The organism is Nostoc paludosum FACHB-159 (genome assembly GCF_014698835.1).
Taxonomy (GTDB): Bacteria; Cyanobacteriota; Cyanobacteriia; order Cyanobacteriales; family Nostocaceae; genus Nostoc; species Nostoc paludosum.
The window spans coordinates 1-57,671 of record NZ_JACJTU010000020.1; the positions used below are offsets into that span (position 1 = coordinate 1).

The 57,671-nt window shown below is 42.0% G+C and carries 49 protein-coding genes and 2 pseudogenes (1 of these 51 running past the window's edge); 24 read left to right on the plus strand and 27 right to left on the minus strand.

What is annotated here, in order from left to right:
• Window positions 1-657: 657 nt before the first annotated feature.
• Entirely contained in the window at window positions 658-1,728 is a 1,071-nt protein-coding gene (locus H6H03_RS20285; protein ID WP_190956897.1) for a Photosystem Q(B) protein 1, read from the plus strand.
• A 306-nt stretch (window positions 1,729-2,034) separates the two neighbouring features.
• Here H6H03_RS20285 and H6H03_RS20290 read toward each other — a convergent pair whose 3' ends face one another.
• Window positions 2,035-3,399 (minus strand): sensor histidine kinase, encoded by a 1,365-nt coding sequence (locus H6H03_RS20290; protein ID WP_190956898.1) that lies wholly within the window; start codon window positions 3,397-3,399, stop codon window positions 2,035-2,037.
• Between the two features lie 80 nt (window positions 3,400-3,479).
• On the opposite strand from H6H03_RS20290, the gene H6H03_RS20295 reads away from it, so the two are divergent.
• The 4 genes from H6H03_RS20295 to H6H03_RS20310 all read left to right on the plus strand — a co-directional run bounded on the left by H6H03_RS20295 (window position 3,480) and on the right by H6H03_RS20310 (window position 7,773).
• Window positions 3,480-3,734, plus strand: coding sequence for a hypothetical protein (locus H6H03_RS20295; protein ID WP_190956899.1), 255 nt, complete (start codon window positions 3,480-3,482; stop codon window positions 3,732-3,734).
• Window positions 3,735-4,301: 567 nt separating this feature from the next.
• Window positions 4,302-5,354 (plus strand): permease, encoded by a 1,053-nt coding sequence (locus H6H03_RS20300; RefSeq protein WP_190956900.1) that lies wholly within the window; start codon window positions 4,302-4,304, stop codon window positions 5,352-5,354.
• A gap of 72 nt (window positions 5,355-5,426) precedes the next feature.
• Complete coding sequence (locus H6H03_RS20305; RefSeq protein ID WP_190956901.1) at window positions 5,427-6,200, plus strand: TIGR03943 family putative permease subunit; 774 nt, start codon at window positions 5,427-5,429, stop codon at window positions 6,198-6,200.
• Window positions 6,201-6,273: 73 nt separating this feature from the next.
• Window positions 6,274-7,773: a hypothetical protein gene (locus H6H03_RS20310; RefSeq protein ID WP_190956902.1), complete on the plus strand. Its 1,500-nt coding sequence runs from the start codon at window positions 6,274-6,276 to the stop codon at window positions 7,771-7,773.
• Here H6H03_RS20310 and H6H03_RS20315 read toward each other — a convergent pair.
• The 4 genes from H6H03_RS20315 to H6H03_RS20330 form a co-directional block, all read right to left on the minus strand.
• The gene (locus tag H6H03_RS20315) at window positions 7,721-7,951 is read right to left on the minus strand and encodes a hypothetical protein (protein ID WP_190956903.1); all 231 of its coding nucleotides are present in this window, start codon (window positions 7,949-7,951) and stop codon (window positions 7,721-7,723) included. The genes H6H03_RS20310 and H6H03_RS20315 overlap by 53 nt on opposite strands.
• Before the next feature lie 19 nt (window positions 7,952-7,970).
• Entirely contained in the window at window positions 7,971-8,750 is a 780-nt protein-coding gene (locus H6H03_RS20320; RefSeq protein ID WP_190956904.1) for a sulfite exporter TauE/SafE family protein, read from the minus strand.
• A gap of 120 nt (window positions 8,751-8,870) precedes the next feature.
• Window positions 8,871-10,142, minus strand: coding sequence for a sulfite oxidase (locus H6H03_RS20325; RefSeq protein WP_190956905.1), 1,272 nt, complete (start codon window positions 10,140-10,142; stop codon window positions 8,871-8,873).
• A 69-nt stretch (window positions 10,143-10,211) separates the two neighbouring features.
• On the minus strand, window positions 10,212-11,666 hold the full coding sequence (locus H6H03_RS20330) for an aminotransferase class V-fold PLP-dependent enzyme (protein WP_190956906.1): 1,455 nt from the start codon (window positions 11,664-11,666) through the stop codon (window positions 10,212-10,214).
• A 1,068-nt stretch (window positions 11,667-12,734) separates the two neighbouring features.
• Between H6H03_RS20330 and H6H03_RS20335 the strand changes: the two genes are divergently transcribed.
• Entirely contained in the window at window positions 12,735-14,237 is a 1,503-nt protein-coding gene (locus H6H03_RS20335) for a hypothetical protein (protein ID WP_190956907.1), read from the plus strand.
• On the opposite strand, the gene H6H03_RS20340 is transcribed toward H6H03_RS20335, so the two are convergent.
• Together H6H03_RS20340 and H6H03_RS20345 are read right to left on the minus strand one after the other, a co-directional pair.
• Window positions 14,197-14,448, minus strand: coding sequence for a hypothetical protein (locus H6H03_RS20340; protein WP_190956908.1), 252 nt, complete (start codon window positions 14,446-14,448; stop codon window positions 14,197-14,199). The two genes, H6H03_RS20335 and H6H03_RS20340, sit on opposite strands and share 41 nt — an antisense overlap.
• 2 nt (window positions 14,449-14,450) lie before the next feature.
• Window positions 14,451-16,610 (minus strand): NAD(P)/FAD-dependent oxidoreductase, encoded by a 2,160-nt coding sequence (locus H6H03_RS20345; RefSeq protein WP_190956909.1) that lies wholly within the window; start codon window positions 16,608-16,610, stop codon window positions 14,451-14,453.
• A 164-nt stretch (window positions 16,611-16,774) separates the two neighbouring features.
• Between H6H03_RS20345 and H6H03_RS20350 the strand changes: the two genes are divergently transcribed.
• A complete protein-coding gene (locus H6H03_RS20350; protein ID WP_096534207.1) occupies window positions 16,775-17,008 on the plus strand; it encodes a hypothetical protein in 234 nt (77 codons plus the stop codon).
• Between the two features lie 269 nt (window positions 17,009-17,277).
• On the opposite strand, the gene H6H03_RS41380 is transcribed toward H6H03_RS20350, so the two are convergent.
• A complete protein-coding gene (locus tag H6H03_RS41380; RefSeq protein ID WP_277926171.1) occupies window positions 17,278-17,400 on the minus strand; it encodes a hypothetical protein in 123 nt (40 codons plus the stop codon).
• Window positions 17,397-19,094 carry a citramalate synthase gene (gene cimA / locus H6H03_RS20355; RefSeq protein ID WP_190956910.1) on the minus strand — a complete coding sequence of 566 codons (1,698 nt, stop codon included), beginning with the start codon at window positions 19,092-19,094 and terminating at the stop codon, window positions 17,397-17,399. Before cimA ends, H6H03_RS41380 begins: the two co-directional genes overlap by 4 nt.
• A 76-nt stretch (window positions 19,095-19,170) precedes the next feature.
• Here cimA and H6H03_RS20360 point away from each other — a divergent pair, with 76 nt between their 5' ends.
• From H6H03_RS20360 to H6H03_RS20380, 5 genes are all read left to right on the plus strand, one after another.
• A complete protein-coding gene (locus H6H03_RS20360) occupies window positions 19,171-19,509 on the plus strand; it encodes a 2Fe-2S iron-sulfur cluster-binding protein (RefSeq protein WP_190956911.1) in 339 nt (112 codons plus the stop codon).
• Window positions 19,510-19,525: 16 nt separating this feature from the next.
• A complete protein-coding gene (locus tag H6H03_RS20365; protein ID WP_190956912.1) occupies window positions 19,526-19,906 on the plus strand; it encodes a hypothetical protein in 381 nt (126 codons plus the stop codon).
• 92 nt (window positions 19,907-19,998) lie between these two features.
• Window positions 19,999-22,056 carry a glycine oxidase ThiO gene (thiO, locus tag H6H03_RS41385; protein ID WP_190956913.1) on the plus strand — a complete coding sequence of 686 codons (2,058 nt, stop codon included), beginning with the start codon at window positions 19,999-20,001 and terminating at the stop codon, window positions 22,054-22,056.
• A gap of 237 nt (window positions 22,057-22,293) precedes the next feature.
• Window positions 22,294-22,464 carry a photosystem II assembly protein Psb34 gene (psb34, locus tag H6H03_RS20375; protein WP_190956914.1) on the plus strand — a complete coding sequence of 57 codons (171 nt, stop codon included), beginning with the start codon at window positions 22,294-22,296 and terminating at the stop codon, window positions 22,462-22,464.
• Between the two features lie 348 nt (window positions 22,465-22,812).
• On the plus strand, window positions 22,813-25,026 hold the full coding sequence (locus H6H03_RS20380) for a tetratricopeptide repeat protein (protein ID WP_190956915.1): 2,214 nt from the start codon (window positions 22,813-22,815) through the stop codon (window positions 25,024-25,026).
• 433 nt (window positions 25,027-25,459) lie between these two features.
• Here H6H03_RS20380 and H6H03_RS20385 read toward each other — a convergent pair whose 3' ends face one another.
• Together H6H03_RS20385 and H6H03_RS20390 are read right to left on the minus strand one after the other, a co-directional pair.
• Window positions 25,460-26,158: a phytochelatin synthase family protein gene (locus H6H03_RS20385; protein WP_390842761.1), complete on the minus strand. Its 699-nt coding sequence runs from the start codon at window positions 26,156-26,158 to the stop codon at window positions 25,460-25,462.
• A gap of 1,133 nt (window positions 26,159-27,291) precedes the next feature.
• On the minus strand, window positions 27,292-28,833 hold the full coding sequence (locus H6H03_RS20390; RefSeq protein ID WP_190956917.1) for a WD40 domain-containing protein: 1,542 nt from the start codon (window positions 28,831-28,833) through the stop codon (window positions 27,292-27,294).
• A 235-nt stretch (window positions 28,834-29,068) separates the two neighbouring features.
• Here H6H03_RS20390 and H6H03_RS20395 point away from each other — a divergent pair, with 235 nt between their 5' ends.
• On the plus strand, window positions 29,069-30,421 hold the full coding sequence (locus tag H6H03_RS20395; protein ID WP_190956918.1) for a pentapeptide repeat-containing protein: 1,353 nt from the start codon (window positions 29,069-29,071) through the stop codon (window positions 30,419-30,421).
• Window positions 30,422-30,492: 71 nt separating this feature from the next.
• On the opposite strand, the pseudogene H6H03_RS20400 reads toward H6H03_RS20395, so the two are convergent.
• From H6H03_RS20400 to H6H03_RS20415, 4 genes and pseudogenes are all read right to left on the minus strand, one after another.
• Window positions 30,493-30,768: pseudogene (locus H6H03_RS20400) on the minus strand (DUF4351 domain-containing protein); the annotation flags it as partial.
• A 219-nt stretch (window positions 30,769-30,987) separates the two neighbouring features.
• Entirely contained in the window at window positions 30,988-31,779 is a 792-nt protein-coding gene (map, locus tag H6H03_RS20405; protein WP_190956919.1) for a type I methionyl aminopeptidase, read from the minus strand.
• Between the two features lie 10 nt (window positions 31,780-31,789).
• Window positions 31,790-32,848 (minus strand): Gfo/Idh/MocA family protein, encoded by a 1,059-nt coding sequence (locus H6H03_RS20410; protein WP_190956920.1) that lies wholly within the window; start codon window positions 32,846-32,848, stop codon window positions 31,790-31,792.
• On the minus strand, window positions 32,811-33,008 hold the full coding sequence (locus H6H03_RS20415; protein ID WP_190957006.1) for a hypothetical protein: 198 nt from the start codon (window positions 33,006-33,008) through the stop codon (window positions 32,811-32,813). The genes H6H03_RS20410 and H6H03_RS20415 overlap by 38 nt, the downstream gene beginning before the upstream one ends.
• Window positions 33,009-33,232: 224 nt before the next feature.
• Here H6H03_RS20415 and H6H03_RS20420 point away from each other — a divergent pair, with 224 nt between their 5' ends.
• The gene (locus tag H6H03_RS20420) at window positions 33,233-33,532 is read left to right on the plus strand and encodes a ferredoxin (RefSeq protein ID WP_190956921.1); all 300 of its coding nucleotides are present in this window, start codon (window positions 33,233-33,235) and stop codon (window positions 33,530-33,532) included.
• Window positions 33,533-33,783: 251 nt separating this feature from the next.
• On the opposite strand, the gene H6H03_RS20425 is transcribed toward H6H03_RS20420, so the two are convergent.
• Window positions 33,784-35,451 (minus strand): SpoIID/LytB domain-containing protein, encoded by a 1,668-nt coding sequence (locus tag H6H03_RS20425; RefSeq protein ID WP_190956922.1) that lies wholly within the window; start codon window positions 35,449-35,451, stop codon window positions 33,784-33,786.
• A 120-nt stretch (window positions 35,452-35,571) separates the two neighbouring features.
• On the opposite strand from H6H03_RS20425, the gene H6H03_RS20430 reads away from it, so the two are divergent.
• The 6 genes from H6H03_RS20430 (at window position 35,572) to H6H03_RS20455 (ending at window position 40,452) form a co-directional block, all read left to right on the plus strand.
• Window positions 35,572-35,835 (plus strand): ParB N-terminal domain-containing protein, encoded by a 264-nt coding sequence (locus H6H03_RS20430; RefSeq protein ID WP_012410090.1) that lies wholly within the window; start codon window positions 35,572-35,574, stop codon window positions 35,833-35,835.
• A gap of 23 nt (window positions 35,836-35,858) precedes the next feature.
• A complete protein-coding gene (locus tag H6H03_RS20435; protein ID WP_190956923.1) occupies window positions 35,859-36,053 on the plus strand; it encodes a hypothetical protein in 195 nt (64 codons plus the stop codon).
• Window positions 36,010-36,501, plus strand: a complete 492-nt coding sequence (locus H6H03_RS20440) for a Dps family protein (protein WP_190956924.1) — start codon at window positions 36,010-36,012, stop codon at window positions 36,499-36,501. Before H6H03_RS20435 ends, H6H03_RS20440 begins: the two co-directional genes overlap by 44 nt.
• Before the next feature lie 161 nt (window positions 36,502-36,662).
• Window positions 36,663-37,313: a nucleotide exchange factor GrpE gene (gene grpE, locus H6H03_RS20445; RefSeq protein WP_190956925.1), complete on the plus strand. Its 651-nt coding sequence runs from the start codon at window positions 36,663-36,665 to the stop codon at window positions 37,311-37,313.
• Window positions 37,314-37,649: 336 nt separating this feature from the next.
• Window positions 37,650-39,665, plus strand: a complete 2,016-nt coding sequence (locus tag H6H03_RS20450) for a PAS domain S-box protein (protein ID WP_190956926.1) — start codon at window positions 37,650-37,652, stop codon at window positions 39,663-39,665.
• 460 nt (window positions 39,666-40,125) lie between these two features.
• Window positions 40,126-40,452 (plus strand): STAS domain-containing protein, encoded by a 327-nt coding sequence (locus tag H6H03_RS20455; protein ID WP_190956927.1) that lies wholly within the window; start codon window positions 40,126-40,128, stop codon window positions 40,450-40,452.
• Here H6H03_RS20455 and H6H03_RS20460 read toward each other — a convergent pair whose 3' ends face one another.
• The 7 genes from H6H03_RS20460 to H6H03_RS20495 all read right to left on the minus strand — a co-directional run bounded on the left by H6H03_RS20460 (window position 40,453) and on the right by H6H03_RS20495 (window position 49,246).
• Window positions 40,453-41,589, minus strand: a complete 1,137-nt coding sequence (locus H6H03_RS20460) for a SpoIIE family protein phosphatase (RefSeq protein ID WP_190956928.1) — start codon at window positions 41,587-41,589, stop codon at window positions 40,453-40,455.
• A gap of 296 nt (window positions 41,590-41,885) precedes the next feature.
• A complete protein-coding gene (locus tag H6H03_RS20465) occupies window positions 41,886-42,653 on the minus strand; it encodes a DUF1350 family protein (protein ID WP_190956997.1) in 768 nt (255 codons plus the stop codon).
• A gap of 346 nt (window positions 42,654-42,999) precedes the next feature.
• Complete coding sequence (locus H6H03_RS20470) at window positions 43,000-43,719, minus strand: hypothetical protein (RefSeq protein WP_190956998.1); 720 nt, start codon at window positions 43,717-43,719, stop codon at window positions 43,000-43,002.
• 363 nt (window positions 43,720-44,082) lie between these two features.
• Entirely contained in the window at window positions 44,083-45,987 is a 1,905-nt protein-coding gene (locus tag H6H03_RS20475) for a M48 family metallopeptidase (protein WP_190956929.1), read from the minus strand.
• Between the two features lie 6 nt (window positions 45,988-45,993).
• Complete coding sequence (locus tag H6H03_RS20480) at window positions 45,994-46,587, minus strand: LemA family protein (RefSeq protein WP_190956930.1); 594 nt, start codon at window positions 46,585-46,587, stop codon at window positions 45,994-45,996.
• A 380-nt stretch (window positions 46,588-46,967) separates the two neighbouring features.
• Entirely contained in the window at window positions 46,968-47,432 is a 465-nt protein-coding gene (locus tag H6H03_RS40425) for a hypothetical protein (RefSeq protein ID WP_242057931.1), read from the minus strand.
• A 326-nt stretch (window positions 47,433-47,758) separates the two neighbouring features.
• Window positions 47,759-49,246 carry a glycosyl hydrolase family 57 gene (locus tag H6H03_RS20495; RefSeq protein ID WP_190956931.1) on the minus strand — a complete coding sequence of 496 codons (1,488 nt, stop codon included), beginning with the start codon at window positions 49,244-49,246 and terminating at the stop codon, window positions 47,759-47,761.
• Between the two features lie 185 nt (window positions 49,247-49,431).
• Here H6H03_RS20495 and H6H03_RS40430 point away from each other — a divergent pair.
• A pseudogene (locus H6H03_RS40430) lies at window positions 49,432-49,587 on the plus strand (hypothetical protein); the annotation flags it as partial.
• 99 nt (window positions 49,588-49,686) lie between these two features.
• On the opposite strand, the gene H6H03_RS20505 reads toward H6H03_RS40430, so the two are convergent.
• Together H6H03_RS20505 and H6H03_RS20510 are read right to left on the minus strand one after the other, a co-directional pair.
• The gene (locus H6H03_RS20505; RefSeq protein ID WP_190956932.1) at window positions 49,687-50,505 is read right to left on the minus strand and encodes an SDR family NAD(P)-dependent oxidoreductase; all 819 of its coding nucleotides are present in this window, start codon (window positions 50,503-50,505) and stop codon (window positions 49,687-49,689) included.
• A gap of 1,096 nt (window positions 50,506-51,601) precedes the next feature.
• On the minus strand, window positions 51,602-53,302 hold the full coding sequence (locus H6H03_RS20510; RefSeq protein ID WP_190956933.1) for an alpha/beta hydrolase: 1,701 nt from the start codon (window positions 53,300-53,302) through the stop codon (window positions 51,602-51,604).
• A 175-nt stretch (window positions 53,303-53,477) separates the two neighbouring features.
• Between H6H03_RS20510 and H6H03_RS20515 the strand changes: the two genes are divergently transcribed.
• On the plus strand, window positions 53,478-53,660 hold the full coding sequence (locus H6H03_RS20515; protein WP_190956934.1) for a hypothetical protein: 183 nt from the start codon (window positions 53,478-53,480) through the stop codon (window positions 53,658-53,660).
• A 48-nt stretch (window positions 53,661-53,708) separates the two neighbouring features.
• Here the strand turns inward: H6H03_RS20515 and H6H03_RS20520 are convergent, their stop codons facing one another.
• Window positions 53,709-54,632 (minus strand): ion channel, encoded by a 924-nt coding sequence (locus H6H03_RS20520; protein ID WP_190956935.1) that lies wholly within the window; start codon window positions 54,630-54,632, stop codon window positions 53,709-53,711.
• A gap of 130 nt (window positions 54,633-54,762) precedes the next feature.
• Between H6H03_RS20520 and H6H03_RS40435 the strand changes: the two genes are divergently transcribed.
• A complete protein-coding gene (locus H6H03_RS40435) occupies window positions 54,763-55,173 on the plus strand; it encodes an MFS transporter (protein WP_242057932.1) in 411 nt (136 codons plus the stop codon).
• A gap of 569 nt (window positions 55,174-55,742) precedes the next feature.
• Here the strand turns inward: H6H03_RS40435 and H6H03_RS20530 are convergent.
• Window positions 55,743-56,765 (minus strand): AraC family transcriptional regulator, encoded by a 1,023-nt coding sequence (locus H6H03_RS20530; RefSeq protein ID WP_190956936.1) that lies wholly within the window; start codon window positions 56,763-56,765, stop codon window positions 55,743-55,745.
• A gap of 174 nt (window positions 56,766-56,939) precedes the next feature.
• Here H6H03_RS20530 and H6H03_RS20535 point away from each other — a divergent pair, with 174 nt between their 5' ends.
• Window positions 56,940-57,671 carry the 5' portion of an SDR family oxidoreductase gene (locus H6H03_RS20535; protein ID WP_190956937.1) on the plus strand. Its footprint extends 42 nt past the window's final position, so the window shows 732 of its 774 coding nt (coding positions 1-732); the start codon lies at window positions 56,940-56,942; the stop codon falls past the right edge of the window.

The following is a 57,671-nucleotide window of genomic DNA, read 5'->3' on the forward strand; positions in this document are numbered from 1 at the left end:
CTCATAATTCCTTACTTCTTTAAATAACTCTTTATACTCTGCACAATATTCATCTACGATCGCAACTGTTGGGTGGGCGTCTCTAGCCAAATGTTTCAGGATTTGTAATTCTACATCCATGCCCTGCTTACCTTCCAGAGTTTTTTCTTTTAATCCTTTTATTAAGAATACTCGGAAAGTGACAGAAGAGGGCTAACTTACAGTAAATATATTGCAATTATCGTGTTAATTTATCAGGTGCGATCGCGCAACTTTTCTTATACCAATAGCACTTACTTGTATGCTATTTTAAGTTTTAATAAGCACTGTATTTCTTCACAAGTTCCTCAAAGTCTTGATTTAACTTCAAGATACAGATGTTTAACTATTGCTTGAACTAGCTTGAGAATTCACCACCTTTTTCATACTACTCATGTTGTATATGGGTCGTAATTATTACTAGGATTTTTACTATATACAACATATACTATAGGAATCCGCTTTGATTACTGAACTGATTTGCGTAGGAAGGCAATAGGCAATAGGGTTTTAGAAAAGGAATGTGTACTGAGTTTTGTTCAAAAATCAAATAGGAGTCCTATATCGAAAAAGCCAATTCATACTCTGATTCAGCAACGCCAAAATTTTGAACTTGGAATTGCTTAGGAGCTACAGATCATGAGTACCATTGTTCAACGTCAAAAAGAATTTAATTTTTTTGATTTTTGGGATAGCTTTTGTAGTTGGATTACTAGCACAGAAAATCGGATTTACGTCGGCTGGTTTGGCGTGTTGTCGATTCCCACTTTGCTAGCTGCTACCACTTGTTTTATTTTGGCTTTTATTGCCGCTCCCAGCGTCGATATGGATGGCATACGTGAGCCAATTAAGGGTTCACTGATGGATGGTAACAACTTAATTACAGCCGCAGTTGTACCAACTTCCGCCGCTATTGGTTTGCACTTTTATCCTATTTGGGAAGCTGCATCTATGGATGAATGGCTCTACAATGGTGGGCCATATCAGTTAATTGTGCTGCATTTTCTCATTGGTATTTGGTGCTTTTTAGGGCAACTTTGGGAATTGAGTTATCGTTTGGGAATTCGGCCCTGGATAGCAATTGCCTATTCTGCACCCGTTATCGCCGCTACTTCCGTTTTGCTAGTTTATCCCATTGGTCAAGGTAGTTTTTCTGATGGTTTACCTTTGGGAATTGCTGGAACTTTCCACTTTATGCTGGCTTTCCAAGGCGACCACAATATCCTCATGCACCCATTCCATATGTTGGGTGTAGCAGGTGTATTCGGTGGTGCATTGTTGAGTTCTTTGCATGGTTCTTTGGTGACTTCAACGCTAATTCGGAATACTGATGAAAATCAATCAATTAATGCCGGACATAAGTTGAGTCAGAAGAAAGTTACCTACAATTATTTGGCAGGACACTATGGCTTCTTAGGGCGTTTGTTGATTCCTACCTTTGCTAGCAAAAATCATCGTGCTTTCCATTTTTTATTAGCAGCTTTACCAACGTTGGGTATTTGGTTCGCAGCGATGGGTGTATGTTCGATGGCATTTAATATCAATGGCTTCAACTTTAATCATTCCATCTTAGATGGTCGGGGTGAAGTCATTAGAACCGACGCTGATATACTCAACCGTGCCAATCTTGGTATAAGTGCAATGCACGCTCCCAATGTCCATAATTTTCCTTTGGTTCTCTCTAGCGGTGAACCTATTCCAGTTAGTTAAAAATTGCAGCTATCGATTTTTATAGCTTTTTACAACCTGCCTGTAATTCTGAAATGAGTCAATAATTATGGGCAGGTTTTTCTTATTTTGATCAAAAAAAATACTACAACGTGCAAGAAATAAACAATTAAGCTTTTAAATTACACAGTCACTTCCTAATACCAGTTCAAAAAATCTGTAGGGGCGCAAAGCTTTGTGCCCCTACGATACGTCTGTGACATTCTTTTATCAAATTGGTATAAGTTCGTTGACTGCCAACAGTTAACAGCCAACACGAAAATATATGCTGCGTTAAATCCAATTAAATTAAACCAAGGGCAGAATAATTTCAAATTCAGTACCTCCACCTGGTTGAGAACGGAAATTGAATTTACCTCCATGTTTCACAGTTATAATCCGATAACTGACTGCTAAACTAGTTTCTTTGCCATTTTTTGTCTCTAAAGAAAAAGATTCTAAAATTTGGTCTTGCAATTCTTGAGGCATTCCAGGGCCATTGTCAGCTATACGAATTAAAATCCAGCGAGAATCTGGTGCATGTGGTTTACTTGGTTTTTGGGAAATAACTTCTGTAGTAATCTTAATTTGGGGTTTTTTAATAGTTTTTGGATCTTCTAGATGCAACTGCTGTCGCACTGCTTCATTGAGTAAAGTATCCACAGCTTCGCTTAAAAGATTAATTAAAACCTGATTTAACTGCCCCATAAAGCAATACACTGGTGGCAGTTGCCCATAGGATTTAACGATTTCAATTTCTCCTTGAATCCGGCTATTAATTAATAAAATGATATTATCGATACAGGCATGTAAATCTACGGGTTTGGGATAAAGTTCATCAAGATGGCAGAAGTTTTGTAAACTGGTGACAAGTCTTTTTAATCTTTCGGCTCCAGTGCGAATACTAGCAAGCGATCGCAATAAATCTTGTTCTAAAAAATCAAATTCAATTTCTTCTTTTATTTGGTCGATTTTCGGAGAAAATGATGGTAATTCTTTGTCGTAAGCTGCTATTAACTTGAGTAAATCTTGGCTGTAGTTTGAGACGTAAGTTATGTTACCCCAAATAAAACCCACGGGGTCTAAAATTTCGTGTACTACCCCATCTACCAAACGCCCCAAACTCGCCATTTTATCATTTTGAATCATTTGGGCTTGGCTGCGTTCGTATCGCACAAAATTTTTGATACCGCGAATTTGCCAAGAAATAAAATTTAATTCTTGCACATCTAATAATCTATAAGCACCACAAGCACTTTGCACTACAATTGGTTCTGATAATAATTCTGGCGATCGCTTTAAGCTCAGTTGCATCGCAATTAAAATTAATGTGGTCTCATCAAGCAACAAAATCGGTGTCCGTGCATAGCCGTAGAGAACGGCTAATGGTTGCTGAATAAACAACTCCTGTCCATAAGGGCGAATCAAAAATTCTAAAAGTCGTCGCCGCGAAATCATTCCCACGAACTTTCCCTGCTCTAGCAAAATTACTCCTGGTAGCAGTGGATATTTTTCTAAAAAATGAGCCACTTCCCTAGCAGTACAACTAATTTCCACGGGGAAATTGTACATTGGTAGTTCTTGGAGAGTTGAATCTAAATTGAGATCGCGATCGCTACCAACAGACAAAAATGGCGGCGATATATTATGACAACTACTGAATTCTTCTGTCACTATACACCCTGATTTTGGCAAGACAAGTCAACAATAAGCTAATATCTTAGCCTCTGTCATTATTTAAAAGGGAGTGGGGCATGGGGCAAACAGGAGGGGTGGGAGGGGTGCGAGGTGTGGGAGGTGTGGGAGGTGTGGGAGGTGTGGGAGGTGTGGGAGGTGTGGGAAGCATAAATTCTCTTTCTTCCCTCACTTCCCCCACTCCCCTCTCTCCCGACTCTCCCCACACTCCCCTCTCTCCCCACCCTCCCCCATCTCCCCACACTCCCCCCTCTCCTCTCCTCCCGCATTGCTATCTTCTAAAATTTGCTCTTGCCTTTTTAAGGTTTTTGTAGTAAAAAGTCAACCAAAGCTCAAATGATATTTGGGCACGGCGCATTAGCAAACGAAAAAGCGCAAAGTCTGTAGCAAAATCCCCCAGAGTGTGCCAGCTTTTGGCGATAGAGTAGCGATTTGCCGTTTCTGCTAGCTTCTAGCTCAGCTATCCCCCAGGGTACAGAACTTTGTAAGAGAGGACAAATGACAAAGAGCGATCCCCAAATTTTGAATAACTGTAAATCCTTGATGAAAATATAGCCCAGCTAATATCTGATTCAGGAAATTACTGTCAGTATAAACATAGGGAAATTTCAAATCCTCTATGCAGCTACTTGCCCCCTAGAATCGGAACAATTTCTGAACTTAAACAATCTTAGGAATGGTTATCATCAGTAAATGCACTCAGATAAATATCACTATATGCTTTGAATACAAGGGTTGGAGCGCTTAAGCGTTAATTAAAACCGGACGACAGCTTGTTATTTAAATGATATTTAATTTTTCCGAACTGCTTTTGATCCCCATTTCGATAGAATGACTAGGCAGAACCCTAAAACTCAAAACCGCTTTTGACAGCGACGCCCATGAATCAATTCAACAATGGTTTTACGCTATTTCTAAGTCTGCTAGTCGAGGCGATGCCTTTTTTGCTTCTTGGGGTTTTATTCTCCAGTTTGCTGCTGTTTTTCGTTGATGAGCGCAAATTAGTAGAAAAAATGCCCACGAATCCGCTGTTGGGTGCTTTAGTTGGCAGTTTAATCGGCTTTTTATTTCCGGTGTGTGAGTGCGGGAATGTACCGGTAGCGCGGCGGTTCCTAATCCAAGGAGTACCCACACCAGTGGCAATTGGTTTTTTGCTAGCTGCACCAACAATTAACCCAGTTGTCATTTGGGCAACTTGGACAGCCTTTCGAGATCAGCCAGAAATAGTAGTATTACGGGTTGTATTTTCCTTATTAATTGCCACAATTATCGGCTTTGTTTTCAGTTTTCAAAAGGACTTAAATCCTATAGTCCAACCTGCGATCGCTCGGTATATGAAATATAATCCTCCTGCGCCGCCTGAAACCAAACGGCGTGGTAAGGGTTACCAAATTCAACAGGAATCAACAGTACCGAATATCTTGCAATCAGGGACTTATATTTTAGGAGGAAAAGCAGGTATACCGCTGCGGATAGATCCGAATTCAATACCGCCTACCATCATCTCAACTCCTAATAAACCCTTAGCAGATAAACTGCGTCTAGTGATAGATAATAGCGTTCAAGAATTGCGGGAATTAGGCGGAGTCATGGTTATAGGAAGTGCGATCGCCGCTGCTATTCAAGTCCTAGCCCCCCGCGAATTAATTCTCAGTTTGGGCGCTGGCCCCATTAGTTCAATTGTAGTCATGCTGATATTAGCAGTAGTAGTGTCGATTTGTTCTACAGTTGATTCTTTCTTTGCCTTATCTTTTGCTTCAACTTTTAGCAGTGGTTCATTACTTGCATTTTTGGTATTTGGCCCAATGATTGATATCAAAGGTGTGGGTTTAATGTTATCAATTTTTAAACCCAAAACCGTCTTTTACTTATTTGCCTTAGCAGGACAATTAACATTTCTGTTCACACTTTTCCTCAACTTGCACGTCTTTTAAAAATTATTTGTGCTTTGCCCTTTTTTGGTTTTAACCAATGCCCCATGCCCAATGCCCAATGCCCAATAATCAATGACTAAAAAAAATCCCAAACCTAAAATTCCAATTCATTTACTTCCTTGGCTGGATGCCCTAGCAATTACAGCTTGGGGCATTTTGATGTTGAGATATTGGCTAACTAACAAGCTGAGTCTATTAATTCATCCAAATTATTTTTGGTTGGTAATTGTATCTGGCATTAGCTTGATTATTATTGGTTTCTTCAAAATGCTGGAATTATGGCAACGACGCCGCCGTGATGTCGTACCAAACACCCAGCATATTAGTTTATTTCCCCCTGGTTGGGGCAGTACATTATTATTAATTACAGCGATTTTGGGTTTCATCATTACACCCCAAGTTTTTGCAAGTGACAAAGCACTGCAAAGGGGTGTAACCGCTGATTTATTGGGAACCACACGCGTTAAGCCCCAAGCCTTTCGGGTAACTGTTCGTCCAGAAGAGCGATCGCTCGTAGACTGGGTACGCACCCTAAATGTTTATCCAGAACCAGATTCATATACAGGACAAAAAGTCAAAGTTCAGGGATTTGTCATTCACCCGCCAGATCTGGGAAAAGAATATTTGTTCATAGCACGATTTGTTTTAACTTGCTGTGCAGCAGACGCTTATCCTATAGGATTGCCCGTCAAACTCCCAAATAATCAAGAACGTTACTCTCCCGATACTTGGCTAGAAGTAGAAGGGCAAATGATAACAGAAAATCTCTCAGGTAAACGTCAACTTACCATTGCCGCTACCTCTCTGAAAAAAATTCCTCAACCGCAAAATCCTTATAGTTATTAGTCATTAGTCATTAGTCATCAGTGAATAACTAATGCCCAATGCCCCATGCCCAATGCCCCATGCCCAATAACCAATGACTAAATCAAAAGCATTTATTCAACCACTGGATCGGATAGCGATCGCATTGATGCTACTGCTGAGTGTGCTGATTGGGTTGATAATGTTGAAAGGTGATGTAGTAACAGCTCGTGTCCGAGATTTTACCTGGCAAAATCAACAAATTGGTGCAGAAGATAACTCCTTCGCCCTCACCTTTAGTCGCCCAATGGACACCAAAAGCGTAGAGGATAACTTGAAAATCGACCCACCTCTAGCAGGTAAATTCAGTTGGGCAGGGCGGAGAATGGTTTATACACTGCTGACACCAGCACCCTACGGCACAAATTATAAAGTGCAGTTACAGAAAGCCAAAGATAAGTTTGCCGAGCAAGAAGGCACAAACCGGACAATCCAGCCTTTTGTGGGTAATTTTCGCACACGCGATCGCGTCATTCTTTACATAGGAACCGAGCAAGAAGAACAAGGAAGATTAATTCTTTACAACTTAACCGAAGAACAAAAAAGGGTACTTACCCCCAAAGACTTAATAGTAATGGACTTTGAGTCATTTCCAGATGGGGAGAAAATTTTATTTTCGGCTCGTACCAGCAAGAACTCAGACTTACTTTCAGCCCAGCTGTACACAGTAACAACGGGCGTTGCTGGTAAATCTGGGCGAGAAGTAGAACCAGCTGGCAGAGTTGACCTAATTTTAGATAGTAAAGATTATCAAAACCTGAAATTTGACTTATCGCCCGATGGGCAAACCATCGTCATCCAACGGGCAAATAAAGCTAATCCCGGCGACTTTGGACTATGGTTTATGTCAGCAACCAGCGACGCTTCGGGAGAAAAACCCACTGCTAAACGCTTGCAAAGCCAACCAGGGGGAGATTTTATGATTACCCCAGACAGTAAAGCCGTAGCAGTTGCCCAAGGACAGGGAGCAGCAATCTTACCACTGCAAGGAGACGCCAGTAAACCTTTAGATTTTCTGCCGCAATTTGGCTTAGTACAGGCTTTCTCTAAAGATGGTTCCCAAGCAGCGATGGTAAAATTTAATACAGATTACACGCGAGATTTGTTTTTAGTCACAAACCAAGGCGTGCAGAAACAATTAGTAAAAACAACAGGCTCAATACTTAGCTGTCAATTTGACACAGCCTCACCTACTCTCTACTGCTTGTTGACACAGCTAATATCTAAGGAACAATACATAGAACAACCTTATGTAGTGGCAATCGATCTCAAAAGCGGGCAACAAAAACCGCTATTGTTACTCCCTCCCGAACAGCGAAATGTGCAAATGAGTTTATCTGCTGACGGTTTGGGCTTGTTATTTGACCAAGTAGTACCGCAGACAAACCCACCGACAACATTACCTACAAACACTTTGAAAACAGATGACGGAGATGCGATCGCTACTAGTAGCCTGTGGTTAATGCCCCTATTGCCCATTGCCGACGCTACAACTGTGGAAATTAGACCAGAACAACTCCCATTAGCGGGATTTCGTCCTCGGTGGCTGCCTTAGGGAGATGGGATGTGGGAGGTGTGGGAGGTGTGGGAGGTGTGGGAGGATGGTGAAGAAATTTTTCCCCCTCTCTCCCCACACTCCCCACACTCCCCCATCCCTCCTCTCTCCCCACACTCCCCACACTCCCCCATCCCCCCTCTCTCCCCACACTCCCCACACCTACTACTTGCCCCATGCCCAATGCCCAGTCCCTTTTACATCAATTGATAATTTGCCCAAGCTTCCCAAAAAATATAAATTGATAGTATTCCTAAGAAAATACGAAGTACTAAACTGACAGTAGAATCTGGTAATTTTCGCAATGTGCGAGTACTTATTTGAACGCCTAAAAGTCCTCCAAAACCCAAAATTAGGCCTTGAATAAACAGAATATTTCCCTCTAATGTATGTCCTGTACAAGCAGCTAAAGCAGTGATAACAATGACGCCTAAACTAGTCTGAATTGCTACTTTAATTTCTTCTTTTAAAAGTAACATTTGTAGTGGCACCATAATCGTACCGCCACCTAAGCCAAATAAACCTGCTAAAATTCCTGCCGCTCCTCCAGTGCCAATTTTAGAAACTAATGGATTAAATATTGGTTCTGTATCCTCTTTTTCCTTTAAGGAAAGTTGCTTGCGGAGGTCAATTAAATAGATATTAGCAAGTAGTATAATTCCAAATGTAAAAAGTATTATATAAGATGGAATTTTATTAGCGAAATATACGCCTATTCCAGTAGTTAAGAAAGCTGGAATTCCTAAATAAAATACTCGTTTAAAGTCAAAATACCCCATCCACCAATTCTGTAAACTTCCAGAAATTGAGGTAATTACAATAGCAAGGCTACTAGTAGCGATCGCCTGAACCGGAGTATAACCTAGCGTGACTAAAAGAGGAATTGTGATAATACCCCCACCTATTCCTAAAAGTCCAGCTATAACTCCAGATACTAAACCCCCAGCCATTAAAATCAACCAACTAAAATCATTCATAAATAATTCATTTTGTAGAAAACTCATATAGGTGAATAGGGCATGGGGCATTGGGCATTGGGCATTGGGAAGAATGAAAAATTTCCTCTTTCCCCTCTGCCCCCTGCCTGATCTCCCCACTCACGTCACTGTTACCGGATGACTAACAACGCCTCCATAGAGCAACCCACCGTCATTCCAGGGAACTGTAGTCGATTGTGTGTTACCTAAATTGTCAGTAGCACGAGCTTGCAGAAAATATTCGCCGGGAACTGGGTTCCATTCAATATCCCAACGTACCCATGCAAATGGAAAATTTGGTTCTCTGAGTCGTGCAAATTGCCAGGTTTTGCCACCATCTAGGCTGACTTCCACACGTACAATCTTTCCTTTTCCAGACCAAGAACGTCCACGCAGTAAGTAACTTCCGGCAGAAAGTGTAGCTGGCCAAGCCAATTCAAAGGCGCTTTTAACATTTTGATACGTAATCAATTTACCTTTATACGGAGTAATAGCTGGGTAGTCTGCACCAATCAACACCATTTGCTCGGTTACCCAGGGGGTGTATATCGGCATTTCAGAAACTTCAATGCGCTCAATCCATTTAACGTTGGCGTTTCCTCCCCAACCAGGAAATAAGGCACGGCATGGCTGACCATGATCTGGGGGTAATGGTTCTCCGTTCATTGCGTAGGCGATGAGAGAGTTATCTGCTAATGCTTTGCTAATGGGAACTACAGTGTTGAACTTAGACTTATTGGTTGCCTTTGAATCCAGCGAATCTAAATCTGCGCCCTCAACGAGTACATCTTTTGCCGTGGATTTGAGTCCAGCCCGCTCTAATAATAATCCAAGTGGTACACCAGTCCACTCAGCCACACCAATCGCCCCAAGTCTCCAGCGCGTTCCAGAGAGTGGTGTGTTGTAAGCTTCTTCAAAGAAGCGCCGACCATTTGCAGCACACTCAATGGCGCAAGTAACGGAAATGGATGGCATGGCGATGATTTCATCGTAAGTGAACTTACAAGAGGTGGAAACGCCAGTTCCCTCAATGTGCAAGCGCCATGTAGACGGGTCAAAGGCAGGAGGGGTACTGCGGTTGTGAACGTAAAACCAATCATTTGGTACTATGTAGCCACGCCCATACATCGCTTCCCAGTTCATCTCTAATGTGCCTTGGCCATGAGAGATATATCCTGGTGGTAATGGCTTAAGTATTTTATTTTGTTTGGTTTTCACACCTGTCTGACTATAAGCAGGCGCTGGTTTAGCCACCCCTCCAATGGCTGTTGCACTAACCATAGTGCCCAGTATTTGCAGAAAGCGCTGCCGCGAAATACCTGCATCTGCGCTTTTTTGCCAAATGTACTCTTGAACCCGCCCCTGTAGATAATGCTCCTGGTCATTTGTCATTTGTCATTTGTCTTTTGTTATGGCAGAAAACAGGCAATAGGCAATGGGCAATGGGCAAAACCCAAAAGACTATCTGTCTACCACTGTCCAAACGCCAGTGGTGTCATCTTGCGTGTAGTAGGGTAAATAGTAATCAAATCCGTTTTTGGCTATTTGAGCGATCGCACTAATAAAGCGATCGCAATCTTCCAAGGTATTATATACAGCAAAGCTGGCTCGGATAATACTAGGAATGTTGCGGGTAATTCCTTTATCTACTTCGTTGGCAATCTCAAGGTCTTGCTCGTCTGAAATATTCTTGAGTTTGCGGATGTATTCATATGTGCAAAAAGCCCCAGCCCGAACTCCAATGCCATATTCTTGTGCCAGAATCTCTGCAACTAAACGTCCGTCAAACCCATCGATATCGAAGGGGATAACATGTGCTAAATTATCTCCTGCAATATGTACTTTCACACCAGGAGTACTCGCAAGTCGTGTAAATGTAAACTCAACTAACGAATGTTCGTACTGAGCAATGCGCGAACGTCCCAGTCCCTCTATAATTTGAATTGCCTTGGCAATGGCGATCGCACCCATCGCATTTGGTGTTCCGGGATCGTGGGCACGTTCTGTGTAAAAACGCTTGATTTCTAGGTTTCTGGTGATATAAGGCAGGTTTCCACCGCCGATTTGATAAGGGTAAGAGCTATCAAAAAATTCTTTAGGCCCCAGCAAAACACCGGTTCCGTAAGGTGCATACATTTTGTGTCCGGAGAAAGCTACAAAGTCTAAATGACATGGGTCATCATCTGGACGCATGTCTACTCGTTCGTGCTGAATTAATTGACACACATCAGCAAATATCTTTGCACCGTACCGATGTGCTAAAGCTGCAAGTTCGTAAATCGGAGGTCTGTAACCTGTAATTGTCGAAGCACCTGTAATCGTTAGTAACTTAATTTGCTCAGCTTGAGGACGGTTTTGATGTGTCTTGAAGATATTTTCAATTTCAGTCAGACTGACACTTCCATCTGGCTGGGTTTTGTACTGCACAACTTCATCTCTAGTTATCCAAGGTAACAAGTTTGATGAATGTTCAATATCAGAAACTAAGATTTTTCCAGGTTTTTTTGCCCAAAGTGTAGCGGCTCCATTAATTGCTTCTGTTGTATTTTTCGCAAAGATTACATAGTTTTGTGGAGATGAACCAACAAAGTCGCGAATAATGTTCCGGCTAGCATCATATTCTCGTGTAGTGATGACTGATTTCTGCCCAGAACCCCGATGTACACTACCATAAGTATCAAGCATTTCGTCTACATATTGCTTGAGAGCTGCAAAGGGAGTGGTTGTAGCTCCATTATCTAAGTTGACGTACTTAACATAGTTTCCATTCAAAGTTTTCACTCTGAAGGACAGAGACTCATCTGTAAATAACTGTTTAATTTCTTTGTCCCAAAAGCTATCAAAATTTTCTGTAAATAGTTGTAACTGAGCATTTGCTTGCTTGATTTTTGCGCCCAATGTAAAGATATCGGTCATTTTTAGCACCCCTATTTTAAATTTTTTATTTCTTGACAAGCCCAACAACACAAAGATTTCTTTCGCAGAATAATCAAATTACATTTTTATACGTTTAGTATTTTAAATTACTCAAAAATAGAAAAAAATCTCAGTGATTTCAATAATTATTTAATAAATAATTAAGAACTGTAATCAGTATTTATATTTAAGAAAAAACTAATTTTATTTTTTTTTATACTTTGTAAAAATTAAAATTGTGTAATTAAGTACACTTGAGTAAATTTTCCTGTGGTTACTAAATAAACTTCACAAATTGAATGCAAGCGCATAGAAAAACTTTGTGGTTGACTAAGCCTAAAATTCTTGTCAGGAATATGTTTATCCCTAAAAAACCTTTTACTAAGTTGAGATCGATCTTCAACAAAGTTTTACATTGTACTTACGATATTTATTACTTATATTTCCAAGATGCTAGAGTATTTATTCGTAATTGTCAAAATTACCTGACATATTGATATTCAGCAAAGCTCCTTAATCATTTGCTGAGATTACACTAATTTTCAGGTAAATAGACCACGCGGTAGGGGCGCAAAGCCTTGTGCCCCAATGATAGATGTGGTTCAAATAGATGGATCGCCTACAACTCAAAAACTCCGATGGAATAGTAAGCGTTTATACAAAGATATATCTTAAGTAAAAAATAAATCAATAAAAAAATATGTCTTAAACTAATACTAAAATATTTCTTAAGATAGCTGCAATTGTAAGAAAAATATGGTAAGGGTTTTATTAAAAATAAACACCAAATCAGGCAATAGAATTTAGTTTTCACAATTTAGTTTTTAAGTTTGGCGTTTACCCTCTCCCCAATCTCCCCAACCTCTACTCTTCTTGACGGGAAAGAGCCTCATAGTGTTATAACGGCATCAGTCTAGATAGAAAATAAGTAATACCGATTGATGACTAATTACTCTTCCTTAGAGAGAGTTAAACTTAGCTTCTAGAGCAAATCCCGATCGGACATAGTTGATCGGCAATGCTAACGCCAGCACTGCTGAATATTTTTAAGCGAGTGGGTCAAGAGTGATGAATGAAGCTGACATCTCAAATAAGGGGACTGTGATGGAATCCCTAAATTCTGCTAATTCGCCACAATCAAAGCAGGCGAATTGTCCCTTTTACTCTGTTATGCCTAATGACAATATGGCAATTTCCATGCCACTGCTCATGCCAGCTGAAGATACACAAATTTCGGAAGATACTACCCAGCAGGACTGGGTTGCAGAGCCTGACAGCGGTAAACAAGCACTTCTTGACTCAGAATTTCAGAAGTTGCTGGCATTGAACGAAGAATTGCGTGCAGCTAACAATAAGTTGTATGAAGAAGTAGAGCAGCTAAAAGACAACCTAGCCGAATCTGAAAAGGTTTTGCAATGGCAGAAAACGCGTTCTAGCGTCACTGAGTCGATGCTTAACCAACAAGCTCAGGAATTAGCTGCTGCTCAAGAACAGATAAAGTCGCTATTTCAACAATTAGAAACTGCCGTCCAAACTGTTCAACGCCAGGAAGTTTTTATCGAAACTCACAAAGCACAGCTACAAATTAGTCAGCAACGCCTTGCCCAACTGGAACGAGAATGTACGTTGCTACACACCAATAACGACGAACAGTCTCAGAAGTTATTGCAATCAGAAAATTCTTGCCGCGAGTTACGCACTAGACTCATGCGCCAACAACGCCAGACCCTGCAATTTAAGGCAGCTCTGGAAAAATGTCTAGACACACCCGTTCCTGGCTATGATTCCCTAGAAGATACCGCAAAACATCCTAAAGACATCACTTCCACCCAAGGAAGATTTTCTCGCAAAGCTCGGTCTTTGTTTCCCAATGCACAGCCAATTAAACCTTGGTCAGCAGAACCAGAATCTTTGAGCGATAATCCCAATAATTCTTGGGCAGAACCCTCACCAACACTGCCATTCCAAAGAAATCAACCCACTCCGACTTCATCCTCTTGGAACTGGTCAGTTAAGGAAGACGTGCCAAAATCAGCGCAACCACCTTCCTCTCCAGAAATTGATGATTCCCCAGATACAACAGAAACTGTTTCACCTGTGGAGTCACCAAACTTAGATCAGCAATTGGATAGTCTCATCCAAATGTTCTTCACCTCTCAGCCTGCATCTACATCATCACCAGCTCCAGCGAAAACAGATGTGGATAACAATGTGGGCGATCCGCCTGTGTGGGAAACTTTAGCAACAATTCTAGAGGATGATGAGGAAGTAGAAAATCCACAACAGGAGCAGTTGCAGGTAGAAATCAACCCGTCTACAACTACACCCGCTTCATCTACCCCCAAGATATTTGTTGAAGAAACTGAAGACTATTGGTCAGAGGTTCCACAATTGGCACAGTTGGATTTGCCGCCAGAATCATCAGGTGATAATGCCAATGATGCCAATTCACCCTCACCCGTAGTTTATCCCCAGCGTCCACCCAAAGGACGCAAGTCATTAGCATCTGTGGAACTGCCGAATTTTCCGCCTAAGGGGACGAAGGGGCAAGGTGACAACGGGGCAAGGTGACGAGGGTGGGAGTAGTGGGAGATAAGGAGATGGGGAAGTGTGGGGAGTGTGGGGGGAAATGAGGAGATAGAGGAGGGTGGGGAGTCTGGGGAGAAAGAGAATTAATGCTTCCCCACCCTCCCACATCTCCCACACCTCCCACACCTCCCACACCTCCCACACCTCCCACACCTCCCACACCTCCCACACTCCCTGCTTGCCCAATGCCCATATCTAATGACTAAATTTCTGAATTATGGCTTCTGGGCTAGTTTTTGCTACCTGAGTGGCCGATCGCGGTTTGCCTGTGGCGATGGCGTAGTTAATCGCTTGCAGGCGCAGCCACAATGCCGGATTCCGGGGTTCTAGCCAAGAACCTACCCGGTTCAAAAACTGTGGAAACCAGGGACTCAGTAAAGCACTAATTAGGGCATGACGAGAAAAAGTGAAATAACTACCAAGCCATCGCACTAAATCTTTAGACCCAGCAAGTTCCCAAATCCATAAAAGCAAGGCTGGATTTTTCTTAGCTGCTTTGAGTGCTAAGCGGTTAAAGGTTAACCAATCACATCTGTCTTTGATAAAATTATCTGCCACCTCTGGAGGTTCTTCTGCTAACAGTCCAAAGAAGGTGTTAAGCATGGAGTTTACTCGTTGGGGTGGTAAAAATTTCCCTGTGGGCACCATCATGCCCTTGGAAAATAGCCATGTGACTGAAACGTTAGTTTGGTAGGCGCGAATTCTATTCAAGTGTCGGAAGCTCAATAAGTTATGCTTGAGGGCAATATCCAACAGCTTTGTTAAGCGCTCTAAGTTGCGAACCAGAGAACCAAAACCTGTGAAAATCAGGGGAGATTGGAGCGATGCGGCATCACCGATGGCAATCAAGCGATCGAAGGCAACTTTGCGATCGCCACTCCCGACACTAAAATGCCCAGGTATATACCCAAATGTCGGCTTTTTCCAAACCAATTTGTCTACATCGCATCTGCGATACTCTGGCAATATTGTGAAAAAGTCTTCGTACATTTCCAGCAAGGAACCAGGATTTTCACCATTGACTTCGTGGTAATGAAATAAATAAATCGTCAGCTCATCTTCTGCTGCGGGAAATAATTCCCAAATCAGCTGTCTTCCCCGCGAAATATCCCCGTGGCTGTAAAGAACGTCTCCCAATTCAGAATCCCATACCCCTGGTTCAAATCCGCTCTCAATGACTGCTCCTACCGTCGGACACACGCTGTCAAAGGCACGGCCACCATTTAATTGCCAAGCAATGGGGGAAGCTGTTCCCATCGCATCTACCAGTAGTCTACCACTTACTTGTTTTTCAATTTCACTACATAGATGCTTGACTTTTACGCCGACTTGTGATTCATTTATATCTGCACGGATAAACTCTGTTTCATCCCAAATTTCTCCGCCTGCCGCTTGCAACTTTTGCCCACATAGTTGCAGCAACTTTTCGGAATCTAAGCCTAAATTTAGCACCGTGGGTGTGTGCAATACAGGCGATCGCAGTTTCCTTGGATTATTAGCATCAAAAAACTTATTGAATCCATCTTTGTATTCTCTAGCAATGATGGTCTCTAACTCTGCGGGGGTGATTAAACCCAAGTTAAGTAAGCTTTGAATCTCATCGCGGGAAATATTCCATTCTCGGTTCATCCGCCCAAATGGCATTCTTTCCAGCAGCAAGACTTTATATCCAAGTTTTGCCATCACTGCTGCATGGATGACGCCTAGCGCGCCGCCGATGTAGATGATGTCGTATTGGGCATTGGGCATAGGGCATTGGGAGGTGTGTGAGGTGTGGGAGGATGGGGAAGAAATCTTTCCCCCCACACTTCCCCATCTCCCTTGTCCCCAGTCCCCTTGACTAGAAAACACCACCTGTCGTGGCTGCTGAGGATTTCGTACCCCTTGCCGCCATCGCTGTTCCCACCAGTAGGCGCGTTTGAGGTCATATTCTCCGTTGGGCATTTTCTGAAAATACTTGACGGTGAGGGGATAGTAAGGCGCTAAGGCCTCAAAAATCGATTGCTGCGATAAATCAATAGCTGGGGGTTCCGGATAATGATTTGGAAAACGGCTTCTGATCTCTTTGGTCAGCTGTTGGAGGATTTCTTTTTCTTTAGGAAAGGGTTGTTCTACCCAACGAAATACTTTTAGGTAGGTAGTTCGTTGCACTGACCAAATAAATACAGAAAGTTCTTCAGACAAGTTTTCGGAAATCACCGCACCAACAGTTGTAGTAGCGGTAGTAATTTTAAGGCGGAAGCCTTCTGTTGTCAGCACTTTTTCCCCATATCCCGGCTGAAAATCTGTTTGCAACCACTGACGCACAGCAGTGATATCCGCAGTTGGAACTTCTAAATAAAGGATTTCTTTCATCTTTTCCTGACATCTCCGGTGGATCTATTCACAATGACAGATTTTATGAAGGCACGAAATAAGGTAAACTCCGCCCTATTAGTTAGTTACGTAAAGATTCAGTGAAGAAATTTTAATATTTGCTCAAATTTATTGTTCATTTTGTAAAACTGTAAACCTACGCCATGAATTATCCCATTCCAGACAGCCCCCAGGAAATTGTAGCTCTCCGACAACAGCCGATTGATGAGGAACTAGTTGCCAGTGCGATCGCTGGAGTTATTAAGATTGTCCGCGCTCAGGGTCAATCTTTGGAAGAATTAACTGCTCAGGTGTTAGCTGAAGATCCTCTGCTAGACCAGCAACAACGCCGCTGGTTGAGTCAATTAGTCGCCCAAGCCTGGGAAAAGTTCTCTTAGAATGAAAAGCCCTGCCATTGAGCATATAAATTTTGGAATATTGGCGGCGGCTGGGTTGGGCTGCGCCTGTGCATTTCGCTATTAAATAATAATTATCTGTCTGGATTCGCTTGCTACTTTGGATTCACGCCTCACAAGCAACTAATTGAACAATATCAGGGTTTGAGGTTGCTAATGAATCCAACAACGCTTTTAAACTTTCTTGAGGGGAAAGACTCCTGGTTGGCGCTAGGGGTCTTTTTTTTGTCAAGGAAACTCCAAAAATTCAATTACTCAATTTCCCCATCCAAGACATTTTTGAACTCTTTTACCCGATCGCACAAAGCGATCGCACTTTGGCGATCGCCTCGCTTTTCATCAACTCCCTTACACCAGATAGCTATTTTTGTCAACTAGAAACTTTCACGGCTGCTTCGGCTTGGGAGTGCAGCAACAAACCATATTCCAAGCCTTCCACCACCGCTTGATAGGAAGCTTCCAAAATGTTGGTAGAAACTCCTACCGTAGTCCAGCGTTGATGGCCATTGCCTGATTCTACCAACACGCGGGTTTTGGCCGCAGTGCCCGTATGTCCGTTGAGAATCCGTACTTTGTAATCTGTCAAATCAAAAGTTGCAATTTGGGGGTAAAAATTCACCAAAGCCTTGCGTAAAGCTGCATCCAACGCCGCAACCGGGCCGTTACCTTCCGCCGCTTCCAAAATGTTTTTACCATCAACAGCGACTTTGATTGTAGCTAGGGCGTTGCTAGCTTCTTTCCCCTCAATCAAGTCACAGTGGACTTGAAAACCTTTGACTTCAAAAAACTTGGGGCGTCCTCCCAAAGCTTCATGCATCAACAGGGCAAAACTGGCTTCTGCTGCTTCAAATTGAAATCCTTCACTTTCCAAATCTTTGATGCGCTGGAGAATTTGTTTTGCTTCTGCCTTTAATTGGTCTAATTCAATGCCAAAACTGCGGGCTTTAGCTAAAACATTACTGAGTCCCGATTGTTCGGAGATTACGATGCGGCGACGATTCCCCACTTGTTCCGGTTGAATGTGTTCGTAAGTCAGGGGATTACGTTCCACAGCAGATACATGGATACCACCTTTGTGTGCAAAAGCCGAACGTCCGACAAAGGGGGCGTGTTCATCAGGAGCAAGATTAACCACCTCACTAACAAAACGACTCGCTTCTGTAAGTTGTGTTAGCTGGTCTTCTGTGATACAACTGTAACCCAGTTTAAGTTGTAAATTGGGAATCAGCGAACAGAGGTTAGCATTACCGCAACGCTCACCATAACCGTTAATTGTCCCTTGTACCATCTTTGCCCCTGCCATCACAGCGGCTATGGCATTAGCAACCGCCATTTCCGAATCATTATGAGTGTGAATTCCGATTTGGGGCATTGGGCATTGGGCATTGGGCATTGGTGATTGGGAAGATTCTTTCCTACTTCCTAGTCCCCAGTCCCCAGTCCCCGATACCCAGTCCCCAGTCACCCTGACCACATCTTGCACAATTTGGCTAACTTCGTGGGGTAAAGTGCCGCCATTAGTATCACATAGGACTAGCCACTCAGCGCCAGATGCGATCGCTGCTTCTAATGTCTGTAAAGCATAACTTGGATTGTGCTTATAGCCATCAAACCAATGTTCGGCATCGTAGATCACGCGACGCCCTTGAGAACGGAGGTACTCAATTGTGTCACGAATCATTGCTAAATTTTCTTCTAATGTCGTCTTGAGTCCGGCTGTAACATGTAAATCCCAAGACTTGCCGAAAATTGTCACCCAGCGAGTTCCTGCTGCCAGAATCGCTTGTAGCATCGGTTCTTCTGCCGCAGCAGTATTGGGGCGTCGAGTCGAACAAAAAGCGACAACTTCTGAATGTTTGAGCGGATCTTCTTGGAGTTGCCAGAAAAATTGTACATCCTTGGGATTAGCACCTGGCCAACCGCCTTCAATAAAGGGAACTCCCAGTTGATCGAGTCTTTTAGCAATGCGTAATTTATCTTCTATCGATACTGATAGCCCCTCGCGCTGAGTGCCATCCCTTAGTGTAGTGTCATAGAGCCAAAGTTGAGGAGAGGAATTTGTGGTCATAAAACTTGGGCCGACGAGACAAATTTCGAGGCAATATGTCAATATACAACAAAAAGCCAGTTTGGCAATTTAAAAAATGCCTAAGGTACTAGCTCAAGGTAAAACAATTGAGTGTGAGCAAGGAAGCAATCTCCGCAACATTTTGCTGCAAAATGGTATTGACCTCTACAATGACGGTGCTAAGGTAATAAACTGTCGGGGTATTGGCAGTTGTGGTACCTGCGCGGTTAAGGTAGAGGGCGAAGTATCAGCAGCGAATTGGCGCGATCGCACGCGTCGTTCGCTTCCTCCCCATTCTCCTACAAAAGACTTGCGTTTAGCTTGCCAAACGCAGATTTTAGGCGATCTAAATGTGACAAAATTTGATGGATTTTGGGGACAAGGTTCTCGAATAGTGTGGACACCAAAAGGTTAAAAAGGAGTAAAACAAGATGGGTAGATGGACACCCCTAATATTAATGGCTGGAGGTCTAGCCATTCTGCTTGGTACATTACTAGGCATCAACTTTCCTATGGGCGTACAAACCGCCAACAACCCCGGCGGCAAAGCAGCAAAAGTTCTGCCAGCTAATATTAATGTTAATAGCAGTGCTGGCAGCCAGAACAATGAAACTGCAACTGATGAAACTGAAACAACCCAAACAAATGGAAACAGACGCTCTATTGTAGCCCCAAGACCTGACAACAGAACCAGCGTTGCTCAGAATCCTTCTGACACTACAACAGACGTTGATACAGAGACTTCTGGAACAGACACGCCATCAAATACCAATACCAATTCTGGCAGCGAGCCAATTCGAGCTTTGTGGTAAAGGTTGCTAGTCTTTAGTTATTCCTTTATTGGTTATGATTTATTAGTCATGCACTAATGATAAATGGCTAGTGACCAATGACTAAATGACTAATGACTAGTGAAATTGTAATTATTGGTGGCGGCGTTATTGGTTTAGCGATCGCCATTGAACTTAAACTGCGCGGGACAAATGTCACCGTGCTTTGTCGTGATTTTCAGGCTGCTGCTACCCACGCTGCCGCCGGGATGTTGGCGCCCGATGCCGAAAAAATCCCGGATGGCGCAATGCGTTCCTTGTGTTGGCGATCGCGTGCTTTATATGCCGACTGGACGCGTAAATTAGAAGAATTGACCAGCTTAAATACGAACTATTGGCCTTGTGGTATCCTGACACCTGTTTTTGAAGAGGACGCTCTGATGCGGGGACGCGGTGACGCAAAGAAAGAGGACACGGGGACACGGGGACACGGGGACGCGGAGAAATTACTCACCGCGTCACCGCGTCTCCCACTCTCCGCGTCTTCTTCCCCTGCTTACTGGTTAGACAAAGAAGCAATTCATCAATATCAGCTAGGGTTGGGAGCAGAAGTAGTTGGTGGCTGGTGGTATCCTGAGGATGCACAAGTTGATAATAAGGCTCTCGCTCACGTCCTGCGGACAGCAGCTGAGTCTGTTGGTGTTGAACTCAAAGACGGCGTTACAGTAGAAGGATTTTTACAACAACAGGGACAAGTTATTGGCGTGCAAACCAATGCTGGGGTAATTCGCGCCGCCCACTATGTTTTAGCCTCCGGTGCTTGGTCGAATGAGTTGTTACCGCTACCAGTGCGTCCCAGAAAAGGGCAAATGTTAAGTCTGAGAGTACCGGAATTTGTACCGGAATTGCCCTTGAAGCGGATTTTATTTGGGCAAAATATTTACATTGTACCGAGACGCGATCGCTCCTTGATTATTGGGGCAACAAATGAAGATGTTGGTTTTACACCCCACAACACCCCAGACGGCATTCAAACATTATTACAAGCTGCCATCCGGGTTTATCCGCAATTAAAGAATTATCCCATTCAAGAGTTCTGGTGGGGATTTCGCCCAGGGACTCCCGACGAATTACCCATCCTGGGCGCCAGCCATTGTCAAAATTTAACCTTAGCCGCTGGTCATTACCGCAACGGGATTCTACTTGCGCCGATAACAGCAGCATTGATAGCCGATTTTGTTTTGGAACAAAAATCTGACCCCCTACTTGCTAATTTCCATTATTCCCGGTTCCAGTCCCAGCCATCTACCCCGACCCCAATGCTCACTCACTCTGCTAATTTCTCTAACGGACATCGTACCTCCCCATTACCTACAGACGCGATGAATCGCGTCTCTAGAAATTCCCCACTGGTTATTGCAGGCAAAACCTTTCAATCCAGGTTGATGACAGGAACTGGTAAGTATCGCAGCATTGAAGAAATGCAGCAAAGCATCGCCGCCAGTGAATGCGAAATTGTTACCGTCGCAGTGCGACGAGTACAAACCAAAGCACCTGGACACGAAGGTTTAGCTGAAGCCTTAGATTGGACAAAAATCTGGATGTTACCCAACACCGCAGGTTGTCAAACTGCTGAAGAGGCAATTCGGGTGGCGCGTTTGGGGCGAGAAATGGCGAAGTTGTTGGGACAGGAAGATAATAATTTTATCAAGTTAGAAGTAATACCCGATACTAAGTATTTACTCCCAGATCCCATTGGTACGCTGCAAGCAGCAGAACAACTAGTTAAAGAAGGTTTTGCAGTATTGCCCTATATCAACGCCGATCCCATGTTAGCCAAGCGATTAGAAGATGTAGGTTGTGCTACAGTGATGCCCTTAGCTTCGCCCATTGGTTCTGGACAAGGGCTAAAAACAACCGCCAACATCCAAATTATCATCGAAAATGCGGGCATACCAGTGGTGGTAGATGCTGGCATTGGTTCGCCCTCAGAAGCCGCCCAGGCAATGGAATTGGGAGCAGACGCTTTGTTGATTAATAGTGCGATCGCCCTGGCTCAAAACCCCGCCGCAATGGCTCGTGCTATGAATTTAGCCACAATCGCCGGTCGTTTAGCGTACCTTGCAGGCAGAATGCCCATCAAAGACTACGCCAGTGCTAGTTCGCCCCTCACTGGGACAATTACTAGCTAGAGAATGGGGCATAGGGCATGGGGCATGGGGCATAGGGATAAGGGAGAGAAAAGGACAACGGCACAAGAAGAATAATTCTTAATTCTTAACTCTTAACTCCTCACTCAGCACTCCAATACCCAATGCCCAATGCCCAATGCCCAATACCCATTAATGTAACGTTTTGTCTAGCAGTTTCAGAGCAGTTCTACCATTTATGTAACATTAAATGAAGAATAAAGATAAAGGAATTAATTCATGCCTTATACAACCGAAGAGGGCGGCCGCCTGAACAATTTTGCTAGGGAACCAAAGGTTTATCAAGCAGAACCTCCTACAGAGGGGCAAAAACGAACCTATATCATACTAGGAATCGCTGGTATAGCTTTGGTTGGTGGCTTAATTTCAGTCGCTTTCTTAGTTTCCTAGAACGGTTGAGTGTAAAACTTTTAATAAAATTTCATTTTTTTTAGTTTTTCAGGTTCCGATTTCAGGAGGAACCTGTTTTTTTATTTTTTGTTAAAATTAGGGTAGTAATTAAGTATAATTACATACTTCATTATTCTACAAAATTGGGATAAATAGTCTTGTTTGGAGTTCCAGCGAATAGATTTATAATTAAAACTTTTAATCCAAAATCCAAAATCTAAAATCTAAAATTGCTATTATCCTTAGCATCACAACATCTACTTCAAAATCATTTTCATAATGAAATTTTTAGCTGACTCCGATGCGCCCCAAAGGTGACATATACTTTGTTTTGGCTCTTTAGCCGCCATGAGCGTGAATGATACTCCACACAACGATAATTCTACTTGGAACCGACAAGTTTACCAGCGCTTAAAACTTGCCTTAAGTCTTGGTTTACGACGACAACTTTTTTTGGCAGTATGTGATGATTTACACTTGAGAAACCAAGTAGCAGCGCGTTTGCATTCTACGTTGGCTTATCCTGTGGGACAAGTGCTATATCAGCCATCAAATGCCCAAGAAAATAGCACTCCAGCTTATCCGCGATTAGTTACGTTACGTTTAAATTTAACCGATCCCAATCCCGTAGCTCAAATCAATCAATGGTTGGCTAATTATCCACCGCCAATTATTGGAGCATCAAAAGATAGCCCAGGAAGACCTTCTCCCATACCAGCATTTCAGATTGTGGGGGTGGAGCAGCTGACCAAGCAACCGGTAGCAATACAGCGTTTATTTTTACATTATCTCCGGTTAAGCGAGCAATATTTCTCTACCCAAGAATCCAGTCGATTTTTAGAATCTAACTTGCTGTTGTGGATACCACGTCCTTGGCTGTCTGCTATCCAACAATCAGCGCCACAGTTTTGGCGTTGCCGTACTGGGGTATTTGTGTTTGCTGGAGAACCCACACCAGCAACTCAAAATTCAGGCTATCCAGAACGTTTTTCTAATTCTAGAAGTTTGGATGTGGGAAATCTTGAGCATTCAATTTTAGATGAATCTGTTAGCCAAGCAGAACTCAAATCAACAGTTAGCGAATTAAAATTTGAGAATAATTCTGATTTTCCAGCACAGACAGAAGAAAATAGGTTAGATAGAAGCCAAGAAGCAGTACCATCAATCGTAGATTTATCAAAGACTGCGCCACAACAGCAACAATCCGCTATTAGATCTGGCAGTGGAAGCGATCGCCATTTGCTGTCTTCTTTATCTCATATTAGCAGCGAATTAACGGAATTAGTATTTGCATCAATCAACACCAAGATTATTCAAGATACAGAAGAACGCTGGCAACCACAGCAGATTTTGTTGGACATTGAAGAATTACATTTACAGGAAGTTTCTGGGGAAATTCTCGCAGAAGCTTATCATCGTTTAGGTAATTTATACCGCCTTCGGATTGAGCAAGGAGAGTCAACTTTAGAAAATTTGATGGTGGCAATTCTCGCTTATCAAGAAGCAATTAGCTATGACGAAACTTCACCACAAATTCCAGATATTTTGAATGACTTGGGTACACTTTATTGGATGTTATCCCGCACACCACCTAATTCTGAAGAGGGACAAACATACATAGAACAAGCAATAGAATTTTATCAGTTGGCCTTAGAGACAATTTCACCCCAGACACATCCAGAAACTTACGCCCGCGTGCAAAATAATTTAGGCACAGCTTATGGTGATTTAGCTCGTTTTTCTCATGCGGCTGAAAATTGGCAGCAAGCAGTTTTAGCTTACAGCGAAGCCCTCAATTACCGCACAGCGGATATGGATTCATTAAAGTATGCTGCCTGCCAAAATAATTTGGGTACTGCTTATTGGCATTTAGGGCAATATAATCAACCGATTGTGCATTTAAAGAAAGCGATCGCAGCTTACAACCAAGCAATTTTACACTACAACCCCCAAGAGGAACCGCTCAAATATGGCATGATTCAAAACAACATCGGTACTGCCTATTGGAATCTGGCACAATACGAACAACCCGGCGAAAATTTACAACTAGCTATTGATGTCTATAACGAAGCTCTGAAATATCGCACCCCAGCTAATGTTCCTGCCGCCTGCGCTGCAACGCAAAATAATTTGGGTACTGCCTATTGGCATTTAGCAAATTTATCTCAAACCACTAAAGAAGCAAGGCAAAAATATCTACAATTATGCATTAATGCTTATGAAGAAGCTATAGCTTTGGCTCACTCGCTAAGTGGTAATCCTTTAAGTTTTGATTTGCTGGCTTCTCATAATAACTTGGGACTGGCACACTATCAGCTAGTAACAGATAAGTCTTTTAATGGTGATAAAGCAACACGTTCTCAACATCTAGAAATAGCATTAGATCATCATTTACAAGCTTTAAATGGATTAAGTAAACAACCAGAAGCTTATCAAACAACCTTCGCTTATGTGGTGAAAACTATTCGTGCTTTTCACAATGAATTAGGGATACAGGGGCAAAATATAGCTTTATCGAAAGTTCCGAGTCAGTTGTTACCAGAAATTTTGTCAAAACTATAGCAGTTTAAATTATTTGTGAAAAATATATAGGAATCCGATTTGATTACTGAAAAAATTTAAGTATCTGTAGGGTGCGTTATGCTTCGCAATAAGGCACCAAATCCTTAAGAATAGACCTGCCTTGAAAATAGGGACTGGGGACTGGTGACTAGGAAAGAAATATTTTCATTCCTTCGTTGTGAATTGTGTTCATGGAGTCTCTTGCAAAAGTGCTTTTTGCACTCTTGTGGGAAAAGGTGAGCCAGCGCGGTCTTGGGGGTTTCCCCCATGAGCGACTGGCGAACCCCGAAGGGGTTAAAGGGGAAAGGGAAAATGGAAAATACCAAACCTTTCCCCTTTTCCCGACTTCTGCAAGAAGTCTAATGGTGTCGTACTCTTTGCGCTAACGCACCCTACGTATATTTCAATTGGTATAACTTCAGCGAAAGTAGAGTTAAGGAGAAGCCTCTTCAGAATGGAGAGCTTTCAACGCGATTTCTGCTGGATGAACTACTCCGTTTTCGCCTAGATTTTTCTGTTGCCTGCGAATTACAATCATGCCGCGAGAGCGATTTGATGACGAATCCTTATCGACGCAAGCAGCATATAATCGCTCAATCGAGCATTTCCAAAACCGGGTATATCGTTTGGGATTTGTATCTGCAATGGTGACTTCTTGAGTTTTCGGATCGTAATCTGCCAATAGTGAGAAGTGACCTCCTTCTAGGCTTGGGTTTTCATGGGCAATACGAGTGTTAAAGTTAAGAATATGAACATCAGTTTCATCACAGACGGCTGCTTCAACTTCACGGATGAATGCTTCGAGCGTCATACTCGGTTTATCAAAATGCTCCATCCGAATCGACAGCGGTAATCCTTTTTTTTCAATATAAGTTTTACAGGTGTCGTAAGTTTCTGCTAAGGTCATGCCATCATCTAAAACTGATGCGATCGGCAGTTGGGTGGCATAAAAAATCTCATCAACTGTTGTTAGATATCCCAATGCAGTAAAAGCATAGGCGATCGCAGTAACATTACAACAGTAAATGGGTTGTTGAAATTGATGTAGTTGAATGATTTCTAAATCTCGCTTAGAAATCTGAGCTATATTCTCAATATCCATTTTTCTACCTGCTTGAATACATACATCAATTAACTCAGAGCAATTACCAAAAAATCTCTTTCTCGATAATTCTTAAAGGAAGCGTCAATAGGTCTATGAATTGACCTTTGGCTTTATTGCAGATCATGTTTGCATTATCTAGCGATCGCCCTTAATTACACAAGGACAGTTAAGACAGTTAAGGAAAAACAAGATTAATTTTATTAATTACTAGTTATTCAAGCTAAGGCAACACCAACTTCAGGTTTTTCAAGGTATTCTGCCCATAGACCTGGTTTTGCAACTATGTATTAACTATAAGCAAAGTTTATCTAAGGTTTTTATAAAAATCTAAATATATGATTAATCGCTTTAGCGGTCTTAACTGTCGTTGTATTTTTACTCCGATGTCTGAGATCCTGAATATCTAAAGGATGGCTACGCCCGCCGTACTCCTTTGGAGAAGTAAGCTACGCAGAACGTCTTGTAGAGAAGGTATCGCAAAACTTTTCGGTCTACTGAAGGTGTCAGTTTGACAAAAATATGTTGATTTATCACTTCAGAAGATGCCAGTTCGACAAAAACGTGTCGATTTGTCCCTTCAAAAGGTGTCAGTTCGACAAAAACGTGTTAATTAATAAATTAAGAATAAGTTGTTCGAGAAAAAATTCTTTTTGACTTATCATTCGAGGACTTTGTATAATTAAAAAATAAGTCGTTCTAGAACCACTTTAATTTTAATTATAGAAGAAGACAAATTTCGAGAAAAACATGTCCATGTATAAGCTCAACTTAAGTCGTTCTAGAACTGTTTATTCTTAGCTTATTAAAGAATGAGTTTTTGTAATTAAGTGTTGTCAAAACCGAAGAACTTCACCCCACCAAAGCCAATACGGTTCGGTTAAAGGAGAAAGGAAAAAGGGTAATTTCAAACATGCACCCATTAGACCTCTTGCAAAAGTGCTTTTTGCAAGAGGTGGGAAAAGGGAAAAGGTTAAAGGGGAAAGGGAAAATACCAAACCTTTCCCCCTTCCCCCTTCCCCTTTTCCCGACTTCTGCAAGAAGTCTATTTTCCCCTTCAATTAATGATTGCGGCATGATTCTGACGATTGAAGATTGAAGACGCGATGAATCGCGTCTCTAGAAATTGTCTGTTGCATTTTTTTGGAAATTGGTATTATTTTTTATTGGGCTTTTTTATTCTTATCATCAGGTTTAACTGACTCATTTGATTTGCCGCTTTCAATCTGATTTTTGTCTGGATTTAATTTGGTCTTAGGCAGAATTGCTCCAGCCACTTTTGCATTTTTTAAATTTATACCTTCCAAATTAGCATTTTCTAAATTTGTGCCTTCCAAATTAGCATTTTCTAAATTTGCACCCTTGAGATTGGTGTCAAACAGAATTGCATTTTGCAACTTAGCATCGTTGAGATTGACACCACTAAGATTAGCACCGCTAAGATTTGCCCATCGTAAATCGACTTCATTTAAGTTGAAATTTCTGAGATCTGCACCACTGAGATCGCACTCTTTACAATCTTTAGTCCCTAATAATTTTCTCACATTTTCAGCTACTTCTTTTCTCACTGTAGCTGCTTGAGAAGAAGTTTGCCAAAGTTTGATTTCACCTAATGCACTACCAGTAACAAGAGTCTTACCATCGGGAGTAATAGCGATCGCTTCTACCCAAGCAGCATGATTTTTTAGCACCCGAATCAATTCACCATTACTAATATTCCACATTTTGACCGTCAAATCCCTAGAACCAGTGAACAGAGTCTTTCCATCTGGACTAAAAGCGATACTATCAATAGTACCGCTATTTCCTGATAGATTATAGTTGCCTTTATTATCTTCGCCTCCAAAAGGCATCTCTGCTTTGTTAGAATTCAAATTCCACAATTGTAAGCTACCAAAATTTCCGCTATTAGCTAACACTTGGCCATCAATATCAATGGCAAGCGCAACAACTTTGGGAGATTGCGTCATCAGAGTATTTAGCTGTTTTTTATTTTTCAAGTCCCAAAGGTCAACTGTATTTGCTCCATCACTACCGATAGCTAAAATTTGCTTTTTTGGACTCCAGGCAACAGCATTAACTGTTCCTGTTCCTCCAGACAAAGTTGTGGCTATTTTACGAGTATTTAAATCCCAAATTTTAATAGTTTTTTTAGTTTTATTTTCACTATTATTTTCTTTTTCATCGCTGACACTAATTAGGCTTTGATTATCAGCATTAAAGGTAATAAACTTAACTTCATTTGTATAGTCATCAAAACTATGCAGCAGCTTTCCGGTGTTTAATTCCCAGAGTTTTACTGTTTTATCTTCACTAGCACTAGCAGCTTGTTTGCCATCAGAACTAATAGCAACAGATTTGATAGAACCAGAATGTTTAGAAAGGGTGCCCAGAAGTTCGCCTTTTTCCAAACTCCAAAGTTTCACAGTGCCATCGTCAGTACCACTCACAAGGATTTTGCCATCAGAACTAATTGCTAGGGAAGTAATCCACTGAGTACGTCCGGAAGGTTCAGCAAGGGTACGGAGTAATTGAGTATTTCGCCAAGCTTCCGAAGGCAAAGCGTTTTTCGAGGTTGCTTGTGATGTTTTTGGGGTTTGTGACGATGATTGAAATTTGAACCAAAGTAACCCAGCAACAGTGACAACTGCTGCTAGTAGTGTTAAAAATGTTATGGTTTTTCGAGATATTTGCGTTGAAATCATTATTGTTAAGGTATCTGATTTGTATTTGATTGGTTGAATTACAGGTTAATCTATGGCATGTAACCTGTGCAAATATTTGTAACAAAAAAGTTTTCAGATACTGATAACATGGGCAATGGAGCGATCGCCACTCAACTCTACAACCGGATGTAAACTTGACACCGCTAACTATAACTACGGACAATTTCTGATAAAACAGATGTTGAACTGAGTCTGCTGGGGCAAAATAGAAAACATGACGAATGAATCGAACTCCTCAAATCTACCAACCCCAGAACCTATCCCAGAAGACGATTTGCAGCCAGATGACTTTGATGGTGCTGCAACTGAGAATCATCTCACCTCAGAAGAATTAGCAAACAGACAAGCCCTAGCAGCTATTTCGTCTTTGCAATCTCCCCAACATACAACGGCTCTCAAACAAGCTCGTTCTGGTTTCAGACAATCCCTTGCCAAGCAATTCACAGTCAAACCCAGGGCATTGCTGCTGATTTTTGTAGCGATCGCCGCCACTTTTATCGGTATTATTCTCAATAACTGGATTGTCGGCGTTGTCGGAACACTGGTAACTTTACTGTTATCCCTAGCAATATTATTGCCTTGGTTTCTAGAAGTTTTTGACGAGTGGTTTTCGCCTCAAGAACGGACGCTGTTTGTCGGCTTTTTGGGACTAATAATAGCCATCATCGGCTCGATCCGGTTTACAGGCATAGGCGATCGCTTGTTTGCTTTAGGACGCCAAATTAACTGGGAAACTGCTGGTAGTCTAGCCGAATGGTTTGGCGCTTTAGGACAAATTCTCATCGCCATCATTGCTGTTTACGTAGCTTGGCGACAATACGTAATATCCAAAGACTTGACAATTCAACAAAATCTGCTAACAGTTCAGCAAAATATTATCACCCAGCAGCAAACAATTGATTCTTATTTCCAAGGCGTTTCAGACTTAGTATTAGATGAAGAAGGATTATTAGAAGATTGGCCTCAAGAAAGAGCGATCGCTGAAGGACGCACTGCGGCAATTTTAAGTAGTGTTGATGGCAGTGGAAAAGCGAAAATTCTCCGCTTTCTCTCACGTTCCAAGCTGCTATCACCCCTAAAACGCGACAGTCGATTGGGTAGACCTATTCTCGATGGTATGGGTGGTTACGCCGAAGATCGTCTAGAAGGTGTGCGCGTCATCGATTTAGGCGTAATGCTTGCAGCCGCCGACCTTTCTGGTACCGATTTGCGTTGGACTGATCTCAGCGAAGCTAATCTTGTCCGCGCTAATCTTGTCGGCTGTGACTTAGTAAAAGCTAACCTTTCCCGCACAATTTTATATGATGCCAATCTCACTGGTGCTGACCTCAACGGAGTTCGCCTCTTCTACGGCATAGCAGATAAAGCATCGCCCCGCAGTCGCACCGAACCACCAGATTATCAAACAGGCGAACAAACTGGCGCTGTGGTGGAAAAAGCCGATTTCACTGACGTGCAAAGAATGTCTGAGTTTGTAAAATACTACTGTTGTGCTTGGGGTGGCGAAGCAACTAGAGCCACTATTCCTGGTGGTTGTGAAGGTATTCCTAATAAATTGGGACGATAGATATCAGCTAAGAATTCAGGAGCAGAGCTTTTGAAAGCTCTGCCAAAGCATCAGAATTGCTATTAACATTTCTATACTGTTTGATTTGCTTCCAACCAGTTAAGTAAATCTTCTATAGTTGTAAAATCTAATAAAGCCTCAGCAAGTACTTCTAACTTTTCTAAAGAAAGAGTTTGAATGCGTCTGTCAACCTCTTGTGGTAACTCTCCTACCCGTCTTTGTAGTAGTCGCAGGACAAGTGTTTGTCCTTGTTCCTGTTTTCCCCGCTCGTAGCCGATGCGCTCACCTGTGGTAATGTAGCTCATAGTCCGCTCCTGCTCAAATTCTTTAAACTCTTGCCAAAATTGAATCAACTAACTCTAATCCATAGAGCAATATTAGTTGCTCAAGTGTGACGTTTTCCGCAGCCAGAGTTTGAACCATGAATCACAGCCTTTTTCATCTAAAGGACTAGGGAGATGGGGAAACAAATTAATTCAAAATTCAAAACTTGTACTGAGCTTGTCGAAGTATTCAAAATTCAAACATCCTGCCTGCTGCCTCCTACCCCAGTCAACAGTCAAGAGTTAACCGTCAACACGCCAGTAATTCTCGCCTTCAGGTAGAGTAAGAATTTCAACGCCATCTTCAGTCACAGCTAAAGTATGCTCAAATTGGGCAGAAAGTTTGCGATCGCGCGTTACAGCAGTCCACTTATCGCTGAGAACTTCGACTTCGTAAGTCCCTTCGTTAATCATTGGCTCGATGGTAAAAACCATCCCTGGCCTGAGTCGCTTGCCTTTACCCCGCGTACCATAGTGGGGAATATCCGGCGCAGTGTGAAAAATATTACTGATACCGTGTCCTACAAAATCTCGCACCACTGAAAAGCCCTGTGCTTCAGCATACTCTTGAATAGCTGCACCAATGTCGCCAATGCGTGCCCCTGGTTTAACTTCCGCAATACCCAAGCGCAAACACTTTTCTGTCACCTCCACCAGCTTTTTCGCTACTGGAGATGGAGTACCGACAATGAATGTCTTGGATGTATCGCCGTGGTAACCTCCCACAATCGGCGTCACATCAATATTGATGATGTCACCGTCCTTAAGAATTTGCTTGGCATTAGGAATGCCGTGACAGATGACCTCATTTACACTAGTGCAAATCGACTTGGGATAACCTTTATAACCAAGGGGTGCGCTTTTTGCTCCATGCGCTTGTGTCCAACGTTCGGCTTCATCATTGATTTCCAAAGTGCTAACCCCTGGCTTCACCAATGGTTCAAGATGTTGTAGAAGTTTGGCTGCTAAGCGTCCGGCTTGACGCATTTTGTCTAATTCTCGTTGGGATAAAATAACAATTAGTTCAGTTCTCATCAATTTTTATCTAGATATCTTTCACAAATATAGTTAACCCTGACAGTGCAGCTCTTTGGGCAGCATCAGCAACTTTGAGGGTGTACAAACTTTCCTCTGGGGTAACGTACAAAGGAGTGCCATCAAAAAGATGGTCTAACACCATAATTGTGTCTTTTGCAAACAAACCCCGGCGGGGGCCAACCTCTATAGGTGTTGTTTCCCCTGGCTGGATGAAAACTCCTGTGTCGCCATCAAAAATTAAAGCACCGTTTTCACCGTGAACTTCAAACTTGCGTTCTGACTGCCAAATAGTTTCGCCTTTGCCATAGACTACTTGGGCTAAAAGTCCACTGTTAAAGCAGAGTTCACTAGTGCATAAACAGGCTTGGTAATATTCTGATTCTGTTTCCCAATATCGTTGGTGACAGTTAACAGTAAATACTTTACCAAACAAATCGGTGAGACGATGTAGGCGCGACAGGGCACCAATTAACGGAAAACCGAAAAGTTCGTGATTATAAGTCCATTTGCGGGGTGCAGGATTCTGGGGATTGACGGTGCTGTAGCGGACATAAAATACTTCACCAATTTTGGCTAAGTTTTGCTTCAAAGCTTGATGCACCCCACCCAAAAGTTCTAGGTGTTCGACGTGGAGGAGTTTTTGTTGTGCTTTAGCCAAGGCGATGAGTTCTTCAGCTTCCGCCACATCCAACGAAAGCGGATACTCGACAATTACATGTTTGCCATTGGTAAGTGCTGCACGAGCGATCGCCCCATGATCTCGATTCACTGTCGAAATCACCACCAAATCTATATCCGAGCGTTCTACTAGCTCTTTCCAAGAACTCAAAGCTTCAATTTCGTACTCTCTGGCAAAGCTTTGAGTTTTTTCTGGGGTATGACCAACAACTGCGACTAAGTGCGATCGGGCAGCTTGCCCTTCCCCCATTCGCCCATCATTCAGCAACGCTTCAGCCCGAAACTTTGCTGCATATCCAGTACCTACCAAACCTACACGCACTGTTGCTTTTTCCAAACTTGCTTCTGAATTATACACGATACTCACTAGTTCTGGTTTTTTGGGCATTGGGCATTGGGCATGGGGCATGGGGCATGGGGAAAGGGAAAGGGGTAAGGGGAAAGATTAAATTTATTCCTTTAACCTTTACCCCTGCTTCCTCTGCTCCTCTGCCCCCAGTCCCCAGTCCCCAGTCCCCAATCCCCAATCCCCAATCCCCAATCCCCAATCCCCAATCCCCAATGCCCAACAATAATATATAAACAAAACTTATTAGTATTAACTAACTAAATTTCATTACTAATCGCGGTCAAATTAGAGTTACATAGTTTAATTTTTCTCGTAGTATCAGAATTGAAGCAAATATAAAAGGGCGGCTAATCCTATCAGACCAGCCGTAAAATTTGCTTTAGCATAACTTATACTGCCGTTTCCAAAAGAGAGGATTATCCAATGGCAACTTTTAAAGTCACACTCATCAATGAGGCCGAAGGGCTGAACAAAACCATTGAAGTTCCTGATGATGAATATATTTTAGACGCTGCTGAAGAAGCTGGTCTTGACTTACCCTACTCTTGCCGCGCTGGTGCTTGCTCCACCTGTGCAGGTAAACTCGTATCAGGTACTGTCGATCAAAGCGATCAGTCATTTTTAGATGACGATCAAATAGAAGCTGGATATGTACTAACCTGTGTTGCTTACCCAACCTCTGATGTAACAATCGAAACTCACAAAGAAGAGGAACTCTACTAAGAATTAGGCATCTCAACAATAAATCTCTTGCAAAAGTTACTGATGTTCAAATAATACAAGCAAGGAATTTAGGAGAAATATTCTTCTAATAGTATGTGTCCATTCTCATGATAGTTTGAAGAAAAGCCTAATTTTATAACAAAGCAGGAACATTAAATTCATTGTGTTCCTGCTTTATTAATATGGGTATTGCCTGTTGCCTATTTCCCCAACCTTGTTCCCTTTTAAGAAAATTACCATCCTAATTAGCTTTACAGCTTAACTTCTTTACTGAGCATTTTAATCTCAGTACCAGGATAGTAGAATTGCAGAATTTTCTGATTAGACCAACCAAGTTTAGCTAAATTTTGAGCGCCAGTTTGGCTCAAGCCGACTCCATGTCCTAACCCACCACCAATAAAGGCGTATCCCCATAGTTCTGGTTTGCCTTTGTTTAAAGGTTCTATATAAAAAAGTGTACTTGTGGGAGCAGCAAAAGCACTGCGAACCTCGTCTTTATGAAGAATAAAGGTGCTGTTATCAGTTTTGACTGCGAGTTCGAGGATGCGTCCACTCTCGCTTCGCTTCACCACAGCCATAGCCTGAATTGTCTTAAATTTGGCATGAGGGCTATTTGTTACGCGCAAAAATTTCTGTAAATCCTTGATAATATCCTCTATACGGGTTTCTCTGCGCCAACGAAACATATTCCACTTACTTTCATTAAAACCTTGCTGTATGTTAATAAACTTTTGGAAGTTCTTTTCATCAGCTAAACTTTGCTTCGATAAATTCCAAAGATTAGTCGCAGCATCGACTACAGGACGCAGATAAGGACGATCCTCACCATTCCAGACATCGCTGAAGGAGGCGGTGACACCGCCAGTGGTGGAAGAATACAAGGCGTCTACTAGTTCGTTTTTATAAGTCAGTACTTTACCTCTAGTTGCAGCGATCGCTTGGTCTGTTTTCGGTGCTGCTCCATTCAGTCCATAATAAACTTGGCAGTGTGTATCAGCACACAACTGATAGTTATCTGCGGCAAATCTACGTAAATTTCTCAAGGCATAAGTACGAGCAAGAATTGTTTGCGCTTCTAGGGCTGCTGTTGGTGCATCAGTGCCTATTTCATAAGGCACAACCCCACGCAAATAAGTTTCTAAGGGTACTTGGTTAACTAAAGTGTATGTCCCGTAAGCGTTCGGTTGTAAATTTAGCCGCCCTGCATAAAGACGAGCATTCGCTGGTTTATCGCTTTTATTCACCCGAATCAAGTTTTTCTCGGTGCTAATTTCTAACTCATTCGGACTGTAGCGCTTACCATCCACTACCCAACTAACTCGCGGCACTTGTTTGGTAACTTTACTATCAAGATATGCTTTTTCTTGATTAGCAGCTTGGATGTTCTGCAACAACAACCGTCGCAATAAAGGAGTGCTGTAAACGTCGCGTTTCGCCCAAACCTGCCAGCGTTCTGGCTGGGCTATTTCCACTTCCATTCCCTGAGAGCGCCATTTTTTTGCACTGTCCTCCGCAGTTTCAAAGGTGCGGTATGTACCTAAGACTACCACTTCTTCAACTGCTGGCTGGGATAAAGTTTGCATAACTGTTTCCAGCTTCACAGGCTTATTGGTAACCACAACTTCTTGCTTGTTACCCGTTTGAAATTTTAGCTTTAAGCGATCGCCCTTTGTCGGTTCCAGTTGCAGCTTCGCTGTGGCTTCGGCACCAAATCGTTGCACAATCCCAATTTTCAGTTCTACATCGCGGATATTGCTCTCAGGCGCCGATGCCGCAGTCAGTCCCGATAGGCTAAATGTCGCCACCAGAGTGTAGGAAAAACGCCAAAAGGAAAATTTCATAGCTCCCTGATTTTGCCCCTGAATGCGGCGTTGGAGCTGATTTTCCAATTGCTTTGTAACGCGGTCTTTTTGTCGCATGAGTGCTCCAATGATACCATTACCAGTTTTGCCCAAATAAATATCACTTACTTGCAAAACAAAGTCATAACGATTATGATTTATATAAAGGTACAAAAAAAACTAGTTGATAAACTCCTTATGGTTAGAGTCCAAGAAATTCCATTAAATCAGATTAAACGCCCGTTGCCCCGTGCAAACGATCCAAATAAAGTACAAGCCTTAATGGAATCGATTGCCGAAATTGGGCAGCAAGAACCGATAGATGTTCTAGAAGTAGATGGACAATATTATGGCTTTTCTGGTTGCCATCGGTATGAAGCTTGCCAGCGTTTAGGCAAAGAAACCGTTTTAGCCAGAGTCCGTAAAGCACCCCGTAGCGTTTTGAAGATGCACTTGGCATAGAAAATGGGAATGGGGAATGGGGTATGAGCAAGCAGGAAGTGTGGGAGGGGTGGGAGGTGTGGGAGGATAGGGAAAAAATCTTTCCCCCCTCTCTCCCCACACTTCCCCATCTCCCCAATACCCAATCCCCAATCCCCAGTCCCCAATTACATATAACCCAATTAGGAGAAAATTATGTCATCACAAGTAACAGTCAAAAACGTGAATATCGGCATTGACGAAGAGAGTAGGGCTAAAATTGCCGAGGGATTATCTCGGCTGTTGGCTGACACCTACACACTGTATCTGAAAACTCATAATTTCCATTGGAATGTGACCGGCCCAATGTTCCAAACATTGCACCTGATGTTTGAGACCCAGTATACAGAATTAGCGCTAGCAGTTGATTTAATTGCTGAAAGAATTAGAGCGCTTGGCTATCCCGCACCAGGAACCTACAGCGAATATGCCAAATTAAGTTCGATTCCAGAAACTCCGGGAGTTCCTAAAGCTGTAGACATGATTAAGTTGCTAGTGGAAGGACAAGAAGCCGTAGTCAGAACTGCACGGTCTATTTTCCCAGTAGTGGACGAAGTTAACGACGAACCTACCGCCGATTTATTGACTCAGCGGATGCAAGTACATGAAAAAACAGCTTGGATGTTGAGAAGTTTGCTGGAAGAATAGGAATTGGGCATGGGCATAGGGGGTGTGGGAGACAAGGGAGACACGGGGACGCGGAGAATAACTAATGCCCAATACTTCGGCTGCGCTCAGTACAAGTGCCCAATGCCCAATGCCCAATGCTCGATGCCCAATACTTCGGCTGCGCTCAGTACAAGTGCCCCATGTCCAATATTGATTTCACCCAAAAGTTACAAAAATTAATGCAGCGAGTGGGCATTTCTAGTTTTAAAGCCCTCAGTCGTGCTGCTGGTGTCTCAGAGCATCAAATTTTGCGGTTACGGCAAGGAAAACTAGAGCAGATGCGGGTAGATGTACTGCTGAAGCTGTCGCCAGTGCTACAGATGCCATTGAGTGAATTAATCACAAATTTTTCAAGTGTAGAATTATTACAAAATCCAGCAGCTAATCAAGAATTATTAAGAGAAATTACAAATTTAAAAATAGAATACGATCGCTTGCAACTTCAATTAGAACAACAGCGAGAAATATTACTACAAGAACTCCAGCAGTCAACTTTACAGATGCTGGAGTCTTTGTTGTTGCAATGGCCAACAGCAGCAAAAAAAGCCCAAGAAGATCCAGAGTTTGCAGCAGTGAAAATAGTGCCATTGGTGCAGAAACCCCTAGAAAAACTTTTACAACGGTGGGGAGTGGAAGCGATCGCATCTGTAGGAACACAAGTACCTTACGATCCCCAACTACACCAATTGATGGAAGGAAAAGCACAACCTGGAGAATTAGTCAAGGTACGCTACACTGGTTACCTTCAAGGTGACAAGCTGCTTTATAGAGCCAAAGTAAGTCCTATGTGAAAGGGATTGGTGACTGGGGACTGGGGATTGGGGAAGTCTGGGGAGTGTGGGAACAGAGGGGGGAAAGATTTCTTCTCCATCCTCCCACACTTCCTGCTTGCCCCATGCCCAGTCCCCAGTCACTAATCCCCAGTCCCCACTCCCTACGACCTGTTAAGAAAGTCAGGAATTAGAAGTTAACACTGGGGAGTTATAAATCATAAATTCTCAGTTTTAGTATTGTCTGTTGAGAAATAACAGACACAGGGAATACTAAAGCAGCAGAAGCGATGCCTCAGATAACTTTTTTGAGAGGGAAGGTGCATCTAAACTTCAATTACAAACAGGACTTAGGGTATGCAAAAGGACAACAAAACAAATGAGTTTCCCAATCAATTATGGGAACTCGTCAGCACTTGTCCAGTTAAAAACCAACAGGAAAATGTCTCTATTGCCTTTCTATTGCAGATTGTTAAAGATATCAAGAAGCTTCAACAAACCCATGAAGCACTCCAGCAAGCTTATGCACAACTCGAAAGACAAGTAGAAGAACGGACTCAAGAATTAATTAAAACTAACGAGGCACTCCAAGCTGAGATTGCTCAACGGCAACAGACACAAGCAGAATTAATGCTTTACAAGCAAGCGGTAGAAAGCTCCAGTGATGCTATTGGCATAGCGGATGCTGCGGGTAATCACATCTACCAAAATTCGGCATTTTCCAAATTGTATGAATGTGAAACTGTGCAGGACTTCATGAAATTTGGGGGCTTTTCTGCTGTGTTTACTAACTCGGCAGTTGCCAAGGAGATATGGCAAGTTACTATTTCCGGTAAGTCCTGGATAGGTGAGGTTGAGCAACAGTCTGCTAGTGGTCGGATTATGCAGACTTTCCTCAGGTCTTATTCTCTGAAAGATTGCACGGGTAAGAATGTTGGTTTAGTTGGTGCAGTTACTGACATCACCGAGCGTAAACTGGCAGAAGTGCAACTGCAACAGAAAGAGCAATTCCTCCGCACTGTCTATGAGGGAGCTGAACATTTGATATTTGTGGTGGATGTTCTAGAAGATGGTGACTTTCTCTTTACGGGTTGGAATCCAGCTACAGAACGTACCACTGGTATCAGTAGTACAGAAGTAATTGGTAAAACACCAGAAGATGTGGTTGGTGTTGTGGAAGGTATAGCAGTTCGTCAGAGATATATAAGTTGTGTAGAAGCAGGTACGCCCATTACTTATGAAGAATGCTTAACTTTTCAAGGTGAAGAAGTTTGGTCGCTAACTACAATTAATCCACTCAAAGACAGTAAGGGTAGAATTTATCGGTTGGTGGGAACAACGGTTCATATCACTGAGCGGATACGAGCAGAAACTCAATTAAAGCAGCAGGCAGAGGACTTAGAAAAAGCTCTCGATGAACTCCAGCAAACTCAAATGCAACTTGTCCAAAGTGAGAAAATGTCAGGTTTGGGACAATTGGTGGCGGGTGTTGCTCACGAAATTAATAACCCTGTGAATTTTATTTACGGCAATCTCGCCCACGCCAACGACTACATTCAAGACTTAGTGGGATTCATTCGACTCTATCAGCAACTCCATCCCCATCCCATATCTGAAATTGAAGAATTAGCAACAGACATTGACTTAGAATTTTTGATAGAGGACTTGCCCAAACTCTTCAACTCAATGAAGATTGGGGCCCAGCGAATTCGAGAGATTGTTTTATCCTTACGCAATTTCTCTCGCATGGATGAAGCTGATATGAAAGAAGTAAATATCCATGAGGGAATCGATAGTACTCTGATGATTCTGGAACATCGAATCAAGGCTACACCAGATCGCCCTGCCATTCAAATTATTAAAGAATACAGTAATTTGCCTTTAGTGGAATGCTATGCAGGGCAACTCAATCAGGTATTTATGAATATTTTGGCAAATGCGATCGATGCTTTAGAGGAGGCAATGGGAAATGCTGAATGGGGAGTAGGGATTGGGGAGATGGGGAAGTGTGGGGAGTGTGGGGAGAGAGGGGGGAAAGATTTTTTCCCTATCCTCCCACACTTCCTGCTTGCCCAATGCCCAATGCCCCATGCCCTATGTCTAATTCCGACGATTCGCATTCATACTGAACTCACTAGGGAAAAACAAGTTGTTATTCGTATTGCTGACAATGGATTAGGAATACCGAAGCAAGTGAAACAGCGACTTTTTGACCCGTTCTTTAGTACTAAGCCCATTGGTAAAGGCACTGGTATGGGTTTGTCTATTAGTTACCAAATTATTTCACAAAAGCATGGTGGCAGCTTAGAATGCATTTCGCAGCCAGGAAGTGGGGCTGAATTTGTGGTTACTATTCCTCTTAGCCAAAAATAAACTACTACCTTTATGCCAGAAAGCGATTTAATTTAATTTGTATGTTTGAGCTTGGCGGAACCCAAACCAAAATTGTTGGCTTTAGTTTCTTAAATCCGAACCTAAATTCATCCAATTATGTAAACTATTAGATATAAATAAACTCAATCTTAATTGAGATTATTCATCAATATTTTCAATCACTAAATTTAACCTATTTATAAAAAATATTATTAAATATTGAGTAATTGAGCATTTTTAGCAAGACTTTGAAGAACAGATTTTAGGAGCGATCGCTGTTTTAATTAAATAAACAATCAACAGCCAATATTTATCGAAGTTTCAGTTAGTAATTTCCCAAAATGAACAATTTAGCACTATTCAATTTGATTCTTTACTTTTAGATAGTTAAAAAAATTCTATTATCGGTATATAATAGCAAAATGCAAACAACATTTACACAAATAATCGTGAAATAATTATGAGAGAAGAAGTCAAAGTTATTAAACTCAGTGGGAGTCTGAACTCCACAACCTCACAAGAATTTAGGCAAAATATTACTAAAATTCTCGAAGTTGGCGTGAAAACTGTCTTACTTGATTTTCAAGATGTAACTTTTATGGATAGTTCAGGTTTGGGAGCTTTAGTCTTAGCTTTCAAAACCTTGAGAGCAGCAGATATTCAGCTTGTTATCTGTTCAATTAATGAGCAAGTCAGAATATTATTTGAATTGACTAATATGGATAAGATATTTGAAATATTTCCTACCCAAGAAGCATTTAATCAGGTTTTATTGTCCAAAAATTAATTAATCAAATTTAACTTGCAAAATAGATAAGTCATCATCAAAACCATCTTTGGAGTTGAGAGCGATTAAATAACTCAGTACCCGTTCGAGTTGGCTATCAACAGAATTTTGTAAGCTAACTAATAGCTGAATAAAAGCATCTAAACTCCAAAGCGTGCCATCTGATTTAGTGATTTCATAAGCACCGTCACTAAAAATATAAAGGGTACTGAATTTTTCAATATTGCAAAAAGCATCAACATATTTTGCTTCTGGAAACATCCCAACTGGCATACCGGGGGTTTTCAAGAGTCGAATTTCGGATTTTCTGGGAGATGTGCCGGTGATTAAAACTGCTGGTGGATGACCTGCACTAGCATAAATTAACTGGCGATTGATGCGGTTGTAAACTCCGTACCAGATTGTAAAGTACTTGTCATTTTGATAATTCATCTGAAAGGTATCATTTAAAGCCTTTAAGACATCACTAGGTTGATAGTAATTAAGACTTTTGAGGGCACGAGAACGAAGCAAATTCATCACGGAAACCGAGGGAAGAGTGGCTTTGAGTCCGTGTCCAGCAGTATCCAACAAATAAATTGCTAAATAATCAGCATCAAGCCAGTAATAATCGAAACAGTCACCGCCGAGTTGTCGTGAGGGAATGAATCGAAAATTGATGTTGAAGGGTTCATTCATGGGAAAAGGCAGGAGCGATCGCACATATTCTGCGGCTTCTGACATTTCTGATTCTAAAAGCAACTTTTGAGTCTGCAAATCTCTACTTAATTGATGCAGACGTAATCCTGCTCTTACCCTTGCTTGTAATTCATTGTGTTCAATGGGCTTGGAGATAAAATCATCAGCACCAGCATCTAATCCTTTAACACAATCGGCAACGGAATCTAAGGATGTTAATAAAATAAAAAATGTGGTAGAAAATTGCGAATCTGTTTTAATGCGGTGGCAGACCTCAAGACCATTCAACCCCGGCATGATCCAATCACAAATAATTAGTGCTGGATGGCAAGCCTGCGCCTTTTCTATTCCCTCTTCGCCGCTACTGGCAGTAATTACTTCATACCCCTGTTTTTCCAACATCCTTTTCAGGAGTATTTTGATTGAAGGATCGTCATCAATTATTAGTATTTGATACATAGAACGTTGCACGAACAACTAATTAAAAATTTACTGTAAATATAAAAAATAAAATATGAGATGGACTGGTTCTTTAATGCTCAAAGAATACCTAATTTTTTCACTAACCAAAAAAAACAGCTAGGACGGTCTTTTTGGTCTCTGAAATGAGCAACTGCCGTCGTAACGAAGACAAAAAATAGATAGGTAATATGTCCATCAAAATTTAGTAATATATTAGTAATATTGCTGTATTAATACTACTAACATATTTTGATTTTTCCGTCGAATTTATGAATTTTTAAAGTCATAAAACATTATGGAGGTGCAAGCGGATTCAGCCACAGGAGAATGCTGGTTTTTAGCTGATTCAAGTCCCGGTATGCTTCTTGCTTGAACCATTGTCCTAAGGCATCAAAGGGAGTGAAAGATGTTCCAGTTTGCCATTTGATGTCTTGGCCTAGAGGGGTTGTGTGATTTCCTGGTAAAGTTTGTGCTGTCACCATTTCACCAAAGCGTTCTTGCAAGATTTTGGTTAAAGCTGCTGATTGGTCAATGGTGTCGTTGCTAAATTTTATTAATAAATTACGTCGGATATTGTATCGCTCTAGGACAAGTCTGTTAGTTTCCAATGGTGAGGGAGTAAACTCGATGTTCAAAGTAGAATTGAATTGTTCTACTAGGGGAATGGCTTCTTTAGCGGCGTAGTTGTTGAAGGATATTAAAATATTGCCTGCGCGTTCAACTTCAAAGAAGCTACCTATTAATAAGTGAAGTTTACAGCCCATGCTGTGCCCAAGGCCGTAAATGGGGAAGTAAAGCTTGCGTAATGCCCCAGAGTCATGTAGGCGTTCGAGGGTGCGGTCAAAGTTGAGCAGCACGGATTTGGCGATCGCAGTATGATCCAAGGTATTGACGAAAGGTGTGGCAATGACAGCGTAACCTTTACTTGCCAGTTGTTCCAGTAGCCAGCGATAAGTAAGGTGCGGTGCAGTGGCGACAAAAGCACCTCCTAGAAAATGGATGATACCTATGGGATTTCGGGGAATGATTACCCAGTTACCTCTAACTTCTTTCCAGTCCATGCCGATAAGCGATCGCTTCACGAATAATATTTATGTTAGACGGGGATTGCAACTGTGGGAAGGATTACCGAAAAACCCATTGGAGCTTTAACGTGCAACAACGTCTACAAACTTCCAAATAAAAAAGCTATCGAACTACCTTTCCTTCTTTAGGAGACGCTACGCGTTCGCCTAGCGTCTCCTAAAGAAGAATCGTAGAGTGTACGTAAGTCCTATAGGAATCAGGTTTGATTTCTGAAATTATATATCTGGGTAGGCAAGAGGCAAAAGGCAACAGGCAATAAGATTTTCGGAAATTAAGGTGTACCGAGTTTTTTCATAAATCAAATATGAGTCCTATATATTTTTAACGCTGACTCTGTAATTTTTTCATTTCATGTTGTACATCTAATGCAATTTGTAATGCTTCGTTGAGTAACCTTCCATGCTCGGTAGCCTGCTCGTGTACTTGCATGGCTGTTAAAGTTGCTAAATTGTTGGCAAATAATTCTGTATTACTAAGAATAAAGTTTTTATTTTCCCTCAATATCCTTTCTGTCTTCAAAGCGCGAACTAAGTCAGTTTTGGTGAGTTTCAATGCTTCGATCACACTGTCTCTTTGGGTGATAACTACTTCTGGGTTACCAGCTTCTTCTATTTGATCGTTAATATCTATTGCTTTAATAATAGCATTATATCTATTCACCTCACTTAAAAGTATTTTTAGAGAATTATTCATGCTTTTTTGGACTAACTTAGTTCTGCTTTTCCAAAGTACATATAAGATAGTTTGCGTTAATCCACCAACCCAAAGACCTAAAACAATTAAGAACATCCAAGACGGAACTGTTATCCATGAAATAAATATTTTCAGAATCAAATCAAATAAAATATAAGTAAAAACAAATGTAGAAAATCCAATAAATATTACAGTTGCTCCTTCGGAACCTTTAATTTTATCTATATATGTTTTTCCGAATTTTAGCAAAACATTTGTAATAATTAACAGATCCTCATTGACAGGTAAATTAGTCAGCTTTTGCAGTTCATTCTGACTAATTTCCAAGCCCTGTAAATCATCCCGCACAGCTTTCAAATCCTTGCAAGAATAGTTATTTACAGCAATTTTCAGGTAGTTGACCACGATTGAGAGAGGTCATGGGGAGTGGTGTAGTTCAATTACTTGAAAAGCGCTGTAATCTACTATAGCAATCAAATTTCTAAAATGCTAAAGGAGCGGGTATTTTGTCCAAAGTTTTTAAGTAAATTAATACTTATAGCAGGGAAGAGGCAATAGGCAATAGGCAACAGGCAAAAAAAGTCTCTTAGTGTCAGGGTTTTACGAGCAGTTTATGTCTTAAACTATGCTTCATCTGCTATATCTACGAGTCAGTTTTTTTGTACAATATGATACTCTTTTCTTGTGATAATTCAATAAATTAATTGGGCTTTAACTGACCTTTGGAAAAGATTGTTTTTGTTTTGAATTGCCACGTTGAGGATTTAAAAATGGCGGGATGGGGCAGTCTAACGTCATGGCGATCGCTCTTAATAAATCTGCTTCAGAGGGAGTAACTTTATTATCTATGAGTACTGTGTGGGCACAGGCATCAATAATAGCTTGCTTGAGTTTGGGACTAGCAAGTTGGAGGCGTTCGATACTTTTCTTCAGCTCAGAAAAATTACAAGGAACAGGTGTCTCTGGTTTTTCTTGTTCTCCAGCTTTGGGAAGTCGAAAAACTCCAGAACGAAAAGCATAAGCTATGGCATCTGGTTCGGTGTGTCCCACACGTGCGAGTGTCGATAGTATTAAGATGCTATCTGGCCAAATTTGTTCGATGGTGGTGAATTCTACCGTTATGGCTGACGTAGGATTGATACAAGGTTGGAGACGATGCCATAGTATTAACTGCAACACGAAATCCCACAATGATAAATTGCCCTTGGCTTTCACTAAACCGTGGACGCATTTGCACAACCTTTGGCATTCTTTGGCGGAATTTTGCCGCAATGCGGGTACTGTCAAATCTACAAGTGGTAAGCGAATGCTGGGATCTAACTGGCTAATTTCGCTACTCAATTCCAGAGTTTTTTCTACCAACTCTGTGGGCTGCACTTCGCGTAACCAGGCAATTTGACGTTCTTGTACTTCGAGATTTTCCGTATCTAACGCTAGCGCAAAAGCGATGGCCATTGCAGTTTCCTGCTGCCGCACGCCCAAGCGCAAAGATTCTGGCAACTGGGACAACAGCCCTTGAGCGTGGGTAAAATGCTCTGGTGCAACGGTTCCCACTTGGTTGACTACCTGTTGTGGCGTGGCGTTAGCACCACCCGCAAAGCCCATTACTAAAGATTCCTGGGAACGGGTGTAATTACGAGATGGTACTGTTGGTAAATCGCTAACGTTCACACCCCCAACACGACGAATACGTTCTGCTAAAGGTGGGTGGGTAGAAAACATATCTTCCCAGAAAGAAGGATTGAGGGCATTGCCGAAGAACATGTGACTGGCGGCTTCTGCACCCGGCGAAATCAAACGGGAATCCATTTGTTGGAGTTTTTGGAAGACTCCGGTAAGTCCGTTGGGGTTGCGAGTGAACTGTACGGCGGAAGCATCGGCGAGAAATTCCCGTTGGCGAGAGACGGCGGCTTTAATCAAGCGTCCGCAAAGTAAGCCGATACCGCCAATTGCCATTAGTGCTAAACCAAATGCCCACAAAGGCAAACCTTTTTCTTCGCGGGAACCACCACGAAGCCGCCATAGCAATTCCCCAGTTAAATAAATGAACAAAATTCCGTGTAGCAGTCCCACCAAACGCAAATTCAGCCGCATATCGCCATTAAGAATGTGGCTGAATTCATGGCCGATGACTCCTTGGAGTTCATCGCGGTTGAGGTGTTGCAAAGTCCCACGGGTAACTCCAATGACGGCATCATTGGGCGTAAATCCCGCAGCAAAAGCATTAATGCTGGTTTCTCTTTCTAGGAGATAAACTTCCGGCACAGAAATACCAGAAGCGATCGCCATTTCCTCGACTATATTTAATAGTTGTCGTCCTTGTTCGTCGGCGGTTTCTGGTAGTAAAAGTCTTCCCCCCAATTCCTGGGCAATTACACTTCCTCCCTGACGGAGACAGGCAATTTTATAAAGACTTCCTAAAGCGATCGCAACTATTGTAATCCCAGCTACACAGAGAAATAATCCTGAATGCCACCAAATACGAGGAGCCATGCGAAACAAAAATAAAGCAGCAATATAAATTGCCACAATCATGATTGCGATGGATAGAGAGAACAACCCGATTAATCGTTGCGTATTTTGGCGTGCCCGATCCTGATGTTCAAAGAAATTCATAGACACCTAAAAAGATACGCGGGGAGCATTTCTCACTTCTGGATTTGCTTCGGGAAGCAATTCTGCAAGGGTAAAATTAAAGGTATTTGCTACAAGATTGCTGGGGAAAGATTCACTTTTGGTGTTGTAAAGTGTCACAGCATCATTAAAAGCTTGACGAGCAAAAGCAATGCGGTTTTCAGTCGAAGATAGTTCTTCCATCACCTGAGTAATAGTGCGATCGGCTTTCAATTCTGGATAAGATTCTGAAAGTACCATGAAGCGACTTAACGCACCCGCCAGGGCTGCTTCTGCATTACCCAACTGCTGCATCGCTTGGGGATCGCCAGGATTTTGTACGGCACGACTGTTAGCATTCATCGCAGAATTTCGAGCTGCAATTACAGCTTCTAAAGTTTCTCGCTCATGTTTCATATATCCCTTGGCAGTTTCCACCAAATTAGGAATTAAATCATAGCGACGCTGTAATTGAACATCGATTTGAGAGTAAGCATTTTTGTACCGATTGCGATACTTTACTAAATCGTTGTAGCCATTAATCAGAATTAGAGCAACAGTAGCAACTAAAGCCACAGCAAATATGAAAACTCCGATAGTCATAAATTTCAATCCATAAAACTTGCACAAGAGAATTCAACTATTTTGATGGGATAATCTAAATAGTTGGATATGACAATGAGTTTACTTGTAGCAAGTTAGCTTCGTCGTCTGTAAAATTAATTACGCAACTTTACTGAGGTAGATGAGTTGTAAGATTTTTTGGCGTTGCATAAATGCGGGATGAATTAAGATTTTTGACGAAGGCTAAAGGTAGATTCTTTGCGCCTTTGCGCCTTTGCGTGAGGTAAAAATCATCCCTAGATTCAGCAATACCGATTTTTCAATAACCACAAAGGGGCAGAGAACGCAGAGAGAAAGAAACACAAAGATAATTGTTTTTCAATTCCATATCTCTCATTTGCCTTATATGAGCAGAAAGGTTATCTATAAATTTGCATAAATAACGAATAACCGCTGACAGCAAAAATAAAAAAGATAGCAGCAGAAAAAAATACTACATCTCTCACAAGAAATACAATCCAATCTTTCCTAAGTTCTTGTTGAAATTTGATTTCTCGTAGTTTCCGCTCAAGTTCTGCATCTTCTTGCGACTTTAAGTTTCCTATTGATAGAACCAGCGGCTTTTTACCTTTATTGGCAATGATTTTTGATAAATCTTTTATATCTGTAATTTCAGTTTCTAGGTTTTGGTTTTCATCTGCAATCCAAATATGTTTGCCTTTTTGCTTGGCTTCTAATGCAACTTCTAGAAGTGCGAGTGCCTTTAACAGCACCTCAGCATTATCTCCATTAATCCGTTCCGCCAGATTGCTTATTGTCTCATAAAGCTCTGGCGATAAATCTAAATTTATTTGAATGCGCTCATTTTCTCTTTGTATACTCATTTGTCAAATACAGCAGTTTTCTTTTGCATGAAGTACAAAGTCACTGGTTTTGAGACAGGAGGCAGAAGGCAGTGTTTCGACTACGCGGTAATCGAGCGAAGTCGAGATTCAACAACCAGGCAGGAGGGAGAAGAATAATTTGATTTGTGAATCCTTGGTTCTGTACCTCATTTAGTTGCAAACTGCTGTATTTGCATAGAATCTTACAGCCGAGTACACAAATATTCATATCAAAACCAGGTATAAACCCTGTTGTAATCTCCGAATTTTCAAGCCGAGGAAGCCTCAGCTCGAACTTTTCTCTGGATTATGAAATCAAAAATCTTTTACAACAAGCTTTTACCTCGTTGATAAATTTCCCTTGCATAATCAGTCCAAGCCCCTTGTCCCCAATAACGAAAACAACTAGTTTCCAGTAAAAGGTTATGTAGGAGAAAGTTACGGTATTCAAATTGTCTGGTAATAGGTTCTACTGAATCATTTTGCTGTAATTTATCAAATTTTTCATGAAAGCCACTGCTCAATTCATACATAGGAGACAAGACATTTTCATATCCTTTCACCCAACTAATATGATTTGTCCATGAGGCTCCATCCATGTGAAAATTCGGGTTGTTTTGTTGTAATTCTTGAATGACATTCTCTACAACCTCAGGTTGAAAGTTCTCTGCTGAAACTCGCTCCCAAATATAATGTTGTCCGACTGGTTGGCAAGTTGGATAGTCTTCAGATTTACATCCAGCAGCTTCGATTAATTCTAAATATTCTGTACCACACATCCCAACAACGCCTGATTTTCCCCCACCATGATTTACCATATCCCACCAAGCTTGTTTGAAAGCACTAGGAAATTCATTCATCATGACGCCGCCATTTTCACCATCTCCAATTTGACTAACTATTGGCGGTACAAATACACTTCCTAATTGTTGTTTAGATAAGGTTTTTGCTTCATAGTAAGGCTGCATTTGAGCAACTAATTTAGTATCTGAACCTTGAGTTTTAATTAAAGCTGTAATGCTAATTGTTTCGCCTTGAGAATTACGGGCAATCAAACGATGTGGTAAATGTTTGTACGCGAGAGATTCACCGTTAATTGTTTCTACAGAATGTTCTTGAACCAGTAACCAACGATATCCACATTCTTTGAGCGCTTTTACAAATTCAAAGAGGACATCAGGATGATTTGGTAAATGCATTTCTGGAGGCGAAAATCCTTTGACTCGTGCTAATGCTTCCCAGCCAAAAATTGCAGCAAAGTGATGTTGCCATGCAATTATATGTAATTTAATATCTGCTATGGGAGTGGAGGGAACAACAGCATGACCCCACATTGTACCCAGCCATTCTACATAAGGTTGATAGGTAGAATCGCAAGTAATACGTTTTAAGTTATCAAGGATATCACTGCGTTCCATTTGCCGCAGTCCCCACAAAAGATTACCTGAGTAATCGAGCATTATACGAGGATTGCAACCTTGATTTACAAGTTCGGGAATGAAATCTCCCATACGGCTGTAACAATAAGCAAAAGGCGCTGCATTATGGTTATCGCCTTCGTTGGGATGTTCAAACATGTATTGCAAATTGCTGATGAGTGTACCATCATATCCAGCAGGGATCGTAGGCTGGTGCATATGTAAAGCGATCGCAAATACAGCATTTACGTCATCTAACTTAATATTCGTTGTTGGTAAAAAGACAGGCGCATCATTGTTAACTACAGAAAGGATTTCTGTTTCCCAACCAGAAATATTTGGCAAGCCATTAATGATTTCGGGCAAAGAAGAGAGATTAGTCGGTAGTGTCAGCATTTCTGGTTGCTCCGAAACAAGGTATGTCTAATTATGCGATCGCACAGCCATTTCTGAACTACAACTTTATCTATTGATGCAAACTGCGGTTTTCAAAGCCCAAAGCTGATGTAACGTTACAAATTAGCCCCTCGCAATCTTGAGTAGTAATTCTCAGCTTGCCGATAAAATAATATCTTAATTACTATCCAGCACTTGAAGAACAAGAACTAGATAGAATTGTTTATTTCGCCATTCCTGTTAAAAGTTATCAGGATTTTTTTCAGCTTTCCTGCATCCAACGTAGCTATAAAATTATTGGCAACAGTAGTTTTAATCGATTTAAGTTTCTGGTTAGATGAACTCAAATACCTTCAAAAAAGCCTCATCCCGAACGCTGTCGGATAAACCGAAAAACTCTTCTAACCACTGTTGCTTACTGATAACGAATCGCCAAAACGCTAGGTCTTAGCCAAAAAACTCAGTTTTTGTTGGCGGTGTTCTCTTGTTGGTACTGGTGGACTCGCTATTTGTAAAATCAGTTCTAACAACCAAGGGGCAAGGCGTTGACACCACACAGCTAGATGACTTTGCCATCCGACTAAAATTTCTGCTGAATTATTTTGCATTCCAATGACAAGTGCTTGAGCCACTTGCTGGGGAGTCATGGGGATCACCCAGCGAAATAATTTGAAGTCGCGTACCATGTCTGTGTCTGTGAGAGAAGGTAGTAATGCAATCACTTTGATATTGTATTGGGCGAGTTCCCGACGCAAGGCTTGGGTAAATCCCAAGATGGCAAATTTGGTAGCCGAGTAAGTGGCCATTGTCGGTGCTGCAATTTTCCCCATTAGACTCGATACATTGACGATTGTTCCTTGCCTTTGGCTGGCCATGCGTCGAGCTATCAGACTCGTGAGGTTGTACATTCCCAATAAGTTTACAGAAACTTCTTCTTGAACTTGGGGCAGTTTAGATTGCAAAAACGAGCTTTGGTACGCGACTCCTGCACAATTAACCAGTAGATGAATCGGGCCATAGTTGCGCCAAACCTGAGCAATAGTGACATTCACCTCAATTACCTGAGCCAAATCTAAGGCAACGATCGCAGTCTCCACACCCATGGCCTCAATTTTGTTCGCTACCTCGACTAACTTCTGGCGATCGCGTGCTACCAATATCAGCCGCTTGATCCCTTGTTTAGCTAGTTCCAGGGCGATCGCCCTGCCAATACCGCGAGAAGCCCCTGTAATTAGGGCTACTTTACCTTGAATCTCCATTGGTTTTATCCTCCGAAATCTAATTAGGATTGGGCATAGGGCATAGGGCATTGGGCATTGGGCATTGGTTATTAATTATTCTTGCCTGCCCTTCATCCCCCTAGTCGCTAATTCCCAGTCACCAATCCCCAGTCACTTGAAATTTAAGTCTTTAACAACGAGGTATTTCTTGGTTAATCTGCAATCCTTCGTAATTGTCTATACGAGGCAGAAATTTCTCGTTTTTTACTCTTAATTACTAACGTACTTGGCTGAATCAATATAGCTCATAGATTTTACTTCTCCTCGATTTGAGCGTTCATCAGCATCGTTGACATACACACGTTAGCAATTAAATCAAGTCATTGCAACATCTTTTAATAAGACTTTCTTAATACTTGTTAACACAAGTATATATATATAAAAGATTTTATTAAATAAGTTTTTATGAATACGTAAGTACAAATATCTCAAAGCCCTGACAATTAATTTCTGTTTTGGGAAATTGTTATATCTAAGTCACAGCTTAGATATAAGAAAGACATATTTAGCAATCCTATTTGATGTGTAAGAATCTCCAAGCTCAGATGCCGACTCATCAAAGAATTGTAATACCTGGTTTCTCAGGCATTATTTAAGATTGCCATCTTATCTTTCTGATGATTGTAATAATTATATTTTATTAATAATTTGTGTACTACTGACAGTAAATTTACTGATTGATTGAAAATTTAGCTTTATGGTTCTTATTTTTTTTCATCAGATAAGAGGGCTGGATATTTATATAAAATGCCAATTATAAGAGTATCTTTGTTTGTTAAAACTTTAGTAAAAGTCCTGTTGAATTATATTTAACTTTGAGATTATCTAATTAATGCTTGAGATTTATCTTGTTTATAGCAATTCTTAATCATTAATGACTAAGAAGATCCCCAACTTCTTAGAGAAATCGGGGATCTGAACCATAAGCCAACATCATTTCATAATTACTAATACTCTAGAAAAAACTCGTTTGTGTGAATATACGTAATTATTCAAGAGTGGTGAGTTAGGAGTTATAGCAGTTTTCAGGTGTGTGGCTTCTAAGTCTGTTACCTAATGCCTGTTCCCTGCTATATTATTTTCCTTCTTGTCCTTGAGGAGCCGGAAGTTGAGGATTTGATGGCCGGAATGACTGGGGAATTGCCCCACTCCAGACTTGATTAAATTGATCTGGTGTCAATGATTGCAAAAGGCTGAGATTCAGAGGTTCTTTACTAATGAATGTGGCGTAAGATGGCTGCAAATAAGAGCGGTATTCTGGGCGGTTGAGGAGATGGGTAGATAAGAAAGCTACGCTTAAAGCGTTGAGATAGGAATAAACAGGAGTAGGGTTAGGGCCTAGTAAGGCAGGCGGCACAGGTAATACATTGTTCTCAGGAGTAGGTTCGGCGATCGCACTAAAATGGGTGGCGTTTTCAATCAAAGCAAGGTACTTATTGGAGTCAGCCAGCCAGGTAAAAGGGAGAATTTGCTCAGATACAGGTGGGGCGAAAATATCTTGACTACCAGCCACCAACATTACTGGAATTTTAATTTGATTGATACCGCCTTGACCTAAAACTGAACTGTCAATGGGATTAATCGCCATGACTACCTTAATGCGATCGTCTTTGAGTTGGTAATCTTTTGGGGATAACTCAGCAGCTTGACACTGCAACAACAGCGACAAATTAAAGAAAGAATTATTGGGATTACAGTCTTGGTAGAGTTGGTTAAAGTTAATCGTTGCTCCTGCCAGAGTCAAAACAGTATAACCACCAAAAGACTGACCGATCGCCCCAATTTGGTCAAAATTAAGTTTTCCTTGGAGGAAGGGATCGGATTTTTCTAAACGCTCAAGTTCATTGAGTAAATACTTAATATCCAAAGGCCGATTGATAAATTCTGCTGGTTCTGGCGGCCCTGCCAAACCTGCAAAGTATAGCTGAATACGTTCGGCATTACTACCAGGGTGTTCCAATACCCCAACCGCAAAACCATAGGATGCCAGATGTTGAGCTAGGTAAGCAAAGGTAGAGCGATCGGAAGCCAGACCATGAGAAATTACAATTAGGGGATACGGCGGTTTTAGTTCACCTTGGGAATTGGCTTGAGGTAAATAGATATCTACTGGCAAACGACGATTGCGAGAAAAGTCATTTAGCTCAAAGCTTTTTTTCTGCCAAGAAAATTTTCCTGGCGATCGCAAATCTGGCTGTTGTGAGAAATCAACCCTTGAATTGGCTGCGGCTACCGTCGCTTGTTGTTGCAGAAAACCCACAACTTCATCCTTTTTTTCTATAAGTTGTGACAAGTTATCGACAATCCTTAGCCCTTGTGAATAATTCAGCCTGATAGTTTTGCTGGGGAATCTCCGCAGCAAATTTATAACTGTTAAGCCATCGCGATCGGCAGCAGCTACGATCAAAGCTGCACGTATGGCATAGAAACCGTTTTGTCGAGACTCAGTGAGCAATAATTCTCCTAGACGTTGTATCACCTCTTCACCGATTGGCGAATAGGTAACCTGAGATACTACTGTAGGACTAACATTGAAGCGTTGCTGGAGTAGATTCCGCAATTGGGCGAGTTGTTCGGGAGTAGCACGGCTAGCATAGAAGGAAAAGTCTCCATCGATTTTGCCAACTTTCGCAAAAGTTTCTAGCGAGTCCACAGACAAAGAGAATTCGCCGAAGGGAGGGTAATAAAAGCTAATGCGATCGGCTGCCAATCCGGGAGTAGCAGTCAAAAAGGTAGATACAAAACTTAAACCCAGGTATCGCCAAAATTTTTTCATCAGAAAAACCCATTGTCTAACCCTGCCAAACAATTCTTGTAAAAATGCACAGCTAGCCGTACCTTTCTACAATCATCTGTATTCTACCCAGTTAAAATCGCTGCAAGTAGTAAATTTTTCAGCCAAACAGCATTTAATAGAGCGATAATAGATTATAGAGATCGAAATATTTTATATGTCTTCCACTTCTTGTTCCTCTTGTGTTGTCATTCTCAATCAACAACAAGAGGAAAATATCTCTCACAAAAAGCAGTGTCAGGATGTGCCAGTTAACGACACCAATAATACTGGTAAAAATTGTACTGTAGTTGAAAATGGTCGGGTTGTGGTTAAACCGATACAATGTCCAAAGAACTAACACCAAGGCCCATAGACGCGGGAACGCTGAATTCTGAATTCTGAATTCTTACTCGATTTCATCTAAAGGTAAAACATCGTGGAAGCGATTGTAGTCGATGTAGCGATGTCCATCGGGTGTTTCGTGGAAGATATCGACAAAGCGATTATTCCACAAAATTTCCTTAGCGCTATAGCTGTGACGGGCGTGGACGACCTGTGCAACTGTTTCATCAATGCCACTCAAAGAAATCATTAGCATGGAATTTGTCTGTATTAGTAATTCTGCCGTCATCCCATATAAAGGACTAAACTCATCAATCACATGTACCACTGACCAGCTTAAGGAAAAGCTTGGTGTTTGGTTCCGCAGCAGTTTCAAATCGTAGATTCTACGCATAGCCTGACCTTCTGCGGTTACTTCGTCGCGCATCAAATATACTCGCATCTGCGCTTCCAAAATCATGTTGCGGCGCTGATTAGCAGTGCGAAACATCAAAGTCGGCTTGGCATCATAAGGTGTAATCACCGCTACACGGCTAAACATCACGCGGGCGGTTGGTCGAGAGAATCGGGCAAACGCTAGTCCGGTCATCACAGCGATTCCCACTAAACCGATCATCGCTTCAATGGTAACAATAATATTGGCGTAAGTTGTTTTAGGATACATCGCACCGTAGCCGATGGATGCTAGGGTTTGGACGCTAAAGAAAAAAACATCTAAAAAAGAGCCGGGCCTAGCGTTGGCAATACAATCTCCTCCTAGTAAGTAAGCTACAGCGAATACAGCATTAATAGTTACATAAGATAGACAAATCAGTATTAAAAACCCAGGCCAGGGAATGGTAAGCAGCAGATGATAGGGATCGCGCCAGTAGGAATACCACACACCCATCCCCATAATCTCAAACTTTCCATCTCGAATCTGAATGTGAATACGTGGGAGCAAACGCTGTTGTTGCTTGCGTGAAAGTCGCTTGACTCGAAATTTCATCTGGGGTAGCCAAAAGAACGATAAGTAAGTATTATTACTAAAGTTGAAGAGCCGCTGTTTTCAGTTACAGTGCAGTTGCAAAGTAACAACCTGGCTGTGATGAACCGGAATTTCTGGATTACTGCTTTAATTGCTTTTATTAATTCCCTCAGTTTTAATTCCCATTATCTATCTTTATGGCAAACAATTCGGCCTCAGCGATTTTCAGACGAGTTTGTTATTTTCGATTTATTCCATAGCTCAGTTTTTTGCAACTCCGGTGATTGGTAAACTTTCCAATTGCTTAGGACGCAAGCCTTTACTAATTATCAGTTTAGCTGTAAATGTGTTAGCTAACTTGATTGCTGGAACGGCGACAACAGCAGTTATTCTTTTTATCGCCCGAATTTTAGATGAAATCACTGGCAAAAATGCTTCCGTAGCTCAAGCAATTATTTCAGATGTCACTATTCCTGAAAAGTGTGCCCAAGGGTTTGTAATTTATGGAGCAGCATTAGGATTAGGCTTTGTACTCAATCCAGTTACCAGCTTATTGGCATAGCAGATTTCTCTGGATTTTGGATTTATAGTTTCCAGTGCAGTGGCATTCGCAGCTTTATTAATCACAATCTTTTTACTACCAGAAACTCTGCCAACAAAAGCTGAGAAAGCACACAATATTTTTGATTTAGGTTTAGAAAATTTAATTAAAGGTTTAGCCATACCTAAAATTGGCGTACTTCTAATTATCAATTTTTGTATTGGCACAAATTTTACTATTTTTACCTATGCATTTCAATCTTACTAGATTAATCTCTTGGGTCAAAATAGCCAGTTTTTAACACTCCTATTTTTAGTTGTCGAAGTGTTAGGTGTAATTATGTAAACTTGGGAAGTTTAAATTATCAAAAAGAAAATTAATGTAACTAGTATATTATTTTTAGGTCTATTTTGTGAAGCTTTTAATTTGTTTGAATGCCAGTTTTTCCTAACATTATTTATTTTGTAGCAGTCAGTATACTCTTTTCGCTATTCAATTCTTTAATTCAACCCACGACCGACACGTTAATTTCTTTGAATACAAAAGCAGAGGATTGAGGAACTGCAATGGGATTATACGCCCACAATGTTTTAGCGATTTATGGCAAAATATTGGGCATCTTGAGGAGATTGTATTGAACTAGCAGTCTCCTTAACAGCTTCTCGCAACCGCTCCACATCGCGCATCGGTGGTGCGCCAAACAGCCGCTTGTACTCCCGATTGAAGTGGGAGGCATCGTCATAACCCACATGGTAAGCAGCACTGGTAGCGTCAAGGTTTTCCCCCAGCATCAGACGGCGAGCCTCCTGGAGCCGCAGTTGCTTCTGGAACTGCAAGGGACTCATTGCAGTGACAGACTTGAAGTGATGGTGGAAGCCGGAGACACTCATTCCCAGCTCTCGCGCGATGCTTTCCATCTTGATCGGCTCCTTAAAATCTTTACGAAGTCGCTCGACGGCAAGAGCTATGTGGTGGGTGTAGCCACCCAGAACGGCAATATGACGAAGCCGCGCGCCTTGCTCTCCAATCAGGAGTCGGTAAATGATTTCCCGTGCGACCAGCGGCATCAGAACTCGCGCTTCGGCGGGCGTGTCCAACAGCCGAACGAGCCGGACAACGGCATCGAGCAGCGGCGCATCTAGTGGACTCACGTCGATCGCTTTGACATTGGCACGACTTTGGGATGCGGAATAGCCCGCCTCGACCATGACTGAACCGACCAGAGTGGAATCGAGATCGAGGCGGAGGTTCAGGCAAGGTTGAGCTTTGGAGGCTTCTAGAATTTGGCTCATAATCGGCAGTTCGACCGTCGCCAACAGATAATGTGCAGGGTCGTACTGATAGCGATCGTTACCCAAAAGCACTTCTTTACTGCCCTGGGCGATTACACAAAAGGCTGGGATAGAGACAGCATGACAGGCTGACCTAGGTGAGGAGAATCGGTGAAGATGTAAGCCCTTGAGCGGCTCGATCGCCCCATCATGAGGAATCGCCTGTGAGATGCGTTCAGCCAATTCGTCTCGGTTGGCTTGCACTCTGGAAGCCTCGCGTATTGCCTGCTGGTCGTTCATGAAATCGCGATCGGACTTTTCACTCGTTTTGGCAGCATTCATTTCTAAGTTTGCAGAATTGTACAACGATCTTAGACGATCGTCCTATTACTTGTTCTTCAGGATTCTTAGAATGAAGCATGAAAGAAGCATCATCAAATCTACGGGCAACACTTCACAAATTTGCACTGTTAGAAAAGTCCTACATTCAAAACAAAGGTTTTAAGGAGAAAAATAGTGACGACGAACGAGAATGAAAACTACACAGGAAAAGTTGCGTTTGTGACTGGAGCAGCGAACGGCATTGGTCGAGCTACGGCGCTGGCATTTGCCCGTGAGGGTGCTAATGTAGTGGTCGCCGACGTTTCAGAACAGGCCAATCAAGAAACGGCACAGATGATTGAAGACCTCGGCGGACGAGCGCTTGCCGTCAAGTGCGATGTGACGCAAGCCGAGGACGTAAAGGCGGCTCTTTCCAAGACCATCGAGACCTTCGGGCGGCTGGACTTTGCCTTCAACAACGCCGGTGTGGAGCAGAAAAATACAGCAACAGCGGAAATCGATGAGGAAGAGTGGGATCGGATCGTAGACATCGACCTGCGCGGCGTTTTTCTGTGCATGAAGCATGAAATTCCGCTGCTACTCAAGCAAGGGGGCGGCGCGATCGTGAACACATCATCGGGTGCCGGGGTCATAGGCATCAAGGGTGGAGCCGCATACACCGCCGCAAAACACGGCGTAATCGGACTCACCAAGTCGGCGGCTCTCGACTATGCCTCCCACAACATCCGCGTCAACGCCGTTGCCCCCGGTTACATTGACACACCGATGATGGATCGCTTCACTGGCGGCACTGCTGAAGGACGCAAGCAGGTAATCTCGGAGGAGCCAATCGGACGGATGGGCCAGCCCGAAGAGATTGCCAATGCCGTTGTCTGGCTGTGTTCGGACGCGGCTGCCTTCATCGTC

Coding starts and splice junctions, on each gene's coding strand:
- H6H03_RS20520 (WP_190956935.1), bottom strand. CDS start 54,632: ATGAAATTTCGAGTCAAGCGACTTTCACGCAAGCAACAACAGCGTTTG.
- H6H03_RS20410 (WP_190956920.1), bottom strand. CDS start 32,848: ATGCCCAAAAAACCAGAACTAGTGAGTATCGTGTATAATTCAGAAGCA.
- H6H03_RS40425 (WP_242057931.1), bottom strand. CDS start 47,432: ATGAGTATACAAAGAGAAAATGAGCGCATTCAAATAAATTTAGATTTA.
- thiO (WP_190956913.1), top strand. CDS start 19,999: ATGACTAGTGAAATTGTAATTATTGGTGGCGGCGTTATTGGTTTAGCG.
- H6H03_RS20455 (WP_190956927.1), top strand. CDS start 40,126: ATGAGAGAAGAAGTCAAAGTTATTAAACTCAGTGGGAGTCTGAACTCC.
- H6H03_RS20495 (WP_190956931.1), bottom strand. CDS start 49,246: ATGCTGACACTACCGACTAATCTCTCTTCTTTGCCCGAAATCATTAAT.
- H6H03_RS20295 (WP_190956899.1), top strand. CDS start 3,480: ATGGGGCAAACAGGAGGGGTGGGAGGGGTGCGAGGTGTGGGAGGTGTG.
- H6H03_RS20435 (WP_190956923.1), top strand. CDS start 35,859: ATGAGCAAGCAGGAAGTGTGGGAGGGGTGGGAGGTGTGGGAGGATAGG.
- H6H03_RS20335 (WP_190956907.1), top strand. CDS start 12,735: ATGAATGAAGCTGACATCTCAAATAAGGGGACTGTGATGGAATCCCTA.
- map (WP_190956919.1), bottom strand. CDS start 31,779: ATGAGAACTGAACTAATTGTTATTTTATCCCAACGAGAATTAGACAAA.
- H6H03_RS20325 (WP_190956905.1), bottom strand. CDS start 10,142: ATGACAAATGACCAGGAGCATTATCTACAGGGGCGGGTTCAAGAGTAC.
- H6H03_RS20425 (WP_190956922.1), bottom strand. CDS start 35,451: ATGCGACAAAAAGACCGCGTTACAAAGCAATTGGAAAATCAGCTCCAA.
- H6H03_RS20285 (WP_190956897.1), top strand. CDS start 658: ATGAGTACCATTGTTCAACGTCAAAAAGAATTTAATTTTTTTGATTTT.
- H6H03_RS20330 (WP_190956906.1), bottom strand. CDS start 11,666: ATGACCGATATCTTTACATTGGGCGCAAAAATCAAGCAAGCAAATGCT.
- psb34 (WP_190956914.1), top strand. CDS start 22,294: ATGCCTTATACAACCGAAGAGGGCGGCCGCCTGAACAATTTTGCTAGG.
- H6H03_RS20420 (WP_190956921.1), top strand. CDS start 33,233: ATGGCAACTTTTAAAGTCACACTCATCAATGAGGCCGAAGGGCTGAAC.
- H6H03_RS20530 (WP_190956936.1), bottom strand. CDS start 56,765: ATGAATGCTGCCAAAACGAGTGAAAAGTCCGATCGCGATTTCATGAAC.
- H6H03_RS20465 (WP_190956997.1), bottom strand. CDS start 42,653: ATGGACTGGAAAGAAGTTAGAGGTAACTGGGTAATCATTCCCCGAAAT.
- H6H03_RS20345 (WP_190956909.1), bottom strand. CDS start 16,610: ATGAAAGAAATCCTTTATTTAGAAGTTCCAACTGCGGATATCACTGCT.
- H6H03_RS20365 (WP_190956912.1), top strand. CDS start 19,526: ATGGGTAGATGGACACCCCTAATATTAATGGCTGGAGGTCTAGCCATT.
- H6H03_RS20350 (WP_096534207.1), top strand. CDS start 16,775: ATGAATTATCCCATTCCAGACAGCCCCCAGGAAATTGTAGCTCTCCGA.
- H6H03_RS20505 (WP_190956932.1), bottom strand. CDS start 50,505: ATGGAGATTCAAGGTAAAGTAGCCCTAATTACAGGGGCTTCTCGCGGT.
- H6H03_RS20390 (WP_190956917.1), bottom strand. CDS start 28,833: ATGATTTCAACGCAAATATCTCGAAAAACCATAACATTTTTAACACTA.
- H6H03_RS20460 (WP_190956928.1), bottom strand. CDS start 41,589: ATGTATCAAATACTAATAATTGATGACGATCCTTCAATCAAAATACTC.
- H6H03_RS20475 (WP_190956929.1), bottom strand. CDS start 45,987: ATGAATTTCTTTGAACATCAGGATCGGGCACGCCAAAATACGCAACGA.
- H6H03_RS20450 (WP_190956926.1), top strand. CDS start 37,650: ATGCAAAAGGACAACAAAACAAATGAGTTTCCCAATCAATTATGGGAA.
- H6H03_RS20300 (WP_190956900.1), top strand. CDS start 4,302: ATGAATCAATTCAACAATGGTTTTACGCTATTTCTAAGTCTGCTAGTC.
- grpE (WP_190956925.1), top strand. CDS start 36,663: ATGTCCAATATTGATTTCACCCAAAAGTTACAAAAATTAATGCAGCGA.
- H6H03_RS20315 (WP_190956903.1), bottom strand. CDS start 7,951: ATGGGGCAAGTAGTAGGTGTGGGGAGTGTGGGGAGAGAGGGGGGATGG.
- H6H03_RS20515 (WP_190956934.1), top strand. CDS start 53,478: ATGTCTTCCACTTCTTGTTCCTCTTGTGTTGTCATTCTCAATCAACAA.
- H6H03_RS20430 (WP_012410090.1), top strand. CDS start 35,572: ATGGTTAGAGTCCAAGAAATTCCATTAAATCAGATTAAACGCCCGTTG.
- H6H03_RS20340 (WP_190956908.1), bottom strand. CDS start 14,448: ATGGGCATTGGGCAAGCAGGGAGTGTGGGAGGTGTGGGAGGTGTGGGA.
- H6H03_RS20380 (WP_190956915.1), top strand. CDS start 22,813: ATGAGCGTGAATGATACTCCACACAACGATAATTCTACTTGGAACCGA.
- H6H03_RS20480 (WP_190956930.1), bottom strand. CDS start 46,587: ATGACTATCGGAGTTTTCATATTTGCTGTGGCTTTAGTTGCTACTGTT.
- H6H03_RS20310 (WP_190956902.1), top strand. CDS start 6,274: ATGACTAAATCAAAAGCATTTATTCAACCACTGGATCGGATAGCGATC.
- H6H03_RS20360 (WP_190956911.1), top strand. CDS start 19,171: ATGCCTAAGGTACTAGCTCAAGGTAAAACAATTGAGTGTGAGCAAGGA.
- cimA (WP_190956910.1), bottom strand. CDS start 19,094: ATGACCACAAATTCCTCTCCTCAACTTTGGCTCTATGACACTACACTA.
- H6H03_RS20320 (WP_190956904.1), bottom strand. CDS start 8,750: ATGAATGATTTTAGTTGGTTGATTTTAATGGCTGGGGGTTTAGTATCT.
- H6H03_RS20395 (WP_190956918.1), top strand. CDS start 29,069: ATGACGAATGAATCGAACTCCTCAAATCTACCAACCCCAGAACCTATC.
- H6H03_RS20305 (WP_190956901.1), top strand. CDS start 5,427: ATGACTAAAAAAAATCCCAAACCTAAAATTCCAATTCATTTACTTCCT.
- H6H03_RS20510 (WP_190956933.1), bottom strand. CDS start 53,302: ATGAAAAAATTTTGGCGATACCTGGGTTTAAGTTTTGTATCTACCTTT.
- H6H03_RS20440 (WP_190956924.1), top strand. CDS start 36,010: ATGTCATCACAAGTAACAGTCAAAAACGTGAATATCGGCATTGACGAA.